A 57,671-nucleotide genomic window follows, 5' to 3' on the forward strand; every position below is an offset into this window, starting at 1 on the left:
TCTAATACACGCTCTACCAGCACCTCAACTTTACCGCCTGATTCTTTTTGACCAAACATACGCGCAGGTATTACTTTGGTGTTGTTAAAAACCAGTAAATCGTTTTCGTTAACCAGTTCAAGAATGTCACTAAATATTTTATGCTCAACAGCACCGCTCGGCCCATCTAAGCTCAATAAACGGCTACTGGTTCTGTCTGCTTTAGGAAAACGAGCAATTAATTCATCAGGTAAGTCAAAGCTAAAATCAGCTACGCGCATTGTTAGAATTCCACATCATTTAAAATCGCGCCAAGTGTATACCCAAACCACCTCAAAATGCGAGTGTCGTTGGAATTAAAAGCGATTTAGGCAAGGCATTGATTGCAAATAATAGTGGTTCTATTATTAATATCAATAACGCAGTATAAATCGCTTTTAAGCCAACCCGTGGGCGTTTCACAGGGGCATACTCTCATCGTTGCTACTTCTTGAAAGGGACTACCATGACTGCAAAGTATCGCCTTGATATTAAGCCCCTGTGAAGCGCTGAATTCTGCATTTTGAGGTGGTTTGGGTATATTTAAACCACCTCAAAATGCGAGTGTCGTCGGAATTAAAAGCGATTTAGGCAAGGCATTGATTGCAAATAATAGTGGTTCTATTATTAATATCAATAACGCAGTATAAATCGCTTTTAAACCAACCCGTGGGCGTTTCACAGGGGCATACTCTCATCGTTGCTACTTCTTGAAAGGGACTACCATGACTGCAAAGTATCGCCTTGATATTAAGCCCCTGTGAAGCGCTGAATTCTGCATTTTGAGGTGGTTTGGGTATTTAACTATTACTAATGAAGCTCAAGATAACCCTTATATTCTCCCTAATTAGCTATCAATGAACTACATTTAAAATAGCGGTTAAATACGCTTGTTCTTATGGCTAAATATCATTACTCTTACTGTTTTATAATCTGCATTTCTCGGAGTGGTACCTAAGTGGCAAAACAGCTTAAATTGCTAATATTAAATACAAGTAATGATGAGCGCCAGACTATACGTGCCACGCTGGAGAGGCTTGGTGTGTTTGAGTTTATTGAAGCCTCAGACAGCCAAGATGCGTTAAAAATCTTAAAGAACCAAAGCGTAAATATAATCATAACCGGCTTAGATGTAGGTAAAATTGATGGCTGGCGGTTTTCACGTATGATCCGCTCTGGTTTACTTAACACGCCGAAAAATACGCCTATTTTACTTATTCCGCCCATTTATTGTGAGCGTATCGCCGAAACTACCGCACGTAGCTATGGCATAGATGCAGTACTGCCTTTTGAACGCCAAGATATATTGCCGCAAATACTCGCAAATGTGTTGTCGAGTCATTTAGAAAAAAGCAGTCGCTTAAACCTGTTGTTATTAGAACCCTTTAGCAGCAGGGCAAACGAGATGAGTGAACAATTAAAGCTTAACTTTGCAATTACTCATGTTACTAACGAAAAAGCCGCGCTCAGTGCCTATAATCAACAGTCGTTTGCTATTGTGCTACTTGATGCCACTGCAGCACAAGCTGAGAGCTCAAATCAATTAGTAGAAAAGATTTTGCAGCATAACCCTCAGCAAGCCATTGTTACTATTATTGATAAAAACGATGCTGATTACGCTGAGCAGTTATTACTTTCTGGTGTTACCGACTTTATTCGCGCCCCTTACGATCCTTCATTTTTGAATAAAGTCTGTGATCATGCAGCGCGTCGTGAAGACTTCATGGTGAGCTATGCTGAGTTTGCTAACAAAGTGCAGCAGTTAAGTGTTAGTGAAGTAAAATATCGTGACCTATTTTCAGCGCATCAGCGTATTTTATTGCACTTAAACACGGTTGTACTTGAACTAGATCAGCAAGGAAATATTCGCTTTATAAACCCGGCGTGGGAATCTCTAAGTGGTTTTGGAGTTAAGTCGACCTTACAACAACCACTCACTGCGTTTTGCACCACAGAATATAAACAGTCATTACAATCAACCATTGATGATATTTTACAAGGTGGCGCGAACAAACAAAAAATAGAAGTTAAACTGAGCCAAAAAAACGGTAACTCAGTATGGGTCGAATGTCGGCTTCAGTTAATAAAAAATAGCAGCAACAACGCCACTATCACTGCCACACTCGATAACATTCATGAGCGCAAACAAGCAGAGTTGCAATTACGCCATTTAGCCCTGCATGACACCTTAACAGGGCTACACAATCGTTATTATTTTGACCAACAACTTAACTATATTTGTCAAAACGAAAATACCTATGCAAATATTGAGCATGCGCTGATTTATATCGATCTTGATCACTTTAAAATAATCAACGACAGTAAAGGCCATCAACAAGGCGATATTGTTTTAAAAGAAGTGGCACAACTGTTTATTGCCAATATTAGTAATGAGCACCTGATCTGCCGTGTGGGTGGCGATGAGTTTGCGGTGATCCTTAAAAACACCAATTTATTAGACGCACATTTAATTGCACAGAGGATTTGTAGTGCCATTGAGGGCAACCAATTTAAGTCAGAAGATCAAGTGTATTCAATTAGCTGCTCTATTGGCTTAACACAAATTACTGCTGATAACTGCGACCCAAATGAATGTTTAAAGCAATCAGATATTGCGTTATATATTGCTAAAAATTTAGGCCGTAACTTAGTACATTGTTATTCAAAACAAGATGGTGAAAACAATGCGCTGCAAACGGGCTTAGAATGGGGCCATGGCGTACGCCAAGCTCTACAACAAGACAGTATAGAACTTCATTATCAACCCATTTGGGATTTTAAAACTAATCAGGTTGCTTACTTTGAAGTACTACTGAGATTAAAGCTCGACGACGAACTTATTTACCCAAATCAATTTATTCCCTCATTGGAAATGCTTAACGACACCTTTTTAATGGATCAATGTGTTATTCGTAACAGTATTGCAAGTGTTGCTGCGCACCCAGAGCTTCTTCAGGTTGCAATAAATTTATCGGCACAGTCATTTTTAGATGAGCGTTTACTGCCGTTAATAGAGTCGAGCCTCGAAAAATACCAAGTGTCTCCATCAAAAATTATTTTTGAAATAACCGAATCGGCTAGCATTAATAACTTGGCTGCCACTCGTAAAATGATTGAACGGTTAAATAATTTAGGCTGCCACTTTTCGATTGATGACTTTGGTACCGGATTTAGTACCTTTAATTATCTTAAACAATTACCAGCCCAACATGTGAAAATTGACGGCTCATTTGTCCGCGATATGCTTAACGACTCCATTGACTTAGCGCTAGTGAAAGCCATAAATGACATCAGTCGCTCACTAGATAAGCGCTCTGTGGCTGAATATGTGGAAACCGCTGAAGTATTTTTTGCACTCAAAGAAATAGGCGTAGACTACGGGCAAGGCTATTTTATTGCTCGCCCTGTCCCTATCGACAAGGTACTGATTGAATTAGAAAAAATAAAGAACAACCCTATTTTTTATCAAGATACCCTCACATCACTATAAACATTAATAAACAAATTTAAGCAATTTATTACTACCCAAATTGCTCATCTAACCTATACTTTGCTTATCGGCAGCAAAATGTCATGAAAATTAAGTGATCACCTTGATTTTACATGACATCTTTATTTCTTATCGTCTAGATGTCTATACTGTTAAAGGTGGACATAGGGGGCATAAGGAGGATGTTTATGATGCAACTAATCACGTTATTATTGTTTATACACTTTGCTATTGCGCTTCAATGTTACAAGTATGCCCAGATTAAAGGCTACCCTGTAAAAACCTTTACAGTGCTTGGACTGGTGCCTTACTTCAATGTTGTTGTGTGGGTTTACTTATTGTTTTTACCGCCGCTAGAGAGCTACCAGCACAAGCAGCCACTTTAATTCCCTGTGTTATTGAGCGTATTATCTCTAATACGCTTTTTTTACGTTACTTAAAATCAACACTGCACTGCTTTTTCAAAAAGACCTCTAACTGTTGGCTAAACAATTTAAAGTCACGAATCCGCCCCGTTGTTTTGCGCCACAGTACACCAATATCACGATAGGCATTACCTTGTGATGGCGTAGCAAGCATGTTTTTGTTTTCTAAAATACCCGCGTTAATCGCCATTTGCGGTAAAAAAGTCACGCCAAGTTTGTACTCAACCATACTCAATAAAGTATGTAAGCTAGCTGCCTCAAAGGGATTTATACAGCTAGAGCGGTTTAAATGGCACGCACTGAGCGCATGCCCAGTCATACAGTGCTCTCGCTCAAGTAAAAATACACTCGCTTCTGGTAGTAAATTAAAGTCTTCAATGCCTTTAGCTGGTGTGTAGTCTTTATGGTGCACTAAGCTAAAATGATCTTGTGCAAGTACTTGAGTATGAAATTTATCGGTTTCGTAGGGCAGCGCTAATAGTGCCAAGTCAATTTGCCCATGCTCTAACTTATCAAGTAGCTTGTCGCTGGTATCCTCCACTAAAACTAACTCTAAGTCAGCAAACGTTTGCTGACAAAAGTGATAAAGAGGCGCTGCAATAAAGCTCGCAATCGTAGGAATAACACCTACCGTTAATGTGCCGCTAAGCGGCGTTAAAAAGCTTTTGGTAAGCTCTTTTAAGCTAATAGTGTCGTTAATGATTTTTCTTGAACGCTCAACAACCTCTTCACCAATGGTGGTAAACATAAGGCTGCGATTTTCTCGTTCTATAAGCTGACACCCTAAGGTCTCTTCTAAATTTTGAATTGCGGTGCTCAGCGTTGACTGGCCAATAAAGCAGGCACTTGCTGCGCGGCCAAAATGTTGATGCTGATGCACAGCTAATAAATACTGTAGCTGCTTTATACTAGGGAGATTGGTCATTTTTCTTTCCACAAATAAAAAGACCCCAACACCAAGGGGCGTTGAGATCTTTTCAAGCTAAAAGTCTTTTAAGTACTTTTTATTAAACCCCAAAAGCGGTTCTTAGTACGTAGAAAATAACAATAGCAAGGGCAGCACCAACTGGCAATGTAATTACCCAAGAAACTACAATATTTCTTATTACACCCATATTAAGTGCGGCAATACCACGTGCCATACCTACACCCAACACGGCACCCACTAGGGTTTGTGTGGTTGAGATAGGTAAGCCTGTGCCCGATGCAATAACAACGGTAGATGCAGCGGCTAATTCAGCAGCAAAACCACGGCTTGGTGTTAAATGTGTAATTCCTTCACCAATGGTTTTAATTACTTTTTTGCCTAAAATAGCAAGACCGGCAACAATACCTAAACCACCCAGTGGTAATATCCACCAAGCAATAGCCGCTTTCTTCGCGATTTCACCATTATTTTCAACAATGTTTACAACAGCAGCTAGTGGTCCAATTGCGTTAGCAACATCATTAGAACCATGAGCAAATGCCATACAACAGGCTGTTAGCACCATAAGTACTGCAAACACTTTTTCTACATTGTTAAACTGCATTTCTCTATCCGCTTTAGGATCGATATTTAAACGAGAAATCGCAATTTTACCAATAACAGCAACTAGTACCGCTATACCTATAGAAATAGCAAAACCTTCAAAGGTACCTAAATTAATACCTATGTGCTTTAAGCCTTTTTTAATGGTCACAAGTGCCATAATAAAGCCAGCTAAACCCATGTATATTGGTACAAAACGCTTTGCATTTTTAAGTGGAGCGTCTGTATCAAATATCAGCTTTTGCGCACTCATAAATATTAAGTACGCTATAAAACCTGATATCGCCGGCGTTACAATCCAGCTACCTACGATACCGGCAACCTTACCCCATTGAATAGCCTCTGTGCCTACTGCAACCAGAGCAAAGCCAATAATAGCGCCAATGATTGAATGAGTGGTCGATACCGGCCAACCTAAAAACGAGGCAATTAATAACCAACTGCCCGCGGCAAATAATGAGGCGATCATACCTAAAATCATCAATTCAGGAATGTCGGCAAATGGGGCCGCATCAATAATCCCTTTACGAATTGTTGATGTTACTTCACCACCGGCTAAATAAGCACCTGCAAACTCAAAAATCATCGCGATAAAAATCGCTTGTTTAATGGTAAGTGCTTTTGAACCTACTGATGTACCCATCGCGTTGGCAACGTCATTTGCGCCAATACCATAAGCCATAAAAAAGCCGACTGCTGCGGCAATTAGAATTAATACCGTGCCGTAAGATGCAATGATATCCATTGTGTAACCTTAATCTTTCGTGTTTGAACTGATTTTAAATTAACGAGCTAACATCAGCTCAAGACGTGACCCTACGCGCTCTGCAATATCTGCAAGTTCGCCAACCCATTCAATGATTTTGTATAAAAACATTACATCTACTGGATTTAGCTCACTTTCTACTTTACGTAGTTGGCGGCGTATTCTAATTTGCATTTCATCCGTGTCTTGTTCTATGGCATCCAATTCTACGAGCATTTTTTCAACCAGAGTAACTTCTCTGCCTTTAAAGCCCGTTTCTAACAATTCTTCTAATTCATTAATCGCTTTAGATGCTTGTTTTGTTGCATCAACACAACGAGTTACATACGCCAAAAAGTCTTCTTGAATCTCTTGTGGTATGATCATCTCACGACCAATTACACGCCCAGCAATGTCTTTTGCCTTATTAGCAATTTTGTCTTGTTGGGTTACTAATTCGAGAAGGTCTGTACGCTCTACCGGCATGAATAATCCGCCAGGTAGTTGTAAGCGTATAGTTCTTTTCATTTCATCGGCTTCACGCTCTAAATTACGAATAGTTAAACGTAGCTCTTCAGCTTGTTGCCATTCTTCTTTAAAAACATGATTAAAAAAAGGTACCAAACTTTCGCTTGCTTGATGCGCTTTTCTGATGTGTTCTTCTATTGGTTTTATAGGTGATTTTGCAAAAACACCTAAAAAATTTGTTGGCATAACTGACCCTTTAATCAATTCAATATGCTGTTCAGCGTGAATTTTACAGCATTAAGCTAGATTGTGAACGCTTTTTCTCATTCAATTATTTTCTAGTTATTCGTATCACTACAGTGATTTTTCAATATCGTCTTGAGATGTATGACGAATATCTTTACCGTTTACAAAATAAATGACGTATTCAGCGATGTTTTGACAACGATCCCCAATACGCTCTAATGAGCGAACAGACCATACTAAATCCATAATTTTTGGAATTGAGCGCGGATCTTCCATCATGTACGTCATTATTTGACGGGTGATAGCTTCATACTCTCTATCTACTTTAGCATCCTCTTTATGCACTTCAAACGCACGTTGCACATCCATACGTGCAAATGCATCTAAAACGTCATGCAGCATTTTAGATACTTGGCGACCCATATTTTCAATATTTACTAATAAATCTTGTTGATCCTTAGTAAATGAGTCTAGTGCAACTTTAGCAATTCGCTTAGCTTCATCACCAATTCTTTCTAAATCAGCAATGGTTTTTGCTATTGCAATTACTAAACGTAAATCACTGGCTGCCGGTTGGCGCTTAGCAATAATACGTGTGCAATCTTCATCAATACTGACTTCCATTGCATTAACTTTGTAGTCGTTTTCACGTACTTTTTGTGCCAATACCGCATCGTTTTTGCTAACTGCATCAAGTGCGCTATTAAGTTGTTGCTCAACCAACCCACCCATACTTAGTACATGGTTTCGCACATCTTCTAACTCTTGGTTAAAACGACCAGAAATATGTTTATTAATGTTGTGTTCCATAATGACCTTCTTTAATAATTCATTGTTTTAGCGTTTTAACCCGACTAGCCGTAGCGTCCGGTAATATAATCTTCAGTTTTTTTCTTCGTTGGTGTGGTAAATAAGGTATTGGTATCTGAATACTCAATGAGCTCACCCATATACATAAACGCGGTTTGATCAGATACCCGCGCTGCTTGTTGCATGTTATGAGTAACAATAACCACAGTAAATTTATTCTTTAAATCATTAATTAGTTCTTCAATCACTAAAGTTGAAATTGGGTCGAGTGCTGATGTTGGTTCATCAAGCAATAATACTTCTGGCTCTATCGCAATTGAGCGAGCAATAACTAAACGCTGCTGCTGACCGCCCGATAAACCAAATGCACTATCGTGAAGTCTGTCTTTTACTTCATCCCATAATGCCGCACCACGCAATGATTGTTCGACCACTTCATCAAGCTTACGCTTTTCTTTGATCCCTTGCAGGCGAAGACCGTAAACCACATTCTCGTAGATTGATTTAGGAAACGGGTTTGGACGCTGAAACACCATGCCAACATTACGACGAAGCGCAGCAACATCTACGCTTTTGTCGTAAATATTTTGCCCGTGCAGCATTATTTCGCCTTCTATGCGACAAATATCAACCAAGTCATTCATACGGTTAATACAACGCAGCAAAGTTGACTTACCACAACCCGACGGACCGATAAATGCCGTTACTTGGCCTTTCGGAATGTTCATATTTACTTTACTCAGTGCTTGCTTATCACCGTAGTAAAGGTCGAGATCTTTAATTTCTAGCGCTTTTTGTTCGTCTGTTAAATTATTTAAATCTAACTTCAAGCTTGGCTTTGCTTGGTTTACTTTTGGAGCGACTGTAATCATGTTTGTTACCTATACTAAATTAATGCTCAAGCGATCTGAATTTTTCACGTAAATGGTTGCGTATACCAATGGCGGTGATGTTAAGGGTAATAATAACCGACACTAACAAAAAGGCCGTTGCATATACCAGCGGACGCGCCGCTTCAACGTTAGGGCTTTGAAAGCCAACATCGTAAATATGAAAACCTAAGTGCATGAACTTTCTATCTAAGTGTATGTAAGGGAAGTTACCATCAAGCGGCAACGTTGGTGCCATTTTTACTACACCCACCAGCATAAGCGGTGCAACTTCACCCGCAGCACGAGCAACCGCTAAAATTAACCCCGTCATAATAGCAGGACTGGCCATAGGAATAATGATTCGCCATAACGTTTCTACCTTAGTCGCGCCCAGTGCTAATGAACCATCACGTACTGTGCTTGGAATACGAGATAAACCTTCCTCGGTTGACACAATTACCACAGGCAGAGTTAATATAGCCAAGGTGAGTGCCGACCACATCACTCCGGGTGTACCAAATACAGGCGTAGGCGATGACTCTGGGTAAAATAGTTGGTCAACACTGCCACCTACCATATACACAAAGAATCCTAGACCGAATACACCATATACAATTGACGGAACACCCGCTAGGTTAATAACCGCAATACGGATCATTTTAGTAATTGCGTTTTTAGCTGCATATTCATGCAAATAAATGGCGGCAACCACACCAAATGGCGTCACAATCACAGCCATTAACATCACCATGAATACCGTACCAAAGATAGCAGGAAATACACCGCCTTCGGTATTGGCTTCACGTGGGTCATCTGAAACAAACTTGCCTAACTGCACAAAGTAATGGCCTAGTTTAGCAAAAAAGCCCATGTCGTTTGGAAACCATACATCCAACACTTGATAAAGCGGGATAGTAACAATCTCACCACGCATATCTTTCACAGTTACTTGGTCACGCTTAGCTTGGTTACGCAGTGCAAATAACTCTTTTTCAAGCTCACCATATTGCGCACGTAAATCAGCACGGGCTTGAGCAAGTTCAGCTACGCGCTCATCAGTTAGCTCGTTATCAAGCAAATAGGCTTTTTCCTGTAAACGTAAACGCTCTAACTCGTAGTTTATATGACCAATATCACCATTTTGTAAATTCAGTGCTTCGTCATTCAAGTCAACCGCACGCTCTACAAGATCATGTAATGTTTCAACTTTATCTGTAGTTATTGTTTCACCGTCTTTAATTACTGATTCTACATAACCGTAAAAGTTACCGTTTTTGCTACGCTCAAATACCGCGAGTGCTTTTGGTGCTGAGCTTTGTGTAATATCAGTTTCAAGTATCCAGCGAAAGTCTAAATCTACATACTCACGGTTACCGGTTTTAATTAGTAAACGCTCAACCTCGTCTTTTTCAAATTTAGAAACATCAATACCGGTTGCCGCTAAACGCGACTTAGGTACTAATTCACGGTCGTAAATTTCACCAATAACGGTTTGTTTAGTAATCGAGCCTTCAAGCTCATATTGCATAACTTGAGATGGCCAAAAAAAGCTTAATCCCTTCCATGCAATCATGGCGAGTAAACCAATTACTGAAATTAAACTGATGCTGACGGCACCACCGGTCATCCAAATCCAAGGAGAACCAGACTTAAACCACTGTTTTACCATGTCGTGTTTCTCCACTTACATTGAGCTATATTTTTCACGCAGCTGCTGACGAACAAATTCAGCAACGGTGTTGAAAATAAAGGTAAATATGAATAATACAAAGGCGGCTAAGAATAGAATTCGATAATGCGAACTCCCCACTTCCGACTCCGGCATTTCGACGGCAATATTAGCGGCTAAGGTACGCATACCTTGGAAAATACTCCAATCCATAATCGGCGTATTACCGGTTGCCATCAGTACAATCATGGTTTCGCCTACGGCGCGACCTAACCCCATCATGACCGCAGAGAAAATACCTGGGCTAGCCGTTAGTAACACCACGCGAATTAGCGTTTGCCACTGCGTTGCACCTAATGCTAACGAGCCATTCGATAAATGCTTAGGAACGCTGAATACCGCATCTTCCGCAATTGAGAAGATAGTAGGAATAACTGCAAAGCCCATCGCAATACCCACTACTAATGAATTACGCTGATCGAAGGTCATGCCTAATTCATTTGTTAGGTATTGACGCACATTGCCATCAAACATCCACAGTTCAATACTTTCGCTCATCGCAAATGACAACCAACCAATAAATAACACCACAGGAATTAATAAAATTGAATGTGAGCCTTCAGGAATTTTATGGCGAATAGCTGCAGGTAATTTAGTCCAACCTAAAGCGGTTGCTAAAATACCTAATGGCAGTAATACGAGTAAGCCAACAATAGCCGGCAGGTGCTCTTCAATTAAAGGCGCTAACCACAAGCCAGCTAAAAAGCCGAGTATTACCGTTGGCAGAGCTTCCATTATTTCAACGGTCGGCTTAACTACGCGACGTAATTCGCTCGACATAAAGTAAGCGGTGTAAATAGCGGCTGAAATAGCAATAGGCACAGCAAATAACATTGCATACATAGCAGCCTTTAAAGTACCAAATGAAATTGGTACCAGTGAGAACTTAGATTCAAAATCATCACTTGCAGACGTTGATTGCCAAATATAACCCGGCTCAGGGTAACCCTCGTACCATACTTCTTGCCAAAGCGCTGACCACGTTACTTCTGGGTGTTCGTTATGAATTTCTAATACCGTTAGCTTGTTATCAGCCAAAATCAGCGCGACATTTGAACGCGGAGCAATAGCAAACTGTTCAATTGCACCTTCACTGACTTTACCTTGCCACAACTTTGCTTCACTGGTTGTGTAATAAACACCTAGTTCACCATTTTGACCGGTTGTGAAAAAGGTGCGACGGTAAAACTCAGTAAAAATATTTAACTTACTTTGCTTAGTGGTTTCAAACGAACGAATTTTTTGAAACTCGCGACCTGAGTCAGTGTTTACTTCAAACCACTGCGATATTTCACCATTATCATTGGCCAGCATGAGTGAGTTTGCGCCAGCTAATAATTGTGATGACACGATATTAGCGTTTTCTTCGTTAGCAGATAATAATTGGATTTGCTCTACTTCACTTGGGTAGCGAGTATCGAATACGTAAATTTGATTAGCAGAGCGAACAAATGTGCGGGTGGTATCCGGCGACATTAATAACTCATCTACGCGACCATCAATGTTCAATTCGGTACGTTCAACTTGCCATTCGACTTCACCGGTAAACATATTTTCTTCGGCTACAAAGCTGCTAAATACCACACGTTTATCGGCGGTAAGTGCCACAACGGCTGTTTTGTCCTCATAATGACTAAAGGCAAAACGCTTAATAGCAGCACCTTGCTCATCAACTTCGAGTGCCATCTCACCCGGTGGATAACCTAAACGCGGAGTTAGCTTACGTTCATTATTAGGAAAGGTGACTAAAAACTTAGGCGCTACAATTATCACTGTGCCATTTTCTAAGCCATACGCATAATGACCTTGAAAAGGGGCACTATTTGCAAAGCTGGTTACCTTCGCAGGTAAAGTGGCATTAAGTGTTTTTAGTTTTTTACCAAAGTTTGCTTTATCAACACTATAGAAGTTAACTTGACCTTGATTATCAAGTAAGTAAGCAACCTCAGTTTGTTCTTCAACACCAAGCCCAACTATTTGCTCAGCATTAGCAACATTAAAGCTAGCGCGCTTTTCAACTTTAGCTGACTCAAAAATAGGCTGCACTACATAAAGAAGGTAAAAAAAGATCAATAGCAGTGCTATCAATACCATTATACCGCCTGCGGTTATGCCAAACTTAGCAAACCGGTCTTTAAATAGACGGCTTCGATCCGTATTAAAAGTCGGTTTATTCGGATTTGAAGTCATCAATACACCCTTATATCTTAACGTTGGGCGCATTATATTTCATCAAAGTGACAGTAATGTTACAGTCGTAATAATTCTTTACTGGAACCACGAAATAATATTAACGTATTGTTTTATTAAATAATTGTATTTATTTATGTGTTATTAATAAACTAAATCAATTATTAATTGGACAAACTATTTATCCAAGACAATACTCAATGGGCATCTAATATAACAATCCTTTTGTGGTTAGCTTTTACATACATTAAGAATCACATACATTAGATCGCATCACTTAATGCCTATGCATTTATTTTTTCATTTGGGCTTAAAAAGAGAACTATTATGAAGCAGTTGGTAATAAGCATTTTAGGGGAAGATCGCCCCGGTTTAGTAGAAAGTATTTCATCGGTTATATTGGAAAACCACGGTAATTGGTTAAGCAGTAATTTAAGTCATTTGCTTGGCCACTTTGCTGGCATTATACAAGTTGAGGTGGCTGAAGAGCATTTACAGGCATTTCAAGATGCGCTTAATGGGCTTCCTAAATTAGATGTCCGTATTGAAAAAGGCAACACCGAAATTGAGCCTGTTGAACTCGAGCAGCTTAATTTTGTGATCACCGGGAACGATCGTCCCGGTATTGTCCAAGAGTTGGCAAATGTTATTCGTCATAAAGGCGCTAATATTACGAACTTAAACTCTAGGCAGCAAAGTGCGCCAAACTGGGGGGTGCCAATTTTTAGTGCCGTTGCCACCGTTAGCCTGCCTAATGGGCTTAACAAAGACGAAGTAATTAACGCTCTTGAGTCAATTACGAGTGACTTAATGGTTGATGTTGAACAAAGTTAAATGTGCTCTATTATTTTCAATACAAAAAGGCGCTAATTACAACGCCTTTTTTATATCAATTATACAATCGCGGTATTAATCAGCGACAAATAACACATAGTGCTACATGTCGGCGTGGCGGTTAATACTTTGTATCATTTGCTTTAATCCTTGCTCTTCAAGTTGCAACAGCTCACTTAGTTTTTCTTGAGCCTCAGGTGATTGTGCTTTATCAGCCAAATAACTATATGCGTTCAATACTTTTTGATGCTGCTTTGATAAATATTCTTGAATTACTTGCTCATCTAACTGGTTACTGCGATCTAAATCAGTAAAGTTAATGATTTCTGAGTGCCCTGAAAAATATTCATAACAATACGTATCTAAAGTGTTTATTTGCGTGATGGCTTTAAAGCCAATTAAATCCTCAGCGAGCTTTTTTTCATACTCTACACAATAATCAATTAGCTGTTTGTTATGTTCCCCGAGTAAATCCCTTACACTAAAAAAATTAGCCGCCATTTGTGTGTGAAACTGGACGGTCCAATCGAACACTTCTTGGATTGTTTTAACTTGCATGTGCGTTCCTTACTATTTAACCCTAATGATTAAATAGATGCGTGAATCATGCCAATAAAAAATATAATAAAATCAGTGGCTAGACTAAGTTTGGGTAACTTGCACTGATTTTTTCAGTACAAGTTACACAACCAGTGTAAAAATTATAGATTTCGCTTTCGCCATAATAAATACACCGCGGGTAACACCAGCAATGTTAAAACAATGGCGCTAAACATACCGCCAACCATGGGGGCGGCTATTCGACTCATTACTTCACTGCCCGTGCCTGTGCCATATAACACCGGTAACAGACCAATCACTATGGTTGCTACCGTCATCATTACAGGGCGAACGCGCAAACCGGCGCCTTCTAATATGGCATGCTTAAGCTGCTCAATACTCATGCTTTTTCCTAATTGAGAGGCGGCCTCTACCTGCGCTTTATACGCTTGGTTTAAATACACCAACATAATAACGCCTATTTCTACGGCCACCCCAGCAAGGGCAATAAAGCCGACCCCCACAGCAACAGAGAAGTTAAAGCCTTCTAAATACATGAGCCAGATGCCACCTATCATCGCCAGTGGTAATGTCGCCATAATAATAAATACTTCAGTGAAGCTTCTAAAATTCAGGTAAAGCAGTACCACAATAATGGCTAATGTTAACGGCAACACATAACTCAGTTTCGCCTTAGCGCGCTCCATATATTCGTATTGCCCTGCCCAAGTTATAGAATACCCTGCGGGTAAAATTAGCTGCTCGTTTAGTAACTGCTGAGCACTTTCTACATAGCTGCCAATGTCAGTATCTTTAATATCAATAAAGCTCCAGCCATTTAAACGGGCATTTTCACTTTTTATGCCAGGAGGGCCATCGCTAATGTATACATCAGCCACGTCGGCAAGTGCAATACGTTGCCCAGCAGGGGTTACAATAGGCAGTAGCATTAACTCCTCTGGTGAATCACGATACGCTTGCGGATAACGAATATTAACTGGGTATCGCTCTTGACCCTCAACCGTTTCAGTCACGTTCATTCCCCCAATGGCGGTTGCGACCACTTGCTGCACATCTGCAATATTTAAACTATAACGCGCTGCTTTTTCGCGGTTAATATCGACCTTAATATAACGCCCACCCGCTACTCGCTCTGAGTAAACCGACGCCGTACCGGGAAAGTCTTTAAGCAGTACCTCTATTTGTTGACCTATTTTTTGAATTTCATTCAAATTAGGCCCCGCGACTTTTATACCCACTGGGGTTTTAATCCCTGTAGCCAGCATATCTATTCGCGTTTTAATAGGCATTACCCAAGCGTTTGTGAGTCCTGGGAACTTTACTAAAGCATCCAGCTCTTGTTTGAGCTTTTCGGTGGTCATGCCCTCGCGCCATTGATCTTTAGGCTTAAACTGTATAAAGGTTTCAATCATGGTCAGTGGTGCCGGATCGGTTGCCGTTTCCGCTCGTCCAATTTTACCAAATACGGTTTTTACCTCGGGCACAGTGGCAATCAGCTTATCGGATTGCTGTAATAGCTCGCGCGCTTTACCAATAGAAATCCCAGGGTAAGTGGTTGGCATATACATTAAATCCCCCTCATCAAGAGGTGGAATAAACTCACTGCCTATTTTATTTACCGGATAAAGGCCCACTAAAGTAATAATCAGTGCCACCAACAAGGTGCTTTTTGGGAACTTTAACACCATATTTAACAGTGGCTTATAACTATTTACCAGTAAACGGTTTACCGGATTTTTATTTTCAGATATCACCTTACCGCGAATAAAGTACCCCATCAGTACGGGTACTAAGGTAATTGCTAAGCCGGCAGAAGCCGCCATTGCATAGGTTTTTGTGTACGCTAATGGCGCAAACATTCGCCCTTCTTGAGCTTCTAAAATAAACACCGGCATAAAGCTAACTGTAATGATTAATAAGCTAAAAAATAATGCAGGCCCTACTTCACTGGCAGAATCAATCACCACTTGCCAGCGGTTTTCATCGGTCAGCGGCTTTTTCTCCATGTGTTTGTGCATGTTTTCAATCATCACAATCGCACCATCTGTCATGGCACCTATCGCTATAGCAATCCCGCCTAATGACATGATATTGGCATTAATCCCTTGCCAATACATGATAATAAAGGCGGTGAGTATGCCTAAAGGCAAGGTAATAATAGCCACCAACGATGAGCGTACATGGAATAAAAACACCACACACACTAATGCCACTACAATAAGCTCTTCCGTCAGTTTAGAGGTGAGGTTATCAACTGCGTCTTTTATTAAATGAGAGCGATCGTACACAGGTACAATTTCAACCCCCTCAGGCAGGCCTTTTTTAAGTGACTCCAATTTAGCTTTGACGAGCTCTATGGTTTTTTGCGCGTTTTCACCAAAGCGCATAACTACTACGCCACCAGCCACCTCGCCTTCGCCGTTAAGCTCGGCAACACCACGGCGCATTTGAGGACCTAAACGCACATTAGCAACATCACGTAACTGTAGTGCAGTACCGTTAGCGTTTATACCTAAAGGAATAGCTTCTAAATCAGCCACACTTTTTACATAGCCAGTGCTGGTAACCATGTATTCGGCCTCTGCCATTTCAACAACTGATGCCCCCATTTCTTGGTTGCCTTGCTTAATGGCAGTTTGAATAAGGCTTAGCGGAATACCATAGGCACGTAACTTATCGGGCTGTACGTTAACTTGGTATTGTTTCACCATGCCACCTACCGATGCTACTTCGGATACACCGGGCACAGTTTGCAGTTCAAACTTTAAAAACCAATCTTGTAAACTGCGTAGCTGACTAATATCGTGCTTACCTGTGGTATCAGTGAGTGCATATAAATACACCCAACCAACTCCTGTGGCATCGGGGCCTAGCTCTGCAATTGCCGTATTAGGTAAACGCGCAGATACTTGACTTAAATATTCTTGAACACGACTTCGTGCCCAGTATAAATCGGTGTCTTCGTCAAAAATAACGTACACATAGGAGTCGCCAAAAAACGAAAAACCGCGTACTGTTTGCGCCCCTGGTACCGATAACATCGCCGTGGTTATAGGAAATGTAACCTGATCTTGCACTACTTGCGGCGCTTGCCCAGGGTAAGATGTTTTAATAATAACCTGTACATCAGATAAATCGGGTAAGGCATCTACTGGGGTGTTTTTTACAGCATACAAGCCGCCACCAATCAATATAGCGGTCAGTAACAGTACAAAAAAACGATTAACAACAGACCAGCGAATAATTGCAGTAATCATAACCACTCCTACTCGTGCTGACTGTGCATAGCATGCACAGAAGTCATTGTATGGATCACAAACTCACCTTGCTCAATACTAAAGGTAAATGTAACTTCATCATTTAGCTTAAACGCCTCAATGGTTACATTTTTTGCTAACACAAAGTCCATAGTTGCAGGTCCGCGCCCCCACTTTTCAATCGCCTCACGGCTAATATTCATAACTCGCGTGCTAGGGTCTATGCTATTAATCACTCCATTCACAGTAGCCATACTTGGGGCACTATCACTCATTGTCATTGTGCTGTGCGAAGGTGCTTGCATACGCTTAAAGTCAGAGCTTTTACTCGACTCTGAATCAATTAAAAACTGCGCAGAAGTAACCACTTCATCTTCAGCCAAAACACCCGATAAAATCTCAGTATGAGTCGCATCGCTTCGCCCTAAGGTTACTTCAACCGATTTAAAACGCCCCTCACCAAGCGCAATTACAATGCGGTTTTGGCTACCAGTGCGAATAACCGCCTCTTTAGGCACAATTAACTGCTTTTCAGCTTTTTGGCTATGAATACTCACTTGCGCAAACATATTTGGTTTTAACTGATGACCTTGGTTATTAAAGCGCAAACGCACTCGTAAAGTACGATTTTTAGCATCTAAAGTAGGGTAAATATAATCCACTTGCCCTTGCCAACGTTGACCACTTAAATAATCGAGTGTCATGGTTACCGGTAAGCCAACACGGATCAGCTCAGCTTGGCGTTCAAATACCTCAGCCTCAACCCACACTTCATCAAGCTGAGCAATACTCATCATTGATGTATCTGGTTTAACGTAAAACCCTTCACGAATATTAAGCTCATCAACAACGCCACCTTGGCGAGAATAAAAAGTAATATTTTGTAGCACTTGCTGACTTTTTTGTAAGCGTGAAATAAAACCCTCAGACACATTAAGCGATTTTAAACGTGCTTTAGCCGCACGAATTAACACCGGATTATTGCGCTTTAACGCTAAAACAAACTCTTCTTGGGCATTGACTAATTGCGGTGAATACAAGGTATAAAGTGGCTCATCTTGTTTAACCTGATCGCCCGCGGCCTTCACATACAATGTCTCTACCCAGCCCTCTACCCGCGGGTGAATATGAATGAGCTGATCTTGGTTATATTGTACATAGCCTACCGTGTTGACTTCATTTTCCAGCACTGCAAACTCCACCGGTGCCGTGCGTACACCTAAGTTATTAATCACGGTAGGTGAAATTTTAACACTGCCGGGGCCTTCATTTTCACCACTGTCTGACTCTTCATAAACAGGCACTAAATCCATACCCATAGGTGATAAACCCGGTTCATCACGACGATAATTACTGTCCATTGGTGCCACCCAATAAAGCGGCTCTTTTTTACTACTGGTTTTGTTATCGCTTGGCATAGTGTGCTCAGCTGGCAAGCTCAATAACACCCCGGCCGTCAGCGCTGCACTGCATATAGCCACCAATGACAATTTTAAATTAGTATTCATAGGTTAGCTCCTGCTGTGTTAAGTTCTTTAAGCTGGCGTCATCAGCACTGGCGTAATAATTTAACCGTGCAATAATAATTTTTTGATCAACGTGAATATTAAGTGCGTCTATTTTGGCATTTAATTCGCTGATCCGCGCTTGCATCACATCCGAAAAATTACCATCATCGCGGGTAAAAGCATTAAGGGTCGCTTGGGATTGCTCGGCCATTTGCGGCAATAATTTAGTTTTATAGAGCGCTGCTCGCTGACTTAATCGTGTTAGTTGGCTGACTTCCTTAAAATACATTCCTTGTAGCTTTTTAAGGGCAATTAATTTTTGAGTTTTTGCCTCTTCGCTATCAGCAATCGCGGCATTAACGAGTTGATCTTGGCGATTGTCGGTAAATAGCGGTAAATCGATACTCACTCCCACAGAGAAAAGGTCTGCTCGCGAGCCCCCCATTGGCATATCATCACGATAACCATATCCCATATTCACACCAATTTGCGGTTTATAGCCTTGCTCAGCCACACTGATTTGAGTTTGCTTTGCCTCTATTGCATTATCAATCGCCATAATAGCGGGGTGCTTTAATAGCAATGCCATTAATTGCTGAAACTCTAACTCCGTGTAGTTTTTTAACGCTGAAACCTGTGAAAAGTCCTCACCAACAGGCTGGCTTAGCATGTCGATGGGCAACCATTGTGTTAACCGCTTTTTAGCACCTTGAAGCTGTTGATCAAGTTGCATTAGTTTATCTTCAAGGCGGGTTAGCTCTAATTGCGCACGAATAATATCTTGTTGGCGTGTTTTACCCACTGAGCTTACATAACTTGATTCGGTAATATCGATTAGCTGAGTAAACAAGGCTTTGTCCTGCTCAATAAGTGCAATAGTTCGCTGCGCTCTGAACGCATTGAGCCATGACTCGGTCACTGTGGTTTTTACCTGCGCGAGCCTATCTTTACGAATCCAAGGCTCTGCCGCAGCCGACTGAGACAGTGCTTTTTGCTGCAATGCTAAACTATCGCCTCGGCTTAACGATTGGCTAATTCCTACTTTAAATTGGGTCATATTCTCTTGATCAAAAGCAAAACCATTAGTGGGTAAGTTCATTAACCCTAGCGTGAGTACAGGATCAGGTAAGGTACCTGCGGCAATACTTTTTGCTTCAATTGATGTTTGTTTTTGTTTGCTGGCTTTAAGCCAAGGCTCATGGTTTAAGGCATAGTTAATTGCCTCATTTAAACTCAGTTCAGCACTGTGTACAGAGAGACTAATGCTCAATAAGCTGCTCACAAAAACAGCTTTTAATACTGCGAAGTGATTCATCACTTGCTCCACTTAAAATTCAAAAATAAAAAACGATTAATTTTTTAAGCAGATAGATGACAAAAAGCTAAATGACTAGATTTTAAACACACCTATCCTGCGGTTATGCAGGCATAGGAGGGCGATAAAGAGATCGTGCAAAATTAGGTTTGCGCTGCATGACAGCAAGGTGCACTTTTTCAGGGGGTAATTTGGAAGCTATAAATAGCGAGTTTACATGCAAGGCCGAATGCGAATTACAAGCACTCATCGGGCAACTGCAATCTTGGGTTAACGTGCTTTGCTCACTACAGCAATCCATAGACATGGTTGTTGTATCAGTGTCGTCACTCATCGCCATTTCACTATGCTGCATCGATGCATGGGTTGCCATGTTCATATGCGGCACATCACATACCATAGATACAGACGCAACGGCTTGACCCACAAAAGTGAGTAGCAAAGTTAGCGTGAGTAAAATACAGTAAATACGTTGCAATGAATTAACCTAATAATAAATAGACATTTAAAGTTTATGGTAACTGCGTTTAAAACTCAATAATTAACTGGTTTTTACCACTGGCTTTATCAAGCTACTAGCCGCAATAGCGAACAGGCAATAGCCGGTAAAATACCAAAAACCAGTACCAAACTCAGCATGCACATTTAGTAAGTCTTCTGAGTTCGCGTTTGCATTACCAGCCATGTAAGCCACGATTAATGCAATAACAAACACATCCACCATACTCCATTTACTTAAGCCAATTATCACTTTACCAAGCTTGTACTTAAATGAAGTCTCCTTCAGTGCACAATAAAACAATTGAAGCAGCAGCTTAATTGTTGGGATCACTATTGAAAAAAACGCCACTAATATCGCCACTAAGTAGTTTTTGTTATCGGCCAGTTCGTTGACGGTGCCCCAAATACTGCGCGTTTTTTGATAAGCGCTGATCTCGCCTTCAAGTTTGTCTAATCCCAACATACTCGAGATCATCATTAGCATATTGCGGGTGTTTTGATTTCCTTCATCTGCCAGCATTTCAATACCGGCTTGAGCAAGTTTAGATTTATCAATTTTGCCTTCCATACTCAGCACTGGCTGAGTCACCCCGGGGATTAATAAAGCTAAGGCTATTAAAATAGTCGTGATAGGTAAAAATAAACGCATGCTGTTGTACTAAGTAAAATCAATATGTGCCAATCATACCCAAACGCTTTGCGTTAGTCTTGTTCAATAATGGTGGCTAATAACTCATCCGCATACTGGCGTGCATCCAACATGGCGCTAAATACGGTCTCAATATTCGAGGCTGGGCGAATAGTTTCTAACAACTTTTTAGCCATTTGCCAGTTATCTTCTTCTACCGCTTTGACTAAATGCAATGAATTACCCATCATGCCTTCAAAACTTAATAATGCACCAGATAATTCAGCCCCTAAACTAAACTCTTTGGCAATAGCTTCCAGTTCCATATCTAAAATAGCATCAAGCACCGACATCAAGCCGACTAAATAACCTTGCTCTGCAATGACTTTTCCGCCAGGCTCTAAAATTATTTGCATAAACTGCGCTCGACATAAGCCTAAACGAGTAAGTTCACTAGGCTTGTCTGAGCCAAGTTCGCTCAGCACCAGTACTCGTACAAACTTTCTAATAGAATCTTCCCCTAAATACACAACCGCTTGTGGAATTGACGTAATCACTAAATTTTTATTAGCAGAGCGAGCATTAACTAGTTTGAGAACACGTGCGGTTAAACCCACATCTTTAGAAATACGTTGATTAATTTCGTTAAAATCCAAGTCAGGACGAGATGTGCAGCGCAATAAATCAAAAACCGCCATTTTTAACGGCTCAACATTACCGTAACTGAGCATTTCTGGCTGTGCAAAAAAGAATCCTTGAAAGTAATCGCATCCAGCCTCTTTAAGCTGCCTAAATTCGTCATAGGTTTCAATTCGCTCTACCACTATTTTAACCTCAGGGTGATTGCGTTTGAGCTTTTTAAGTAGCATGGTGGTTTTTATTATAGGCTCTTCTACTTCAAGCTTTATATAATCAACCAAATTGAGCAAAGGTTGCCATTTTTTATGCGCGTCATAATCATCTAACGCAAATACATACCCTGCTTTTTTTAGCTCAGTTACTCGTTGAGTAACAAGCTCGATATTTTCAGTACGCTCAACAATTTCAATTACAGTATTTTCAGGCTGCAATAATGTAGGTAAATCCTCTAAAAGCCCTTCGCTAGATAGGTTTATAAACACGGTCTGATTAAGCGCCAGCTTTTCCACCCCAACCAGCATTAACGCATTAAAAAAAAGTCGCCCAGTGGCCTGCCCGTCGGTTGTTCCCGCAGGAAAGGCATTATTAACTGAATCGCGATAAAGTAACTCAAAGGCAAAAATGCTTCTATCAGCATGAAAAATGGGTTGCCTAGCAATATATTGAGTGACCAAAATAGATGAATTTTTTACGTCTGGATTATTTGGCATTACCCTTCCTGTTTTGCAGTGATGTAAACGTTATTTTATTGTTATACCTAACCAGTATAGTGAAACTTTAAAGACTTGCTGCAATTTTAATTCGAATATAAAACAAGCAACTAAGCCTAAAATAAAAAGCTTTTGTAACTATTCAGCCTCATCTGAAATGAATATATCAGGCAGCTGATTTTTGAATAATAACTCAAGGGCTAGGCTTGCAGATACATATTGTTTTCTGCAAGTCGATAAATAGCTTCTCAGCAAGCAGAACATTTCAGCTCCTTGCCTACTTCTAAAACACCCCGGTATTTTTTGATGAACCTTGGTCATCCTAATATCATTCTCGCCTTGGTTGTTGGTAAATGGCACGCCAGTGCTCATCATGAAACGTAAAACATCATCTTGATAATCTCTTAGTCGTTCCAATAATGCGCGGGATTGGGTTCGCTTTAATCGGCCTCGCTGACCTTTCACTCGGCTACTTTTATCTGGTGGTGGACATTTAACGTCACCTTGAAGCAATATTTTTTGATATTGATCACGATATTTCTGTTTAGCCCCTTTATCTAGGTCGGGATTATCTATTTGAGCTTTATTCATTTCTTTAAGTAAGGTTTGCATATCCTTCGCTCATTGCATGCCGTCTTGCTCCCAAGCCCTTCCTAATTCTCGGATGTGGTGAGCATTACATAATGCATGTTGGCATTGGGTATATTGATAATATGGCTTCCAATGGTCATGGCATAGCACACCGGTAAAGTGCGGTAAAATACCGCCCTCATCCATCGCTATTTTTCCTCTTTTTTCATGAGGATAAAAATAAGTCCACCAAGTCGTTGATGCACCATGAAGCCATCGCCGTTTACCGCCAATATTAATGCCAGTCTCATCAACATGCAAAGTTTGATGCGGGTTTTGTAATGCCGCTTTGATGATACCTTCTGCGCCCGATGACTTTACCAGTGCCGCTGCTTGTTTTATTTTCTTGTAACTGAGTTTTAGTTTGCTCAACTATTTCAGTGATATTTATGCGGTTTAAATTCATTAAAGCTAGAGCGATAGGGTAATCGCTCTAGCTTGGCATATTGGCAGGATCAGCCAATAGTTAAAAAAGATCCTTAGAAAATAGTTTGTCTTAGTGAAGAGTTACAATTTATATTTATAAAATAAAAACCTTTATTAACCTTATTTTTTATAAGGTTTTGCTGCTATCAGCCGCTCTGAGCATACCCAAAGGTTATGGTTATAAGGTATAATGTGTTTATAAATTTTTTATAAACTCTCAAGAGCCCCTAATATGAGCATTGAACAAGCCTTAATAGAGCGTAGCAACAACCAATGTGAACTCTGCGCAGCAACAGATAACTTAACTGTATACGAAGTACCTCCAGTTACCGAAGCTCATTCAGATAAATGCATTTACACCTGTCAAACATGTAAAGATCAAATTGAGGGCACCCGCGATTTAACTCCTACTCATTGGCATTGTTTAAATGACAGCATGTGGAGCCAAACACCGGCGGTACAAGTTGTTGCTTATCGCATGCTGATACGACTAGCAGCCGATAATGGCTGGGCACAAGACGCACTTGATATGATTTACCTTGAAGAAGACACATTAACATGGGCTCAGCAAGCGCTTGCTGAAGATGATGATATTAAACACATTGATAGTAATGGCGTAGTGCTACAAGCTGGCGATACCGTCACCTTAATAAAAGACTTAGATGTGAAAGGTAGCAGCTTAACGGCAAAGCGCGGTACTGCTGTGCGCAATATTGGCTTAACCAGCAACCCAGAACATATTGAAGGGCGTGTTGATGGACAACGTATTGTAATTTTAACTAAATACGTTAAAAAATAAGTAACGAATCAAGGCGCCTAGCGTCTTTTTTTATATCTCAACTTTCTGTATTGGCTGTATTTACAAGTTAAGCGATGATTAAGTAACTTAGCCGTATGCTATTGTTTATATCCGTAATTATATCTAGGAACTGTTATGTTCTCACCAAAGCCAAACGCAATCTTAAAGTCGGTTGCAGGCCTATGTTTTTTAGCAAGTGGCACTCTTATGCTTAGCGCATGTAACGATGACACCACACAGCAAAATAGCGCTGTGAAACAAACAACAGCCTTTCTACCAGTACAAGTTAGCTACCTAGATCGCAGCCTATTAGCGCCTAATTCACAGCTAACTGTTACCTTGGTTGATGTGTCAAAAATGGATGTAGCAGCAACCGTTATTTCTGAGCAGGTAATTGATTTAGTAGGCGCACCTCCGTATAAAGTAGAGCTTGAATACAACCTTGAAAAAATTGATCCAGCCCATCGCTACAGCGTGCGCGCAACCATTAATAATCAAGGAAACTTACTATACACCAGCACAACAAGTAACTCGCCTTTTGCTAATACGGCCTCATCAGAGCCTTTAGAAATTATTGTTTCAAAAGTAGCGCCAAAGCCAGACGTTGACTTAGTGAATACCTACTTCAAAGCCGTTTCAATCGACGGCAATCCCGTTGAAGTGAATACTAAAGAGCCATTTATTCAATTTAATAGTGACAACACTGTGCACGGTTTTTTAGGGTGCAATAACTTTAATGGCGGTTATGAAGTATCGAAGCAAACGGTTACTTTTACGCAGTTAGCTACCACGCAAAAAATGTGTCATGAAAATATGGAACAAGAAAGCGCCATGGGGGGTGTGTTGCAAGCAGCAACGCAATGGCAAATTAACGGTGAAAAATTAGTATTACAAAATGAGGCAGGCAAGCAACTTGCAACCTTTAACGCTGTTTACTTTTAACTAAGCGTAACAATACTCCGCATCTAAGCAGATCACTATAAAGCCCAGTTAAACTAGGGTCTGTTGATCTTTCAAGGTTAAATTTTCAGCAGTCTGTTTGGTATTTAGGCAAGGCAGAGCCTATGTGGTGTGGTTATTCCCCATAAATAGGCGATAACGCAGCATCAATGCCAAACAGGCGCTGCCCGAAGGGTTCTGCCTAAGGGCGATTTACTCTTTGTTGCTCGGTTTTTACTTAGCCCACTAGGTTACAAACCTCGCGCCGCGATTAAACCGCCCCTAGTTTGAACAAATTTTAATCCGCAAAGGTCAACAGACCCTAGGCTTATTTATTTTTATTCGGCAACTAACTGCTCGCTGCGATAAAAGCCACTTGGCTTACTCAACAAGCTTACTAGTTCAGGTAGCACGTCATCCATTGCTTGTTTTAATTTCCAGGGTGGATTTATCACTATCATTCCAGAGGCAGTCATACCATGTACATCAGTATCGGCTTCGGTACCTAATTCAAATAATTGAATATTTCTAATTCCCGCGTCAATTAAACCCTGCTCCATATTATCAATACGTTCTCTGTCCACAACCGGATACCAGATCATGTAAGTCCCTGTTGCAAAGCGTTGATGCGCTTTAACAATGGTTTGTACTACCGTATTGTAATCGTCTTTTATTTCATAAGGTGGGTCTATTAACACACAGGCTCTGCGCGAAGCTGGCGGTAACAAACCAATTAAGCCTGCAAATCCATTTTCGCCGCGTACACGAATAGAGCGCTTACCTTGCATGTTTTCTTCAAGTAAGACTAAATCTCGCGGATGCAGCTCAAAAAACCAGCCCTTATCTTGACGGCGTAAAAAGTGCTCGGCTATTTTTGGTGAGCCTGGGTAAAACGCCAGCGATGCGCTCTCATTAAATGATTTTATTAGCTCAATGTAGTCATTTAAGGCACTGTGTTGGCTAGTATGTTGCCACAGTTTTTCAATGCCATCTTGGTACTCTTGGGTTTTTTGCGCGTCAGGTGCAGCAAGCTCAAAAAAACCAGCCCCCGAATGCGTATCAATATAGTCAAGCGGCTTATCTTTAATTGTTTGATAACCCAGTACTTGCGCTAACACTAAATGTTTAAGTACATCAGCAGGGTTACCCGCATGAAAGGAGTGTCTGTAACTAAGCATTATTTATTTTCACCATACGCTATTTAATAAAATCAGTGAACCATAAGCACACTACTTTGACAGTCGATACCAGCAAAAGCGGGGGTTTACGTGAACCGCTTCTGAATGAAAAAGCCAATAACGTGAATTATCCCTTAACATAGAATAAAAATCACCTAAAACCAGCGTAAATGCTGGCAAATAAACACACTTTGCTTTACATTTGCATGACATTAATTACAGTTATATGAGCGCATTTATGAACAACAACACTCTTCAACAACTCGAACAACTGATCGACCAACTAATTACCCGTAATAATCAGTTACAAACTGATATTACAGAGCTTAAAGAGCAAAACAGCAAGCTACTTGATGAAAATGAGTTATTGCAGTTAGAAGCCCTTGAAAATGAAGAAAAACAAAAAGATGCAAGTACCACCTTGTCATCATTGTTAGATAAATTACAAAGCGCGCAACAGGCAAGCTAATGTCTGAGCTGCAAAACCAGCGAGTCACTGTTGAATTGCTTGGTAAAGAGCAGCAATTTGCTTGTCCTGCGGGGCAAGAAGAGGCACTAAAAGCGGCCGCCAAAAATCTGAATGATTTAGTTGAACAAATGAAACAACGTTCAACAGTCAGAAACGATCAAAAAGCATTACTTATGGCTGCCTTAAATTTAAGCCACGAATTGCTTGAAGCGAAAACTCAAAAATCAGTTGAGCTTGAATATCAAGATCAACTGATTGATAAATTGAGTCAGTACTTAAGCTCAAACTCTGAGCACACTAAATAAAAGCGCATTTTGCGCTTTTATTGTTTTTACCGTCAAAAATACAGCTAGAAATAAAGATGCAACCATTTTTAAGTAAAACTCAAAAAATAGGTAAGTGCTTACTGCCTTTAATTTGCTTGCTTATGCAAACAAAAAGCGAGGCAGCAATTGAGTGGCAACCGTTGTCAGCTAATATTCAATTTCTTAAGCAACCTGAAAGACTTCGTTTTTACGATTCTAACCAAGTATTAATTGAAGGCAGTGAATGTGCATTACTCGTTGATGCCAGTGGTAACTTTGCAGTGGTAGAACAACTGGTAACCGAGCTAAAACAACGTCTAAAGACGCCTTTGTGTTATTTAGTTGCAACCCACTTTCATGACGATCACTTACTGGGGATGGCGGTTATGCAGCATTACTTCCCAGACGCAAAACTTATTACTCATCAACAAGTCGCTAACGACTTTTCGCTTTACCAGCAAGCCTTAACAGACAAGCTAGAGGGATTCGAGAAAAGCATTGAGCTGAGCTATCAACGATTAGCCACCTTACCCGATGCTGAGCAAGTTCAATGGCGAGAAAAGCTTACCCGCGCTAAAAAGCGCTTATTTCGCTGGCAAGACTATCAATTAACACCACCAAAAATGAGTATTAGTGAATCTAAAACGTTAGATTTAGGTGGCTATACACTCACTATAAACCCGCATCAGGCACATACCAATGGCGATCTAACACTACTTGCCGACAAAAGTAAAACCTTAATTGGTGGTGATATCATCGATTGGTTACCTTACCCTGGGCATGGCGAGCTTAAGCAATGGCAACGCTTATTAAAAAAATATATAAATAATAATACGCTGTCACTTTTTATTCCTGGACATGGCGATTTAGTCGATAAAGTTAAACTAAAACAGTCACTCACGTTTTTAGAAGCAATTACGGAGCATGTTAAAAACAACCCTGAAGCCAGTATTGAGCAATTACAAAAAAACTTCCCTAGCGAGGCACTAAAACCCTATCAACAAGAACCTCTTGATATAAAATCAAGTCACTTATTTTTGCAATCGGGATTACTTCGCGCTAAAAACAGTCAATAACTGAACACAATGGATTGTGTTAAAATATGGAAATATATTTTTTAAAAAGGAACAAAATGCGTCACTTGATCTTATGCTTTGCCATTGTATTGCTATGCAGCTGTAAAACCACTCAGCCAGAGATCATTGCGCCTGCAGTTCCCACACCTGTAGAGTCAAAACCGGCATTATCAAATACGCCGACCTCTAAAAACACTCACAAAGTCATTAATAAAAAAGCCACAGCCAAAGCCCCTGAAATAGCTCAACCCACAGAGTTATGGGCACATATTGCTGATAACTTACATTTACCGGTTGAGCAAAATCAGGCGTTAAAAAAACGCATTAACTGGTATTTAAAACAGCCTAATTATTTAAAAATAGTGTCTCGACGTGCAGCGCCTTTTTTATACCATATTGTAAAAAAAGTTGAGCAAAAGCGCTTGCCGATGGAGCTCGCCTTGTTACCATTTGTAGAAAGTGGCTTTAGACCTACCGCACGCTCAAGCGAGCACGCTGTGGGAGTGTGGCAACTCGTTGCAGCAACCGCGCATCATTTTGGGGTTAAATCAGATCAATGGTATGACGGACGCCAGGATGTATTAGCCTCAACCGATGCGGCACTTGATTATTTAAGCTATTTACATAAACGTTTTGATGGTAATTGGCTACATGCACTTGCGGCCTATAATACCGGTGAAGGCCGAGTTAAGCGCGCTATAAAACGCAATCAAAAACGAGGTAAATCAACTGACTTTTGGGCACTAACACTGCCAAAAGAAACCGCAGACTATGTACCAAAACTATTAGCACTGAGCTATTTAGTGAAACACCCTAAGGCAAAATTTAAACGGCCAAAGCTTCCTTATAAAGCACTGACTACTTCGCTAAATGTGGCAAAACAGTTTGATTTTTCAGTTATGGCCAAGCTCTCTGGCATAGGCGCCAAACAACTGCATGCCCTTAATCGGGGTTATTTAAAAAATCAAAGCTCTCCCCATGGACCGCACACTCTGTTATTACCTATAGAGCAACAAGCTTTATTAAAAAACCGCTTTTTTAAAGCCAATTTTGCAGGCGAATACATCGTTAAGAAAAATGACACGCTGTACGGTATTGCTAGGCATTTTGGCTTGCCTTTAGAAGTATTAAAACAGCTCAATAATAAGCAAAATAACTTTATTGGCGTTGGCGAAAAGCTTATTTTAGGGGAGCCGCAAACTTTGCCTAAGTCGCTCACTATTAACTATAAAATAAGCCCTTATCTAGAACAAAAAGAGCAAATCATTCCAACCATCGAGGTAGATTACCACGTAAAACCCGGTGATAACCTTTGGAATATAAGTCAGTTATACGGCGTTGCTCATAGCGATTTAGCGCGTTGGAATAAATTATCTGCCTCAAGCGTATTAAAACCTGGGACTCAGTTGGTTTTATTTATACCTCAAGCCGCGACACCTAAAACTACACCGGCGAAAAAAGACCTGTTACTCGACTTACAAAATACATTAAATCATCCACGTTAAGTTTCTAAAGCGCAGTATTTCGCGTAAAATTGCCTTTAATTAATTTAAAACTCAAAGAGACAAGCATGCAAATCTGTAAAAATTCGGCCGTTGAATTTCATTACACCCTAAGCGAAGCGGGTGAACAAATCGAAAGCAGCCTAAACGACGCGCCATTAAGTTATATTCACGGCAGCAAAGGCATGCTTCCAGGTTTAGAAACCGCACTTGAAGGTAAAGCCGCTGGTGATAAATTTAGCGTTACGTTATCTCCAAGTGAATCATACGGTGAGCGTGTTGATGACTTAATTCAGCGCATTCCGCTTAAGCACCTTCAAGGTGATGTAAAAGTATGGAAACCAGGCATGACTGCTATGGTGCAATCAAACCAAGGTCGCCACCAAGTAACCATTGTAAAAGTAGGCCGCTTTAATGCTGATTGTGATTTAAACCACCCATTTGCTGGTAAAACGCTGACTTTTGATGTTGAGGTTGTCTCAGTTCGAGAAGCAACAAACGAAGAGATTTCTCACGGCCATGTTCATGCTGAAGGTGGTTGCGGCCACGCACATTAATTGCTAATTAAAGGAACAAGTATGTCAAAAGTTGCAATAGTAACCGGTGGCTCTAAAGGCATTGGCTTTGCTGTGGTTCAGCGATTATTAACGAGCGGCTATCAGGTTCATAACCTAGATATTGAACCCAGTGAGAGTGGTGTTTTTCATCAATGTGATGTTAGTAATGTAACCGCCGTACGCCAGTGTATACAGGCTATTATTGAAAAAACACAACGCATTGATGTACTTGTTTCAAATGCTGGCAAGCACCTAAGTGCCACAATTGAGCAAACCGATGAAGCGACATTCGATGCGTTAATGGCACTGAATGTTAAAGGTGCGTACGCGGCTATACAAAGCGTATTACCAGCCATGAAAGCACAGCAAGATGGCGCTATTGTGTTAATTGCCTCAGATCAGGCCATTATTGGCAAACAAAACTCATTTGCTTATAACCTGACTAAACATGCACTGGCTTCGATGGCTAAAACCACCGCCTTAGATTACGCAAGCTTTAATATTCGCACTAATGCCGTGTGTCCTGGCACCATAGAAACACCGTTATTTCATAATGCGATTGATGCATACTGCAAAAAAAGTGGCGCAAATAAGGCAGATATTGTTGCCGAAGAAGCTGCTTTACAACCACTTAATCGTTTAGGCCAAGCCGATGAAGTTGCAGCACTGGTAAACTTTTTAGTAAGTCCAGAAGCCAGCTTTATTACCGGCAGTTTGCAACGCATTGATGGCGGTTACACAGCGCAATGAGTACTAAAATTATTGACCCGCATGTGCATTTTTTTAATTTGCTGGAGGGTCAATACACCTGGCTGCAAGGTGCTAACCCACCCGCTTGGCCTAACTTAGATAAAATAAAACAACCGATTAGCGTTGCTGAACTAATCAAAAGTACGGACTTTGAACTCGTTGGTTTAGTGCATATAGAAGCTGGCTTTGATAATGAGCAACCTATTAATGAATTAAACTGGTTAGCAAAGCATATAAAAAGGCTACCTTACAAAGCGATTAGCTTTGCAACAATTAACCAGCCAAATAACGCATTTAAACTAGCACTTAAATATCTAAAACATTCATCCCTTATCGGCATTAGAGATATCACTGAAGGTCATGATGCCACGCGCTTATTGAGCCCTCATTGTCTCGATAACCTGCGCCACTTGAGCCACTTAAAACTGCATTTTGAAGCGCAATTTGAAATAGAAAACCTCAACATCACCGAGCAACTTATTTCTTATGCCAACCAAGTTAGTGACTTACAAATCATCATTAATCACGCAGGGCTTGCACACAACCTTGCTAACTGGCAACGCGCCATTGAATTACTCGCACAACAGTCTAATGTTGCGATGAAGTTTTCAGGCTTTGAATTACTCATGCTTAATAGCGAGCAGCAAAGGCAGTGTTTAACACATATTTTAAAGCATTTTGGTATGCAAAGAGTGATGTTTGCCAGCAACTTCCCCGTGTGTCAAATTAACATTAACTACAATGAGTTATGGCAACATTATCGAAGCCTATGTAGCGATGATCTTACATGGCAACATTTGAGTTACAAAAATGCTGCGCGCCTCTATCAACTCTAAATAAAAACCGCTATATTTAGCTCAACAGTTTAAAAAACGAGCATGCGTATGGCCATTCTTAACTCATCTTCTTTTAAATACACATTACTCTCTTTATCGCTAGCCGCTTTATTAACAGGTTGTGGCGGTGGGGGCAGCGACAATGCGACCAATCCAACAACTAATAACGGTGGCTGGACTTCTGGTGTTTTTGCTAGCTCAGGGCAATTTAAAGGTCAATGCCAAGCAATTAATGAAAAAAACTGGCTACGCTCTTGGAGTAACGAAACCTACTTATGGTACGACGAAATTATTGATACTAATCCGGCATTAACGTCAGGCGTCATTGATTACTTTAATACTTTAAAAACGGAGCAATTGACTGAGTCGGGTGCGAAAAAAGATAACTTTCACTTTAGTTTGCCAACCGATGAGTGGCAAAGACAAAATCAATCAGGCCTAAGCTTTGGTTATGGCTTTAATATAAAAATAATCGCTGGTAGTGCGCCGCGCCAAGCAATTGTTAGCTATACCGAGCCAAATACCCCTGCTAGTAATCAAAATATTATTAGGGGCTTTGAGCTTTTAGAAGTTGATGGTGTTGATTTTATTAACACGACCTCATCAAGCGAGGTAGCTATTATTAACGCAGGTTTATTCCCAGAACAAACAGGTAAAGTTACCGAATTTGTATTTAGGGATATCAGCACTAATGAAAATCGCATTGTTACGCTCACATCTCAAAATATCGAGTCGCAACCAGTAATGAACGTACGTACTGATTTAGCAAACGGCGATGTGGGTTACTTTCAATTTAATAGCCACAACGCGATAGCCGAAACGCAGCTTTACAACGCCTTTAACCAACTCGCTGCCAGCAGCATTAAAGATTTAGTCATTGATGTGCGCTATAACGGCGGTGGTTTGTTACAAATGGCCAGCCAAGTAGGCTATATGGTGGCAGGTGACAATACCCAAGGCAAAATATTTGAACGCACTATTTTTAACGATAAATACCCCAATACCAACCCTATCACAGGGCAAACACTGACCCCCATGCCCTTTACAAATCGTTTTGTCGGGTTTGAAAATAACCCTGCAATAGCTGCAGGCACCCCATTACCAACGTTAAATTTAGATCGGGTATTTGTACTCACCACCAGCAGTACCTGCTCAGCCAGTGAGGCTATAATTAACGGGCTGCGCGGAGCCGATGTTGAAATCATTCAGATAGGGGCTGGCACCTGTGGTAAACCGTATGGCTTTTACCCAACCGATAACTGCGACACTACTTATTTTACCATTCAATTTACTGGCGAAAATAATAAAGGTTTTGGTGAATATTCAGATGGCTTTGCACCGCAAAATACCATTGATAATGCGCGCCAGCCCGTACTTATTGCAGGCTGTGCTGTTGCCGATGACTTTAGCAAACGCTTAGGTGATGCAAGTGAAGGCTTACTTAATACCGCACTTAGTTATAGAGCAACCGGCAGTTGCCCAGCCCCAAGCTCAATAAATAGTGTTCTCGGTTTTGCGCCCACTATCGCCACCGATATGCCTGAAGTAAAAGACGCGCGAATTCAGACTGTACTAAAACAGAATATTATTCTTAGCGATAACATGAGATAAGCAATGAAGATTTTATTAGCAATAACTGCAATTTCGCTATTTTTAAGTGGGTGCTTAGCACAAAGCTCAGAGCCCACACCTAAATTGCAACATGCGTTACTAATTGAGCCTAATAGCGCTAAAGTAGCCGACGCAATTGCGCAGCTGCTGCATAGCTCGCAGGTTCAATTAGCAGACGATGTTTTTGTCACCTCAAGTACAGTTACCCTTGAGCAACTTAATCATAAAGATCCTCAGGGCAACCCTATTATGGGCAAGCAACTTAATATGCCAGATCAATTTGAGCTCGTGACTAAGGGAGAGCGCTGTTTTGTTCGCCACCTTGATAGCAAAGCAACCATTGAACTAAAACAAGTACTTTGTAAAATAAACAAAAATTAGATGCTAGGAAGATTATAAAAACAATATTAAGATTCTAAGCTAACTAAATTAAACATATTTTCACTAATTTTAAGCCACAGGTTAACTGGCATATGTGGTAAAACTAATAATATAGATACACTTATAAAGGAAGTAAAGTGATAAAAAACAACGGTATGGTATCATTTATTTGCTTATTACTAATTATGGTAGGCTCCATAATTAGTAATTGGTTCAAAGCAATTGAACTATCAAATGTAGTATCGTGCTTTTCTCTAGTAATTGCAGCTCTTGCGTTTCTAAATGCCAAGAAAACTAGGGCTGATATTGAGAAATATAAAGTAATCGAGTTAAAAAGAGAAATAACTAAGAGTTTTGCTCAAATAATTAGCTCATGGAATGATGCGAAAATAATCATTGAACAATCTGAAATCACTAAAAAAGAATATAAAAATTTCATTTATCAGGCCAAGAAAACAGCTGAAGCTGCCTTCAAAGAATTTAAAATTGAACAAGAGAATTATACTTTGGAGAAAATGGTAGAGCGTGTTATTGATATTGATTACATGCAAATTCAAATGGAAAACGATATAAAGAGAATGAAAATACACGCAGATAAACTTGCTTCTTTAGAATTATTGAATAGAGACGAAATCGTTTGAGCTCGCCTCTCGTAGCTAGAAGCCCGTAGTAACCATTTATTTTATTTCTACACGTTGTGAGCGCATTACAATTTCATCGTTAAGCTCAATCCCAAGACCTGGTTCTTCAGATACTTCAAAAAAGCCATTTTTAGGTTGTGGATCTTGTAAGCATAGCTCTCTATTCCACTTTTTAATCGCGTAAGTATGATGCTCGTGAATTAAAAAGTTAGGGATCGCTGTTTCTAAGTGCAATGATGCCGCCGTTGCAACCGGCCCACCACATACGTGTGCCTGAATACGCACATCAAAAATATCAGCGTAATCACATACTTTTTTAGTTTCAGTAAAGCCACCACATAAGCCGATATCTGGCTGTAGTACATCAATACTTTGATCTTCTAAATAAGGACGTACACCCCAGCGGTTATACAAGCGCTCGCCGCCTGCAATAGGCACAGCCACTTTGTCAGCCACTTTTGCATGTAATGAATGGTTAAGGTAATTCACCGGCTCTTCAAAATACATACAGTCAAATTCTTCTGCAATTTCACCAATTTGAATTGCCGATGTCGCCCCTGGTAAGCTATGACATTCAAAAATAATATCTACTTCGTCACCCACGGCTTCACGAATAGCCTGCATACGAGCGCGGTATAGTTTCATTTCTGGACGAGAAATAATATTTGTGCGGTCGTAATAGGTGTTGCCGTCTTTATCGTATTGAATTGGATCGACCTTTACCGCATCGTAACCTTCCGCCACCGCTTTTAGTGCCGCTTCTGCATATTCTTGTGGCTGTACCAGCGCTTTAAATTCACTGTCCCAGTCAAACTGCAGCTGTGATGCATAAGTACGCAACTTGTCGTTAACTTTACCGCCAAGCAACTGATAAACCGGTAAACCCAATGCTTTACCTTTTATATCCCAAAGCGCCGTATCAATCGCACTCATTGCTGCGTAAACCACCGGCCCACCACCTAAACCCCAAAAACTTTCACGTAACATGCGCGACCATAGTTTTTCAGTTTGAAACGGGTCATGGCCAATTAAAAAGGCATCGGCCATTTCTTTGATCATCGCAGCAGCGGCACTGTGGCCTAAATCGTACGCAAGACCTGCTTCACCCACACCGCTAATACCTTCATCGGTATGAATTCGAACAAATACCGGCGTCCATGCAGGACGCTCAGGACAATGAATGTCAAAGACTTCAACGCGATTTACTTTCATAAAAAATTCCTTATTAACCTTTATCGGTTATTTTGCAAAACTTGGGTCAAGACGATACGCTTTTCGTAACATGGCAGGCCATGCTAGCTGCCCCCCAGTACTGCCGCTGTGAACAACGTTCGCTTGATTATAAATGTTATCAATAATAGCTTGTGGTACTGCAATCGCTTCTTGTGCACTTGATTGAATAGCTAACTGTATTTCACAGGCACGTTGAAGGTCATAAAAGCGCATAAACGCATCACCTACTGTTGGCCCTACCGTTAAGCCGCCATGATTCACCAATAGCATATGGTTGGTGCTACCTAAATCTGTTTGCAGGCGTTTACGCTCATCATCATTCACCGCTAGGCCTTCATAACCATGGTATGACAGAGAGGGTAATGAAAACATCGAATACTGACTTAACGGTAACAGCCCTTCTTTTTGTGTTGCAACTGCAATGGTTTCTTTAGTGTGTAGGTGTATTACGCAATGGGCATCCTCGCGTACTTCATGAATGGCACTGTGAATGGTGAACCCCGCAGGGTTAATATCAAATGGAGTATCGTCAATAATGCGGCCATTTAAATCAACTTTAACTAAGTTAGATGCAGTGATCTCATCAAACGTTAAACCGAACGCGTTTACTAAATAATGATCCGTACCTGGTAGGCGAGCAGAAAGGTGCGTATAGATTAAATCCCCCCAACGAAAATGGTCAACTAATCGATAACATGCGGCTAAATCAACACGTAGTTGCCACTCTTGTTCTGATACTTTATTTTTTAAATCGAGCTGGGGTAAATCAAACATAACAAGCCTTTTTAAACACAGCATAGCGCTAGTAATTGTAGATGTTTAGAAGTCTAAATGAGTATTCGCATGATGGCAATCACCAAATAAAAAAGCCACACAAAGGTGTGGCTCTTTTAAGGTCTCGTTAGCGATTATTGTACTTTTGATAGGTAATCGGCAATCGCTTCAAACTCTTCATCAGTCACAGTCGCAACCATTGCTTTCATCGCCATAGACATACCGTTGTTACGAGCGCCTGACTTAATGTCTTTCATTTGCGCTACTAAATACTCTTTGTTTTGACCATTTAGCTTAGGGTACATCGCCATAATAGGTGCTTTACCATCTGCACCATGACATGTTTGACAGTTTTTAGCGGTGTAAAGTGCAGCGCCATCAGCAGCGGCGGCTGAAAATGAAAAACTTGCGGCTAAACCAATACCCGCGCCTAATAAAAGTGTTTTTATCTTGCTCATTGTATTTACTCTTCTTTTTTACGGTTAAAAAAAACGGTTGTGATAATTGTAGTCAATAAATCTTTAAAAAGCATACGTCCTTGATAAGGTTTGACGATCAATCAGAACAAATACGTGTATCCCTCATAAAACAAATATTAGCTTGCCTTAGCTGAGCAGATACTTAATAACACCTTACCAAATAAGATCGTCTGGTACTTCAAAATCAGCGTACGGATCGTCTTCGTCCTTGGCTTTGTTCTCAGGTTCAACATGAAACACAATATACTTTTCATCAACCTCAGCCACTTTGCGTGCAGGCTCGTCTTCTAATACGTAAAACTGGCCTTCTAATACACAAATTGCTAAACGCCCGCCCGAGAGCGCCTTTTGCGTTTGCTCATTCACATCAAGACCCTTTACTTTATTTTCATAAGTAAAGTTAAAGGTACGCTCACCACGAATTGACTCTTGATTGTGATGCTCTAAGATTTGCTTAACACGGGCTACCTGCTCACGTTGCTTTAATTCTTCTTGGCGCGTTTTGTTAAGCTCTTCGGCCTTTTGCTGCTGCTCAAGCTTGGTTTGCTGAATATGCTTTTGCAAATCATTTGGGTTGCTTGTCGCTCCCTTCTTTTGCTTTTTCTGTTGCTTGCGCTTTTCTGATTTAGCAACTTTGGCTTTATGTGATGTTGTTAAACCAGCTTGGAGCAATTGCTCTTGTAGTGACCCCATGGCGTGTTCCCACTAAAAACGAATATTAATGCTATTTTAATCACCAACGAGCGTAAATAACAGCGCTATTGGTATTAATCTAACAAACTACTGAAAACAAAGCATGATTTAGCGCAATAAAGGTTAATTTATGAAAACCCTAGCAGTTTTGTATATAATGCGACTCAACTAATAAGCAATGTTAACGGCAGTCAATGCGCTTATCTCACTTACTCCTTTGTTCTGTTTTTATTTTTTTTGTCTTATACGCACCACAGCCATTATTAAGTTTATTTGCCACCGAATTTAATGTAGCGCCTGCCATTGCAGGCAGCTTAATGACTGCCACTATGCTGCCTTTAGCCATTGCCCCTTTGGTGTATGGGTTGTTTCTAGCCAAGCGAAACCCATTATTAATTTTACGCATCGCAATGTTCTTACTCGGTGTCGGCTGCTTATTATTTATTTATGCCCCTAGTTTTGAGCTACTGTTACTTGTTCGGTTTTTACAAGGGCTAATTTTACCTGCCGCTTTAACCGCTATGACCAGTTATATTGGTATGAGTTATCAAGCCGATACATTACAAAAAAATATGACGCTATATATTGGTAGTACGATTGTCGGTGGTTATTTTGGCCGAGTATTGGCTGCGCTCTTTAGCGACTTGTGGTCATGGCAGAGTTTTTATTACCTAATAGCAGCCATGCTGATTATTCTAGCGTTAAGTATTCCCCATAAACGTTTTAATCTCGTTAAATCAACCGAGGTTTTATCGCCATTAGATTATATAAAACAACTTAAAGAGGGCTCTGCACTTAAGCTCTATGGTGCCATTTTTTGTATGTTTTTTTGCTTTGCAGCATTATTAAACTACTTGCCTTTTATTTTAAAAAATACCTTTTTAATTAATAACACGCGCGACATTGGCTTTGTTTATAGTGGTTATTTGGTGGGTGCTTTGGCTTCTATTTTCACTCCTTGGCTATTAAAAAAAATGACTTCAGCCTGGCGATTGTTGGCCGCGGTATTCGTGTTTTATAACCTCAGTATTGTATTATTAATGAGTCATTCACTGTTGTTGTTTTTAATTGCATTCACACTCTTTTGTGGCGCTATGTTTGTAATTCATTCCACAGCGGCACCACTGGTTAATAAAATCAGTCACGCACCGCCAAGCGTTACCAACGGATGCTATGTATCATTTTATTACAGCGGCGGCGCACTGGGCTCGTTATTACCTGGGGTGGTTTATCAAGCTCATGGACAAACGGCGTTTATGACAACATTACTCGCTGTGTGTTTGTGTGGACTGGGGCTTATTTTGTGGGCTCAGCGCGATGGCAAAAACATCACCCGCGGCTGATGCTCAGTAAAGTCAAAAAAACGCAGTAAATCAGGCTTAGTTAATAACCATGTTTGGGTATTTTCAAACGGGTGGCAATGAAATAAATCGCCAAACCAAATATCTTGGTCAAGCCAAAGCGTTACATCTCGTTGCTTATCGTTAATTAAGCTGAGCATTGACACACAACCAGGTGCAACCTTTAAGTACTTAGCCAAGCGCTCATTAGAGGCAAACCCTAAGCGCGATAGGCCTTGCTGTTTAGACAACGATTTTAAATCGAGTTGTTTATCATGCGCGGTGATCACTAAAAAATGGCGCTTACCTTCGTTATCTCGCAAAAATAGATTTTTTAAGCGTGTTCCAGGGCGATTCACCATCAGCTCGTCGGCATCTAAGCTGCCATATAGCGCTGGATGTTCTATTACGTCATATTCTATATTTAGTTGGGCTAACACCGCCGCTAATTTTTGTTTATCCGCTAACATACTACAAACAACGCCCTCTTAATTGCACACTTAAATCACGCCATAGTACTTCGTTTATTTCATGCTTACCTGCACAATAGTTACGCTGTGCTAGTTCTTTATTAAGAAACTCTACCGCTTGATCTTCTAATTGTAATTTTAAAACACTCGACTCTTCAAAATGCTCTTGCTCAGCAAAACGCTGAACATCACTGCGGGTTAGTTTTTTATTGATATTAATTTGCCCACGACTTTTAGCCTTTACAGAAACCACATAAGCAAAAAGCTTGTTACCTTGCCCATCAAGGGTGTCATAAAATTGTTTATTATTAATTTCGTAGGGCGGTTCATCTACTGAACTGGCACAACCAAAAAGGAAAATCATGAAAACTAACGCGTATTTTTTCATTATGTATTGTCGTTTTAGTAAATATTGAGCTCGAGTTTAACAAAAATTAGTTAAAACGGAAAAATTTGTGAAAAAATACTTGACCAAAATCGTAAAAATATTTAAAGTTCACCCCGCTTGAGACTCAGCACTTAAGCATTTACATTATATGTAAATTAGGAATGTGGGGCTATAGCTCAGCTGGGAGAGCGCCTGCCTTGCACGCAGGAGGTCAGCAGTTCGATCCTGCTTAGCTCCACCACTTTCCTACTCTCTCCTTTAAGTAATTTCCTTGTTTTATATTCTAAATAAATTTCTCTGTTAATCATTTTTTGCCCTGTTTTAATCTTTATGTTTGCTTAGTTGTTTGATTTTGCTAAATCGAGATCAAAAATGCCGAGCAAAAGCTCGGCATTTATATCGTTTATAAGGTTGGGTAAGTTATTCGCGAACTTGACCAACACCATTAACTAAATATTTCTCAGTCGTTAGTGACTCAAGCCCCATTGGACCATAAGCATGCAGCTTAGTCGTTGCAATACCAATCTCGGCGCCTAAACCTAGTTGTGAGCCATCAGAGAAACGTGATGACGCATTAACCATAACAACCGATGCATCCACACTACGTTGGAATAACTCTGCCGCAGCATCGTTTTTAGTACAGATAACTTCGGTATGATTTGAGCCAAATTGAGCAATGTGCTCAACGGCTGCATCAAAGCTTGGCACTATACGAATAGCAATTTCTAAATCTAAATATTCTTCACCAAATTCGTTATCTGCAAGCACAGTGGCATTATCAAAATACTCTGCCGCTTTGGCATCAGCATTTATTTTTACGCCTTCTTGGCGAAGCACTACCGCGCACAGGTTTAAAAACTCATCAGCAACATCTTGGTGTACTATTAACCCTTCTAAGGCATTACATACGCCAGTACGTTGAGTTTTACCGTTAAGTAGTAGATTAAGTGCCACTTCTAAGTCTGCATCTTTATCTACGTATAAATGACACACGCCTTTAAAGTGCTGAATAACAGGAATTGTACTGTTTTCTGTTACATAGTTAATAAGCCCTTCACCGCCACGTGGAATAATTAAATCAATACTGTCGCGTTGCTGCATTAATTCCATTAGTAAAGCACGGTCAGGATCTGGAATAACTGAAACTAGCGCCGTTGGCAAACCATGTTTAGTAAGCACGCTGTGCATTACACTAGCAATGGCTTGTGAGCTTTTAAGCGCTTCTTTACCACCGCGCAAAATAACACCATTACCCGACTTAAAGCACAATGCGCCAGCATCAGCCGTTACATTAGGTCGTGCTTCGTAAATCATGCATACCACGCCCAGTGGTACACGCATTTTTCGGATTTTAATGCCATTTGGACGTTCAGTGATATCACGTAACTGGCCAACCGGATCATCAAGTGAAACAATCACTTCGATACCTTCAGCCATCGCTTCAATGCGCTCATCATTCAATGTTAAACGGTCTATCATTGACGCTGCTAAATTATTGTCACGCGCAGCGCTTAGGTCACTTTCGTTTTCTTTGATTATAAATTCTTTTTGATCTCTTAATGCCGCTGCCATATCGGTTAACACGTTGTTTTTAGTCTCGGTATCGAGTAAAGCAAGTGTATGTGCAGCTTTTGCTGCTTGGCGTGATATATCCGTAATTAAACTCATGAATTCTCCAATAATGCGATATCTTTTTCTGAAATAATTGGTCCAATTGAATCCTGCATTTTTTCGCTGAATTCACTCTGCTCGTTGTCTGCAATAAAGTTTAACAAGCAGCTACTGTAATTTGCTGTGGCTTTAGCTAAACGCGTGCCATCTTCACTGCGAACTAAGATAGTATCGCCCACAGCAAACTCGCCATGTACTTCCTTGATCTCATCGCCTCGTAAACAGCCGTCTTCGCCTTCTAGCGAATCATCAAATGACCCATCGACAACCACTTCACCTTGTTCATTTGCAGTATGTGTCATCCAGTGAATAGAGTCTTGCATTGGTTTTTCATAAGGCAAGAACACACTACCTGGATTTTCGCCCGCTAATAAACGAGTAAAGGTTTCTTCTTTAAAGCCATTAATAATATACGTTGCAATACCATGTGATGTGGCTTTTTCTGCCGCTTCAATCTTGGTTTTCATACCACCGGTGCCTACTGCACTGGTAGCACATCCTGCCATAGCATAAATAGAATCATCAATTGATTTTATTTCAGGCAATAATACGGCATCGTCATGCAGATTTGGGTTTTTGTCATACAGCCCATCTACATCTGAAAAAATCATTAATGCGTCGGCATCAGCGGCTGCTGCCACCATCGCTGATAAGTTATCGTTATCACCCACTTTTAAATCATCTGTTGTCACCGCATCATTTTCATTAATGATAGGTAGCACGCCGTGTTCTAACAAGGTAAATACAGTTTCACGAATACTTTGATAGCGCTCACGGTCACGTAGGTCACCATGAGTTAATAGTAGCTGCGCCGAAGGGAAATCAAAGAAGCGATCCCACATGGCCATCATTTCTGTTTGCCCTGCTGCTGCCATGGCTTTTTTCATAACAACTGAGCGCGGCTTCTCTGATGGAAATAAATGCGAGCCTGCCGCTACAGAGCCTGATGACACTAAAATAACCTCTATACCACGTGCGCGACAGTGAACGATAAACTGTGCGATGGTTAACAAGTAGCGTGAACGACAGCCATCTTGATCGGGTGCAATTAAGGCACTGCCCACTTTAAGTACGATACGTCGCCAATTTAACTTTTGCATAAATGCTCAACTTTCCATTTTATTTGTATTCATCACACTGATGAATGAAACCAGGTCGCTATGTTTAAAACATAACGTCGAATTTGTTTATCATTGCCCACACTTTTTTACACACGCGTACACCGTCTCTAAAACCATTGTTTTAAATTGAGATGCAAAAAATAAATAGTATTAACCCAATAAAATTGGATTGTACTAACTAAAAAAATATAAAGTGTTGTTTATGTATCGCTGTAAAAAGCTGTGTGCGGCTTTTTTATTAACAACATACATAGAGCCTCTTAAGTCTGGTACACCAACAGATAGGGTGATGACTTAAGGACCGAGATTTAACCGCCACGATGGGGGTTAAATATTGAAAGGTAATAGTTCAACTCAAACTTTAATTTATATGCGTTAAGCAAATAAACACCTTGAGCAAAACTATACCAAAGAGTTCGGTAAATGATATTTTATGTTCGAAAATTATAAAACATCGCTGAAACAATCACTAAGAGAGTTAAGATGTTTATATCTAATACGTTTACTTACTTAAATAACAAACTTTATTAGATAACTAATTATTCGAACACGAAGTATAATACGTTAAAATAGCCGCTTAGATCAAGGCTAAAATTAAAGCTAAATAGGTCACAACAGACAAGGTATGCGCATTTTTCAATAGATATCATAAAGTTAGACTACTATAAATAGTAATTATAGAGACTATAACTTTGATAACACTCTCAAAAAAGACGTTAACACTAAATGAATAAACATTATTTATTAGCTAAATTTAATTTACACGTGTATACCCACTGTATTACTGGTTGGTAACCGTTATACTTTTAAACATTATTAAAATTAAGGAATTTTTACTCTATGTCAGCAATTTATATAGCCGGTATTGCACTGTGTTCAGTGTTAGCCCAATGGGTCGCTTGGGCGTTTAGAGTACCCGCTATTCTGTTTTTATTGCTTACAGGGCTTTTATTAGGGCCATTTAGTGGCGTATTAGACCCTGATGCATTATTAGGTGATTTACTTTTTCCTGTGGTCTCTTTGAGTGTCGCTGTGATTTTATTTGAAGGGTCCTTAACCTTACATTTTCGAGAACTTAAAGGGATCAGTAAAGTCGTCAGAAACCTCTGCTCTATTGGTATGCTTACAACTTGTATTGTTATTAGTTTTAGCGCTTATTGGTTACTCGAGTTAAATTGGCGCGTTGCTGCAGTACTTGGCGCAGTGCTTGTTGTTACGGGGCCAACCGTTATTGCTCCATTACTTAACTCGATGCGACCTACCCAGGATATCGATCGTATTTTACGCTGGGAAGGCATAGTAATAGACCCCATTGGCGCTTTATTTGCAGTACTAGTGTTTGAAGCCGTAATGCTGGTTGGTCAGGGTGAAGTACTTAGCCACACTATCGTTGCACTGGTCAAAACCGTTGGCGTTGGTTTAAGCATTGGTGTGGTTTCGGGTTGGATCACGACGCAACTAATGCGCCGAGAATGGTTGCCATTTGAGCTACATAAGTTTGGTATTTTAGCGTTAGTGTTAATTAGCTTTTCTATTTCAAACCATATAAGCCATGAGTCAGGCTTACTGGCTGTGACGGTGTTTGGCATTTGGTTAGCTAATCAAGATGACTTGGAAATAGATTCGGTACTCGAGTTTAAAGAAGATTTGTCGATGATTTTAATCTCAACTTTATTTATTTTATTGGCTGCAAGACTACAACTCTCTGATTTAATGATGCTCGACAGCGACGTATTTATATTTTTAGCTATTGTGCTATTTATTGCGCGCCCATTGTGTATTGCTATTTCAACCTTTGGTACAGACTTACCGATGAAATCACGCCTAGTACTTGCTTGGATTGCACCTCGCGGTATTGTTGCAGCAGCCGTTGGTTCAGTATTTGCGCTGAGTATGATGGAAGCGGGAGTGGCCGATGCCGAAAAAATGGTGCCACTCATATTTACTGTTATTATTGTTACTGTGGTACTGCAAAGCTTAACGGCTATCCCTGTTGCGAAACTACTTGGAGTGCGTCAACCATCCCCTAATACTATTTTAATCATAGGTGCAAACCATGTATCGCGTGCAATTGCACGTGGCTTAAAAGAGCAAAATATTCCTGTTCATCTATCAGATCCTGCTTGGGAGAACTGTAGAATGGCGCGTATGGATGGCCTGCCTTGTTATTACGGTAACCCGCAATCGGAGCATGCTGAACGTTATTTACCTTTAACCACGATTCGCAGTGTTTTAGCGCTTTCACCTAATCGCCACCATAACGCATTAGGGGTGCAGTACTTCTCTCATTTATTAAATGAAAAAAATGTATTTTCACTACGTTCCTCTTCTTCGCACGCCAAAGCAAATAAAGACAGTGCGACGTTTTTATCACGACAAATTCTGTTTGGTGAGAACGGCGCATATGCTCGCTTAAGCAGTGTTATTGCCAAAGGCGGTAAAGTGAGTGCAACACGTATATCTGGAGAGTTTAGCTGGCAGCAGTATTTAGAAATGAACCCTGAAGCGATCCCACTGTTTATTCTCAAAGGGGATAAAGACAGTGATGAAGACGCACCAGTGAAAATGAGGCCTTTTACCAGTGATATGGAAAAGCCACCACAAGAGGGTGAACGAGTAGTTGCATTGCAACCGCCTAAAATATCGCTATTAAAAGATCCGGCCAATAACAAAGCCAAAGACAATAAAAAAGACGAGTAATAACTAAAAGCGAGAGTGCTAAAAAAGCACTCTCGCTTTTTTATTTATAAACCTAAACTCTGATTAAGAGATTTACTAACATATTAAATCATAGCCATAATTAGGTTTATTTTCTCTAGCCAGAGTTTAGGTTACATAGGTAAGCGCGCGCGAGTAACGACACTAGCTGGCATTTTTTCAGCAAGTTTAGTTAATGCTCGCTCTATTTTTTTATGTGTCGCTTTGTCGGCTACCGTGGTGTTAAACAGCCAACGATAAGCATCTTCAAAGTCTCTTGGACTTCCATAGCCTTGATTAAACAAGCCCACTAATCGTAATTGCGCTTTTAAGTTACCTTGCGCTGAGGCCTCACGGAGGTAGGTTATTGCCATGGCTTTGTCTTTTTGGACTAACTGCCCAACATCGTAATAGCGACCTAACTGCTCTAATGCTGCCGCTAAGCCCTGCTCAGCCGCTTTTTTCATGTAATACACACCTAAAGCTACATCACGCTCAACACACACCTTGTAGGCGAGCATATCACCGTATAAAAATTGATACGACGGCAATGCCATTTTATTGGCTCGCGCTTCTATATCTTGCACTAACTGGCAATTATCTGCCTTCACGCGGGCTAGATGAGTGTTCTCATTAATTAAAGCTATTAACTCAGATTCAGTATACAGCGGCACAGCTGCAGGGCTTTCTTCAGCTAAGCTATTGCTTATATTAAATAAAGAAAGTGTAAGTAGTGATAATGACCACACTGAGCAACGAGAAGATAAACGCATATTAACCACTTTAAAAATAAACTTACTAAATAATATACAAAGATCGTTCCACTATTAATAGGTGTGCTTTTTTATAGGCATAAAAAAAGCTGCACATGGCAGCTTCTTTTCAACATAAACCCAATTATGCAAATGGGCTACGAAGTATCATGGTTTCAACACGATCTGGACCTGTAGAGATAATATCAACAGGGACGCCAGTGATTTCTTCAATACGTTTAATGTAATCAATTGCTGCTTTAGGTAAACCTTCAAGCGATGTTACACCCACGGTATTTTCAGACCAACCAGGCATTTCTTCGTATACTGGTGTTACTTTATCGTAACCTTCAGCCGCTAATGGCGTAACGTTAGTCACAGTACCATCTTCAAGCTTATAACCAGTACAGATTTTAAGTGTTTCTAAACCGTCTAAAACGTCAAGTTTAGTTAAACAAAATCCTGAAATGCTGTTAATTTGAACTGCACGGCGCATAGCCACTGCATCTAACCAGCCAGTACGACGTAAACGACCAGTAGTAGCACCAAACTCATGACCTTTGTCACCTAAATGCTTACCTACTGGGTCTTGTTTTTCAAGGCCATCGTAAAGCTCCGTAGGAAAAGGACCTGAACCTACACGTGTTGTGTACGCTTTAATGATACCTAGTACATAATCAAGGTGTAATGGGCCAAAACCCGCACCTGTAGCAACGCCACCAGCAGTCGTGTTTGAAGATGTAACATAAGGATAAGTACCGTGATCGATATCAAGTAATGTACCTTGTGCACCTTCAAATAAGATGTTGTCACCGGCTTTACGCGTTTGATCTAAAAGCTCAGTTACATCAACTACCATTGCTTTTAAGATGTCAGCAACAGCCATTGCGTCATCAAACGTTTTTTGAAAATCGACTGCATCTACTTTGTAGTAGTTCACTAATGTGAAGTTGTGGTATTCCAATACTTCTTTTAACTTAGTAGCAAATAATTCAGGATTGAATAAATCGCCAACACGTAAACCACGACGTGCTACTTTATCTTCATACGCCGGACCGATACCACGACCCGTTGTACCGATTGGTTTATCGCCACGCGCTGTTTCGCGAGCTACATCTAATGCAACATGGAAAGGCAATATTAGCGGACATGCTTCACTGATTAAAAGACGTTCGCGTACTGGTACGCCACGCTCTTCAAGCATGCCAATTTCTTTCATTAGCGCTTCTGGTGATAAAACAACACCATTACCAATCACACATTTAACATTGTCACGTAATACACCCGATGGAATAAGGTGTAGAACTGTCTTTTCACCGTCGATCACTAAGGTATGGCCAGCGTTATGACCACCTTGATAACGAACTACTAAAGATGCTTTATCTGTAAGGAGGTCAACTACCTTACCCTTACCTTCGTCACCCCATTGGGTGCCTAGTACAACAACGTTTTTACCCATTGCAAATTCACTTAGAGAAAATTAGGACGAGATTTTACCAGAAAACTAAAGCAAAGTTCACCCCGTTTAGCTTATTTTTTCCTCGAGCCCTTAGTAAACATCAGTGTTTAGCTAATAATCACATAAATAACAGTCATTTATAAACTTAAAATTCAGATAACAAAAAGCCCTGCAATTGCAGGGCTTTCAAGTTTAACTAAAGCTATGATTACTGAGCTTTCGCGCCTTTCATGTATTGGAAGAAGTCGCTATCCGGTGATAACACCATCACGTCTTGCTTTCCTTTGAAAGTTTGCTTGTAAGCTTCTAAAGAGCGGACAAAGCTAAAGAACTCAGGGTCTTTATTATAAGCACTAGCGTAAATCGCAGCAGCGTCAGCATCACCTTGACCACGAACAGAACGCGCATTACGTTCTGCATCGGCAAGCATTACTGTTACTCGGCGGTCAACACCTGCACGAATCGTCTCTGCTTTTTCCTGACCTTCAGAACGGTGCTCTTTAGCAACGGCAGTACGCTCAGCACGCATACGTTGGTAAATAGAGCTACTCACCTCTTGAGGTAAGTTAATTTGCTTAACACGTACATCAAGTACTTCAATACCCAGCTCACTAGCACTTTCAGAGGCTTGTACTAACGCTTCTTCCATCAGCTCGCTGCGTTCACCCGATACAATTTCACGAATAGTACGCGTACCAAAGTTAGTACGTAGGCCATTATTTACTTTTTGCTTAAGCAGTGTTTCAGCGTATTGCTTATCACCACGTGCACGCAGGTAAAAAGAGCTAAAGTCGTTAACACGCCATTTTACAAACGAATCAACAATTAAGTCTTTTTTCTCGCTAGTTACAAAGCGATCCGGTGTGCCATCTAGCGTTTGAATACGCGCATCAATGCGGCGCACTTGGCTAAAAAATGGCACTTTTAGATGTAGACCTGGACCATAAACTACCGCTTGATCATCGCTGTCTTTTTGTACTTTACTAAATAAAAGTACAATCGCCTTTTGGCCTTCAGAAACCACAAATACTGACGAGAAAGACATCACAATGGCGGCTAATAGGATTACTAAACTAAAGTTTTTCATTGCTCTTATCTCCCGTCGTTAAAGCGATCATTGTTAAAGCGATCGTTACCACTATTAACAGTGCTGTTGCGTGACGTATTTACCTTGTTACGTAAATCGTTAATATCGCTTGAGCTAGGTAGAGCAATACGTGTTGATGAACCCTGTTTTTCAATGATTTTATCAAGTGGTAAGTACATCATGTTGTTGCCGCCTTTAACATCAACCAACACTTTAGAGCTATTACCTAGCACTTCTTGCATCGTGTCTATGTATAAACGCTCACGTGTTACTTCTTTAGCTGCTTGGTATTCTGGAAGTAATTTCTCAAAACGAGCCACTTCACCTTGCGCTTCTAAAGTAATACGCTCTTGGTAACCTTCAGCCTCTTGCGTCATACGCGTTACTTGACCACGTGCACGCGGTTCAATTTCACGGGCATACGCTTCGGCTTCACGAATAAAGCGTTGTTCATCCTCTTGAGCTGCAATTGCATCATCAAACGCATCTTTAACTTCCATTGGCGGACGTGAATCCTTGAAGTTAACGTCAGTTACGATTAAACCTAAGTTATAAGGTTCGATGATTTGATTTAGCTCATCCCAGGTATTTTGACGCACAACTTCACGGCCGTTAGTCAGTACTTGGTCCATTTTTGAATGGCCAACAACATAACGCAGCGCACTATCTAGTGCTTCTTCAAGACTGCTGTCAGCGTTAGTGACACTAAACTTGTATAAGTATGGGTCGATTACTCGATACTGTACTTCAAACTCAACGCTTACTACGTTTTCATCTTCAGTTAGCATAAAGCCTGATGCTGATAACGAACGAACAGCTTCGATATCGACTGGAATAACCGTCTCAACAAAGGTCATTTTCCAACGCAAGCCTGGATCTGCAATTCGGTCAAACTTACCAAATTGAAGAACGACACCGCGTTCAGCTTCTTTCACCGTATAAATACCACTTAACGCCCACACAATGGCAGCGATAATAAGTACAAATGAAATACCGGCTCCGCCAAGTCCACCGCCGCTACCATTGCCGGATTTTTTACCGCCAAATAAGCCGTTAAACTTGTTACTGAATTTACGGAACACCTCGTCTAAATCAGGTGGGCCTTGATCACGTCCGCCTTTGTTATTCCACGGATCTTTGTCATTGCCATTATTACCCGGTTCATTCCAGGCCATAGCTATACTCCATTGTTATCTAAATAAATTCGGAAATTGTGTTAAATCTAACAAATCTTATGCATTTCTTATACTAAAACCGACATTAATCTTTCAGTTTTTAGTCGCAGCTAATAAAACTTTCAATCTCTGGGCCAAAATCTTTAATCAAACGATTCCACTCAATCATAGGTAATCGCACATCTAGCAACCAATTACCTTGCTCATCAAAACGTTCGTTATGTACTGCACTTAAGTTAAATAAAGATGCTCTTAAACGTCCATACTGAGGAGCCAGTAGTAAAGTTTCACTCAACATCTTTTTAGCTAGTAGGTCACTAATAGCCTCACTTAGCAGCTCGCAACCTTCACCTGTTTTTGCTGATAACCATACCCTTATAGGTTGGCCTTCGTCATCGCGATCAATACGTGGGGTTACATCATCCAGCGCATCAATTTTGTTGTATACAAGTAATTGCGGTACATCATCAGCTTCAATTTCTTTGAGTACTTCTTGTACTTGTTCAATATTTTCTTTTCGACGAGGGTCGGCTACATCAATCACGTGTAATTGTAAATCAGCCTCTCGCGTTTCTGTCAGCGTTGCTTTAAATGCAGCCACTAAGTCATGCGGTAAGTGGCGAATAAACCCTACAGTATCCGCTAAAATAACCGAACCAACATCGCCAATATCTAACTTGCGTAAGGTTGGGTCTAGTGTTGCAAACAACTGATCAGCGGCATACACATCAGAATTTGTAATACGGTTAAATAAGGTTGATTTACCCGCATTAGTATAACCCACTAAAGAAACCGTTGGGATCTCATTACGAGTACGTGCTCGTCTACCTTGCTCACGTTGTACGCCAACTTTAGCCAAACGGGCGCGTATATTTTTAATACGCGCACGTAATAAACGTCGATCGGTTTCTAACTGCGTTTCACCAGGACCACGTAAACCAATACCGCCTTTTTGGCGTTCAAGGTGGGTCCAACCTCGGATTAAACGAGTCGACATATGACGAAGCTGCGCTAACTCAACTTGAAGTTTACCTTCATGAGTACGTGCGCGCTGAGCAAAAATATCAAGGATAAGTGTGGTTCTATCAAGTACCCGACATTGACAAACACGCTCTAAATTTCGTTCTTGAGACGGGCTCAACTGATGGTTAAAAATGACAACATCGGCATTGTGGATTTTGACAATTTCAGCTATTTCTTCCGCTTTGCCGGTACCGACAAATAGTTTGGGATGTGGTGCTTGACGGCTGCCTTGCACAACCGCCAAACTACTAACACCAGCAGAAGATACCAACATTTCTAATTCATGAAGATCTTCGCGATCCCCATCTTTAGGTAAGTCGATATGGACTAAAATTGCCTGTTCGCCAGATTCATAGCGGTCAAACAAGCATTACGCTCCTAATTTAAAAGTTTCCTGGTTCAGTTTCTTCGGTGTCTTCATTTCCCTGTACACCTTGAAAGTTGACTGCGCGTGCAGGTACAACTGTTGAAATTGCATGTTTATACACCATTTGATTAACAGTGTTTTCCAGTAAAATTACAAATTGGTCAAATGACTGAATTTTACCTTGTAATTTTATGCCATTTACCAAAAAGATTGATACTGGAATGCGCTCGCGGCGTAATGCATTTAAAAATGGGTCTTGTAACGATTGGCCTTTTGCCATGTTATTATTCCTTCGTTCTAGGTGTTATTATAATTAAGTGGCTGAACTGATTTAACAAAGCTAAATTTTGTCCAGCTACTACTAGCTTAGCGAACTTACTACACGATGCAAGTTTTCTTCATCACCGGTTGTTAACCATGTAACATCAGGCCAGCTTCTTAACCACGTTAATTGACGTTTAGCCAATTGGCGTGTGGCTGCAATGCCGCGAAAAATCATTTCATCATGATCAATTTCACCCGCAAGGTAATCCCACATCTGTCTATAACCTACACAACGAATAGAAGGCATATTGGGATGTAAATCCTCACGTAGATATAGGGTCGAAACTTCTTTTTCAAACCCCTGTTCAATCATTATTTTAAACCTTTCTTCAATTCGATGATGTAATTCACTGCGATCATCGGGTGCAATTGCAAATTGATGAAAAGTATAGGGTAATGCTGGCTGCTTTTGCTTTTGCAATTCAGTCATCGTTTTACCTGTTATACGGTAAACTTCCAAAGCACGATTAATTCGCTGCGAATCATTTTCACTCATCTTTTGTGCGGCTTGCGGATCAACTTTAACCAGCTCTTTGTATAAATAAGGCCAACCATGCTCTTTAGCTTGTGTTTCTAGTTCGGCTCTAACGTTTGCATCGGCCTCAGGTAATGGCGACAACCCATCAATAAGGGCTTTAAAGTACATCATTGTACCTCCAACCAGTACAGGCACTTTACCTTGTTGATGAAATTTATCAATTTTTTCTATCGCATCGCGTCTAAAATCAGCTACTGAATAGGTTTCGCTTGGGTCGAGTAAATCAATTAAGTGATGGGGTGCACGTGCTAGTTCGTCGGCATCCGGTTTAGCGGTACCAATATCCATACCTTTATAAACCAGTGCCGAATCAACGCTGATAATTTCAGTATTTAAATACTCACACAGTGAAATTGCCAATGCTGTTTTACCAGCAGCGGTGGGGCCCATTAAAAATATGACCGGTAAATTACTCAACACGAATACCCTAATTTAATTGCGCTAGATAAGACTTTAGATCTATTTTAACTGCTTTTTCACGTAAACGTTCAATTGTTTGCGCATTATTTTGTAAGCGAGTTTGCTGTACTGCAAAGGCTTTACTGGCATAGAAGCGTGCAGGTATTACATTTACCTGCCACGCTAGCCACTGTTCAATACTTTCTAACTGAGCTTTACACCCATCAAGTAAGGCATCAACTGCGGCACTCACGTCAAGTAAGTACAAGCAAACAGGCAACCTCTTAACCATAACAAATTGTTTTTCAATTAAAAGTTCAAAGCCAAGCAAAGTAAACCATGATTGTTGCGTAGCCAGCAGTTCGGTATCTTGTTTTGACACATTGACCCGTACGGGTAATAACAATGCTTTGCCCTCAAGGCTGCCTTGCTCTTTAATTTGTGCAAGCCAATCATCCGCTAATGCGTATTTGAAGTGTGAACAATAAAGTTGATTTTCATTGTTGAACACGCAAACGCCCTTTTCAATGCTTATTATATCGACAGTGCGCAGTGCTGTATCTGATACTTGCGTCTCATTAGATTGTACAAATGCTGCCGCAGTATCAAAGTGCTGCGCTTGTTGCTCATTCACGCCCTGATAAAACGCATTCACATCATGGTAATTTTGGCTTTCAGTACGCACCTGCCTACCCCCACCTTGACGACTGCCACCATAAGAGGCACTACTTGTAGATGGCGAATGACTTGGTTGTAATGACGACTTAGGATAATCAAAAAGTTCACTACTGGAAGTGTGTTCTTGGTTAAACGATGTAACTGGTGAATGATGAGCGGCTGGCGAATTAACAAACTCAGCTTGCAGGGGCACAACAACTTGTTTTATCGCTTGCAAAATAAAGTCGTGTACTAAGCGCCCTTGATGAAAGCGCACCTCATGCTTTGCCGGGTGCACATTAACATCCACTTGGCGTGGGTCTATATCAATGTAAATCACAAATCCGGGAAGTTCTTGCTCACCACTGACCTCTTCAAATGCTTGGCGAATAGCATGCAGAATAAGTTTGTCGCGCATCATACGATTATTTACATAGGTATACTGAGTAGTATTAGCCGATCCAACTGGCAATACCCAACCGTGTAGTTGCAACCCAGCCTCACCCGATTGAATATGCAATCCTTGCTCTGCAAACGCTTTACCCGCCACTTGTGCGACTCTCGTAATCGCTTGAGCGGGATCAGTTTTAGCACGATACTGGCGCACCACTTTTTCATTATGGGTTAATGTAATTGATACATCAAAACGGCTCAGCGCAATACGCTTAATAAGCTCATCAATATGACTAAATTCGGTTTTTTCAGTGCGTAAAAACTTACGTCTTGCTGGGGTGTTAAAAAATAAATCTTTAACTTCAATTGTGGTACCGCTAGGGTGAGCAACCGGCTTTACCTCTACGGCCATATCTCGGCCTTGTGCAAAGGCTTGCCACGCAGCTTCTTGATTTTCGGGTTTAGAGCTTAAGGTTAAGCGAGATACCGAACTAATAGATGCTAAGGCTTCGCCCCTAAAACCAAGAGAACAAATATTTTCTAGGTCGTCTAAGGACTTGAGTTTACTGGTTGCATGGCGAGAGAGCGCTAATGTGAGCTCATCCTTTGCGATACCCGCTCCATTGTCGCGAATACGAATTAACTTGTGGCCCCCGCGTTCAATATCTACTTGAATACGTGTCGCGCCTGCATCAAGGCTGTTTTCTACTAACTCTTTAACCACCGATGCGGGACGCTCAACAACTTCACCCGCCGCAATTTGGTTTGCTAAGCGCGCAGGTAATATTTCAATACTCATAACAACCTTAAATGTGTGCGCTTTTAAAATTAACTCTGAGGAATATCAAGTTCCTGACCAATAAATAGCGTATTTGAACTGAGCTTATTAACTTGTTTTATTTTACTGATACTCACGCCATATCGACCTGCCAACATGCTCAGTGACTCACCAGGGCGTACTTTATGTTTTGTTGGGTATTGAGACTTTAATGACGCAAACAGTGAGTCGTCAGGCGGGTTACGTAAATAGTAATTTTTAATTGAGGTAAACATGGCTTTAGCTAAGCGCTCTTGATGATTGGCACTTTTAAGCAGTCGCTCTTCACGTGGATTAGAGATAAACCCAGTTTCAACCAAAATAGACGGAATATCTGGCGACTTCAATACTGCAAGGCTGGCATGTTGCGGCGCCTTTTTGTGCATTTTTGCTACTTTTTTTAATTCTTTTATCACTTCATCTGCAACACTTAGCCCTGTTTTCATGGAATGATCCATCGACATATCAAGCAAGGCTTGTGCTAAGTACTTTTCATTTGCAGTATCTTTAATTACATCGGCAGCACCGCCAAGTAACTCTGAGTGTTTTTCTTTATCCTCAATCCATTTACCAATTTCCGAATTGGCACGTCGCAGCGACAACACCCATACAGAAGCACCATTTGGCCCAGGGCTGGTAAACGCATCTGCATGAATAGAGACAAAAAAATCGGCTTTTTTCTGGCGAGCGCGATTAGTTCGTGTATTAAGTTTAACAAAGTAATCGCCACTACGAACCATACGCGAAATCATACCGCGCTCAGCATCAATCATGCGCTCTAAACGCTTGGCAATTTGCAAAGTGATGTCTTTTTCGTAAGTACCTGATGGGCCAATGGAACCTGGGTCTTCACCACCATGGCCTGCATCAATAGCAATTACAATATCGCGCTCTTGGCTTAACTGGCGTTTTTTAGCCGCCGTTTGTGCCGGGCTAACCGCCCCTTTTGATTGGCTTTTATCGTATAAGTCGACCACCAGCCTATTTTTATAAGGGCCTGTGGGGGCAAGTGCAAATATAACCGGTTTAACTGGCCCATTTAATTCAAATACTAAACGCACGCTGCGTTTATTTTTAGGTTTTGAATAGCGTAACTTGCTAACAATTTGGTGTTTTGGTGGCACACCTGGCAATGTTTTTAATTCATCAGTGCTTTCTAAATCAACCACTAAACGACTTGGGTTTTTTAGCATAAAGTAACTGAAGTCGGGTTTATCGTCGAGATCAAACACCACCCGAGTGCTATCAGGTGATGGCCAGACACGCACACTATTAATAGTGTTTTGCGCCCACAATGGCAAGCTCACTAAAAAAACCATGAGGTAAATAAAAAGTTTAACTAAACCACGACTCATTTTGATAATCACTGCCTTAACTATTTTATTATCTATTATTTAGTTTTTCGACAATTGCTACACCACGCTCACTAGCACTGTTAATAACAATTTTACGCTCATCACCTACATAACTTAGCGTAGCATTTAGATCGGGAACAGGAATAAATTCTCCGCCTTTTTCCGGCCACTCAACAATACAAGTTGCCGTTTCTGAAAAATAATCACGAATTCCCATAAATTCAAGCTCTTCTGGGTCACCTAATCGGTATAAGTCAAAATGATAGACATTGCCACGCACAAGCTCGTAAGGTTCAACAAGTGTATAAGTGGGACTTTTAACCTTACCTGTATGACCAAAACCTTGCACTATACCGCGAGTAAATGTCGTTTTACCGGCCCCCAAATCACCATGCAAATAAATAACTGCGCCCTGTTCTATTATGGCAGCTAATTTATTACCCATAGCAACAGTGGCATTTTCATCGACTAAATGAAAATCAAAACTACACGACATGATTACCTCAAAATTTACGAAAAGCGCATATTTGTTAATCATACCAGATTATTTATTTAAGGTGATACTGCCTCTTTTTTAAAGATAAAAAAACCGGCCTGAGCCGGTTTTTAATTAGCATGAACTTTACAGCCCTAATTTCTTCTCAAGGTAGTGGATATTTGTGCCACCATTTTTGAAGTTTTCATCTGCAAGAATACGTTTATGCAGTGGCGTATTGGTTTTAATACCATCGATAACGAGTTCATTAAGTGCATTACGTGCTCGGGCGATAGCGACATCACGGTTTTCACCGTAAGTGATCAGCTTACCAATCATAGAATCGTAATGTGGCGGTACCGTGTAATCAGCGTAAATATGACTGTCCCAACGAATACCTAAACCACCAGCTGGATGAAAACGGGTAATTTTACCAGGTGATGGAATAAAGGTTTCTGGGTCTTCAGCATTAATACGACACTCAATAGCATGGCCACGAATAACCACATCTTCTTGAGTGAATGATAAAGGCTGACCAGCGGCAATTTTTAATTGCTCTTTGATTAAATCCACACCGGTAACCATTTCAGTCACTGGGTGCTCAACCTGAATACGGGTGTTCATTTCAATGAAGTAAAATTCACCGTTCTCGTATAAGAACTCAAACGTCCCCGCACCACGATAACCAATTTCGATACATGCGCGTGTACAACGCTCACCAATGAACTTACGTACTTCTGCAGTAATCCCTGGTGCTGGCGCCTCTTCCACTACTTTTTGGTGACGACGCTGCATTGAACAATCACGCTCACCTAAGTGAACCGCATTGCCTTGACCGTCGGCCAATACTTGTACTTCAATGTGACGTGGGTTTTCAAGGAATTTCTCCATGTAAACCATGCTGTTGCCAAAGAACTGCTTTGCTTCTTGTTGCGTAAGCGAAATTGAATTGATTAACTCAGCTTCGTTGCGAACAACACGCATACCGCGGCCACCGCCGCCGCCAGCTGCTTTAATAATTACTGGGTAACCAATACGCTTAGCAATTTGCATGTTGCGTTCTTTATCATCCGATACCGGACCATCAGAGCCAGGTACACAAGGAACACCCGCTTTACGCATCGCTTCGATTGCCGATACTTTATCGCCCATTAGACGAATAGTATCGCCACGAGGACCGATAAAAACAAAGCCACTTTGCTCAACTTGGTCTGCAAAGTCTGCATTTTCAGCAAGAAAACCATAACCTGGGTGAATAGCGACCGCATCAGTTATTTCAGCTGCGGCTATAATGCGTGGAATGTCTAAGTAACTTTCAGTTGCTGCTGGTTTACCAATACAGATGGTTTCATCTGCTAGTAATACGTGCTTAAGATCGCGATCCGCCGTTGAATGCACAGCAACCGT

At 40.7% G+C, this 57,671-nt stretch carries 52 protein-coding genes, 1 tRNA gene and 1 pseudogene (1 of these 54 running past the window's edge); 18 read left to right on the top strand and 36 right to left on the bottom strand.

What is annotated here, in order from left to right; genetic code table 11:
• Window positions 1–260: S-adenosylmethionine:tRNA ribosyltransferase-isomerase (locus BG00_RS02400; protein WP_190276274.1), on the bottom strand; the 260-nt coding region annotated here is incomplete at its 3' end.
• A gap of 716 nt (window positions 261–976) precedes the next feature.
• Between BG00_RS02400 and BG00_RS02405 the strand changes: the two genes are divergently transcribed.
• Window positions 977–3,508, top strand: coding sequence for an EAL domain-containing protein (locus BG00_RS02405; RefSeq protein WP_036980275.1), 2,532 nt, complete (start codon window positions 977–979; stop codon window positions 3,506–3,508).
• Between the two features lie 188 nt (window positions 3,509–3,696).
• Window positions 3,697–3,894, top strand: a complete 198-nt coding sequence (locus BG00_RS02410; RefSeq protein WP_036980276.1) for a hypothetical protein — start codon at window positions 3,697–3,699, stop codon at window positions 3,892–3,894.
• Window positions 3,895–3,940: 46 nt separating this feature from the next.
• Here BG00_RS02410 and BG00_RS02415 read toward each other — a convergent pair whose 3' ends face one another.
• The 7 genes from BG00_RS02415 to BG00_RS02445 all read right to left on the bottom strand — a co-directional run bounded on the left by BG00_RS02415 (window position 3,941) and on the right by BG00_RS02445 (window position 12,524).
• Window positions 3,941–4,858 (bottom strand): hydrogen peroxide-inducible genes activator, encoded by a 918-nt coding sequence (locus tag BG00_RS02415; protein ID WP_036980277.1) that lies wholly within the window; start codon window positions 4,856–4,858, stop codon window positions 3,941–3,943.
• Window positions 4,859–4,940: 82 nt separating this feature from the next.
• On the bottom strand, window positions 4,941–6,209 hold the full coding sequence (locus BG00_RS02420) for an inorganic phosphate transporter (RefSeq protein ID WP_036980279.1): 1,269 nt from the start codon (window positions 6,207–6,209) through the stop codon (window positions 4,941–4,943).
• A gap of 39 nt (window positions 6,210–6,248) precedes the next feature.
• On the bottom strand, window positions 6,249–6,923 hold the full coding sequence (locus BG00_RS02425; RefSeq protein ID WP_036980283.1) for a TIGR00153 family protein: 675 nt from the start codon (window positions 6,921–6,923) through the stop codon (window positions 6,249–6,251).
• A 108-nt stretch (window positions 6,924–7,031) separates the two neighbouring features.
• Window positions 7,032–7,733: a phosphate signaling complex protein PhoU gene (gene phoU, locus BG00_RS02430; RefSeq protein WP_036980285.1), complete on the bottom strand. Its 702-nt coding sequence runs from the start codon at window positions 7,731–7,733 to the stop codon at window positions 7,032–7,034.
• Between the two features lie 44 nt (window positions 7,734–7,777).
• Window positions 7,778–8,605: a phosphate ABC transporter ATP-binding protein PstB gene (gene pstB / locus BG00_RS02435; protein ID WP_008114812.1), complete on the bottom strand. Its 828-nt coding sequence runs from the start codon at window positions 8,603–8,605 to the stop codon at window positions 7,778–7,780.
• Window positions 8,606–8,624: 19 nt separating this feature from the next.
• Complete coding sequence (gene pstA / locus BG00_RS02440) at window positions 8,625–10,274, bottom strand: phosphate ABC transporter permease PstA (RefSeq protein WP_036980287.1); 1,650 nt, start codon at window positions 10,272–10,274, stop codon at window positions 8,625–8,627.
• Window positions 10,275–10,289: 15 nt separating this feature from the next.
• Entirely contained in the window at window positions 10,290–12,524 is a 2,235-nt protein-coding gene (locus BG00_RS02445; RefSeq protein WP_036980289.1) for an ABC transporter permease subunit, read from the bottom strand.
• Window positions 12,525–12,851: 327 nt separating this feature from the next.
• On the opposite strand from BG00_RS02445, the gene BG00_RS02450 reads away from it, so the two are divergent.
• A complete protein-coding gene (locus BG00_RS02450) occupies window positions 12,852–13,358 on the top strand; it encodes a glycine cleavage system transcriptional repressor (RefSeq protein ID WP_036980290.1) in 507 nt (168 codons plus the stop codon).
• A 102-nt stretch (window positions 13,359–13,460) separates the two neighbouring features.
• Here the strand turns inward: BG00_RS02450 and BG00_RS02455 are convergent, their stop codons facing one another.
• The 8 genes and pseudogenes from BG00_RS02455 to tnpC all read right to left on the bottom strand — a co-directional run.
• Complete coding sequence (locus BG00_RS02455; protein WP_036980291.1) at window positions 13,461–13,916, bottom strand: hypothetical protein; 456 nt, start codon at window positions 13,914–13,916, stop codon at window positions 13,461–13,463.
• 143 nt (window positions 13,917–14,059) lie between these two features.
• Window positions 14,060–17,176, bottom strand: a complete 3,117-nt coding sequence (locus BG00_RS02460) for an efflux RND transporter permease subunit (RefSeq protein ID WP_036980293.1) — start codon at window positions 17,174–17,176, stop codon at window positions 14,060–14,062.
• Window positions 17,177–17,184: 8 nt separating this feature from the next.
• Entirely contained in the window at window positions 17,185–18,684 is a 1,500-nt protein-coding gene (locus tag BG00_RS02465; protein ID WP_036980294.1) for an efflux RND transporter periplasmic adaptor subunit, read from the bottom strand.
• On the bottom strand, window positions 18,674–19,999 hold the full coding sequence (locus BG00_RS02470) for a TolC family protein (protein ID WP_036980301.1): 1,326 nt from the start codon (window positions 19,997–19,999) through the stop codon (window positions 18,674–18,676). Before BG00_RS02470 ends, BG00_RS02465 begins: the two co-directional genes overlap by 11 nt.
• 103 nt (window positions 20,000–20,102) lie before the next feature.
• Entirely contained in the window at window positions 20,103–20,477 is a 375-nt protein-coding gene (locus BG00_RS02475) for a hypothetical protein (RefSeq protein WP_036980302.1), read from the bottom strand.
• A gap of 63 nt (window positions 20,478–20,540) precedes the next feature.
• Entirely contained in the window at window positions 20,541–21,149 is a 609-nt protein-coding gene (locus BG00_RS02480; protein ID WP_036980303.1) for a paraquat-inducible protein A, read from the bottom strand.
• A 53-nt stretch (window positions 21,150–21,202) separates the two neighbouring features.
• A complete protein-coding gene (locus tag BG00_RS02485) occupies window positions 21,203–22,477 on the bottom strand; it encodes an EAL and HDOD domain-containing protein (RefSeq protein WP_036980305.1) in 1,275 nt (424 codons plus the stop codon).
• Window positions 22,478–22,615: 138 nt separating this feature from the next.
• A pseudogene (gene tnpC, locus BG00_RS17260) lies at window positions 22,616–23,446 on the bottom strand (IS66 family transposase); the annotation flags it as partial.
• Between the two features lie 319 nt (window positions 23,447–23,765).
• On the opposite strand from tnpC, the gene BG00_RS02495 reads away from it, so the two are divergent.
• Window positions 23,766–24,332, top strand: coding sequence for a PhnA domain-containing protein (locus BG00_RS02495; protein WP_036980309.1), 567 nt, complete (start codon window positions 23,766–23,768; stop codon window positions 24,330–24,332).
• 135 nt (window positions 24,333–24,467) lie between these two features.
• Window positions 24,468–25,274, top strand: coding sequence for an META domain-containing protein (locus BG00_RS02500; protein ID WP_036980313.1), 807 nt, complete (start codon window positions 24,468–24,470; stop codon window positions 25,272–25,274).
• Window positions 25,275–25,609: 335 nt separating this feature from the next.
• Here BG00_RS02500 and BG00_RS02505 read toward each other — a convergent pair whose 3' ends face one another.
• Entirely contained in the window at window positions 25,610–26,449 is an 840-nt protein-coding gene (locus BG00_RS02505) for a 23S rRNA (adenine(2030)-N(6))-methyltransferase RlmJ (RefSeq protein ID WP_036980316.1), read from the bottom strand.
• 238 nt (window positions 26,450–26,687) lie between these two features.
• On the opposite strand from BG00_RS02505, the gene BG00_RS02510 reads away from it, so the two are divergent.
• The 10 genes from BG00_RS02510 to BG00_RS02555 all read left to right on the top strand — a co-directional run bounded on the left by BG00_RS02510 (window position 26,688) and on the right by BG00_RS02555 (window position 34,577).
• Window positions 26,688–26,918, top strand: a complete 231-nt coding sequence (locus tag BG00_RS02510) for a hypothetical protein (RefSeq protein ID WP_008113449.1) — start codon at window positions 26,688–26,690, stop codon at window positions 26,916–26,918.
• Entirely contained in the window at window positions 26,918–27,223 is a 306-nt protein-coding gene (locus tag BG00_RS02515) for a cell division protein ZapA (protein ID WP_013466007.1), read from the top strand. The genes BG00_RS02510 and BG00_RS02515 overlap by 1 nt, the downstream gene beginning before the upstream one ends.
• Before the next feature lie 56 nt (window positions 27,224–27,279).
• Entirely contained in the window at window positions 27,280–28,299 is a 1,020-nt protein-coding gene (locus tag BG00_RS02520) for an MBL fold metallo-hydrolase (RefSeq protein WP_036980318.1), read from the top strand.
• Between the two features lie 56 nt (window positions 28,300–28,355).
• Window positions 28,356–29,804 carry a transglycosylase SLT domain-containing protein gene (locus tag BG00_RS02525; RefSeq protein ID WP_036980321.1) on the top strand — a complete coding sequence of 483 codons (1,449 nt, stop codon included), beginning with the start codon at window positions 28,356–28,358 and terminating at the stop codon, window positions 29,802–29,804.
• Between the two features lie 65 nt (window positions 29,805–29,869).
• Window positions 29,870–30,358: an FKBP-type peptidyl-prolyl cis-trans isomerase gene (locus BG00_RS02530; protein WP_036980322.1), complete on the top strand. Its 489-nt coding sequence runs from the start codon at window positions 29,870–29,872 to the stop codon at window positions 30,356–30,358.
• A 21-nt stretch (window positions 30,359–30,379) separates the two neighbouring features.
• Window positions 30,380–31,108: an SDR family NAD(P)-dependent oxidoreductase gene (locus BG00_RS02535; protein WP_013466010.1), complete on the top strand. Its 729-nt coding sequence runs from the start codon at window positions 30,380–30,382 to the stop codon at window positions 31,106–31,108.
• The gene (locus tag BG00_RS02540; protein WP_036980324.1) at window positions 31,105–31,944 is read left to right on the top strand and encodes an amidohydrolase family protein; all 840 of its coding nucleotides are present in this window, start codon (window positions 31,105–31,107) and stop codon (window positions 31,942–31,944) included. The genes BG00_RS02535 and BG00_RS02540 overlap by 4 nt, the downstream gene beginning before the upstream one ends.
• A 48-nt stretch (window positions 31,945–31,992) precedes the next feature.
• Window positions 31,993–33,555: a S41 family peptidase gene (locus tag BG00_RS02545; RefSeq protein ID WP_036980327.1), complete on the top strand. Its 1,563-nt coding sequence runs from the start codon at window positions 31,993–31,995 to the stop codon at window positions 33,553–33,555.
• A gap of 3 nt (window positions 33,556–33,558) precedes the next feature.
• Window positions 33,559–33,936, top strand: coding sequence for a hypothetical protein (locus tag BG00_RS02550; protein WP_036980330.1), 378 nt, complete (start codon window positions 33,559–33,561; stop codon window positions 33,934–33,936).
• 137 nt (window positions 33,937–34,073) lie between these two features.
• Complete coding sequence (locus BG00_RS02555) at window positions 34,074–34,577, top strand: hypothetical protein (protein WP_036980334.1); 504 nt, start codon at window positions 34,074–34,076, stop codon at window positions 34,575–34,577.
• Window positions 34,578–34,613: 36 nt separating this feature from the next.
• Here the strand turns inward: BG00_RS02555 and BG00_RS02560 are convergent, their stop codons facing one another.
• The 4 genes from BG00_RS02560 to BG00_RS02575 all read right to left on the bottom strand — a co-directional run bounded on the left by BG00_RS02560 (window position 34,614) and on the right by BG00_RS02575 (window position 37,756).
• Window positions 34,614–35,789 carry a mandelate racemase/muconate lactonizing enzyme family protein gene (locus BG00_RS02560; protein WP_036980335.1) on the bottom strand — a complete coding sequence of 392 codons (1,176 nt, stop codon included), beginning with the start codon at window positions 35,787–35,789 and terminating at the stop codon, window positions 34,614–34,616.
• 27 nt (window positions 35,790–35,816) lie between these two features.
• Complete coding sequence (locus tag BG00_RS02565; RefSeq protein ID WP_036980336.1) at window positions 35,817–36,584, bottom strand: class II aldolase/adducin family protein; 768 nt, start codon at window positions 36,582–36,584, stop codon at window positions 35,817–35,819.
• 134 nt (window positions 36,585–36,718) lie between these two features.
• On the bottom strand, window positions 36,719–37,042 hold the full coding sequence (locus tag BG00_RS02570) for a c-type cytochrome (RefSeq protein WP_036980337.1): 324 nt from the start codon (window positions 37,040–37,042) through the stop codon (window positions 36,719–36,721).
• A 174-nt stretch (window positions 37,043–37,216) separates the two neighbouring features.
• Complete coding sequence (locus BG00_RS02575) at window positions 37,217–37,756, bottom strand: DUF2058 domain-containing protein (protein ID WP_036980338.1); 540 nt, start codon at window positions 37,754–37,756, stop codon at window positions 37,217–37,219.
• Window positions 37,757–37,950: 194 nt separating this feature from the next.
• On the opposite strand from BG00_RS02575, the gene BG00_RS02580 reads away from it, so the two are divergent.
• Entirely contained in the window at window positions 37,951–39,099 is a 1,149-nt protein-coding gene (locus BG00_RS02580; protein ID WP_036980341.1) for an MFS transporter, read from the top strand.
• Here the strand turns inward: BG00_RS02580 and BG00_RS02585 are convergent.
• Both BG00_RS02585 and BG00_RS02590 read right to left on the bottom strand, forming a co-directional pair.
• Window positions 39,066–39,566 carry a prolyl-tRNA synthetase associated domain-containing protein gene (locus tag BG00_RS02585; protein ID WP_036980343.1) on the bottom strand — a complete coding sequence of 167 codons (501 nt, stop codon included), beginning with the start codon at window positions 39,564–39,566 and terminating at the stop codon, window positions 39,066–39,068. The genes BG00_RS02580 and BG00_RS02585 overlap by 34 nt on opposite strands.
• A 1-nt stretch (window position 39,567) precedes the next feature.
• On the bottom strand, window positions 39,568–39,954 hold the full coding sequence (locus BG00_RS02590; protein ID WP_036980346.1) for a hypothetical protein: 387 nt from the start codon (window positions 39,952–39,954) through the stop codon (window positions 39,568–39,570).
• A 165-nt stretch (window positions 39,955–40,119) separates the two neighbouring features.
• Between BG00_RS02590 and BG00_RS02595 the strand changes: the two genes are divergently transcribed.
• Window positions 40,120–40,195: transfer RNA gene (locus BG00_RS02595), tRNA-Ala, on the top strand.
• 179 nt (window positions 40,196–40,374) lie between these two features.
• Here BG00_RS02595 and BG00_RS02600 read toward each other — a convergent pair.
• Window positions 40,375–41,622: a glutamate-5-semialdehyde dehydrogenase gene (locus BG00_RS02600; protein ID WP_036980348.1), complete on the bottom strand. Its 1,248-nt coding sequence runs from the start codon at window positions 41,620–41,622 to the stop codon at window positions 40,375–40,377.
• On the bottom strand, window positions 41,619–42,725 hold the full coding sequence (proB, locus tag BG00_RS02605; protein ID WP_036980350.1) for a glutamate 5-kinase: 1,107 nt from the start codon (window positions 42,723–42,725) through the stop codon (window positions 41,619–41,621). The genes BG00_RS02600 and proB overlap by 4 nt, the downstream gene beginning before the upstream one ends.
• Before the next feature lie 861 nt (window positions 42,726–43,586).
• Between proB and BG00_RS02610 the strand changes: the two genes are divergently transcribed.
• A complete protein-coding gene (locus BG00_RS02610) occupies window positions 43,587–45,446 on the top strand; it encodes a cation:proton antiporter (RefSeq protein ID WP_036980353.1) in 1,860 nt (619 codons plus the stop codon).
• 131 nt (window positions 45,447–45,577) lie between these two features.
• On the opposite strand, the gene BG00_RS02615 is transcribed toward BG00_RS02610, so the two are convergent.
• From BG00_RS02615 to accC, 11 genes are all read right to left on the bottom strand, one after another.
• A complete protein-coding gene (locus BG00_RS02615) occupies window positions 45,578–46,216 on the bottom strand; it encodes a tetratricopeptide repeat protein (protein WP_013466021.1) in 639 nt (212 codons plus the stop codon).
• Between the two features lie 124 nt (window positions 46,217–46,340).
• A complete protein-coding gene (locus tag BG00_RS02620) occupies window positions 46,341–47,654 on the bottom strand; it encodes an adenylosuccinate synthase (RefSeq protein ID WP_024601937.1) in 1,314 nt (437 codons plus the stop codon).
• A gap of 208 nt (window positions 47,655–47,862) precedes the next feature.
• Window positions 47,863–48,741, bottom strand: a complete 879-nt coding sequence (hflC, locus tag BG00_RS02625; RefSeq protein ID WP_008113491.1) for a protease modulator HflC — start codon at window positions 48,739–48,741, stop codon at window positions 47,863–47,865.
• Window positions 48,742–48,746: 5 nt separating this feature from the next.
• Window positions 48,747–49,916 (bottom strand): FtsH protease activity modulator HflK, encoded by a 1,170-nt coding sequence (gene hflK / locus BG00_RS02630; protein WP_036980356.1) that lies wholly within the window; start codon window positions 49,914–49,916, stop codon window positions 48,747–48,749.
• Between the two features lie 100 nt (window positions 49,917–50,016).
• Window positions 50,017–51,306 carry a ribosome rescue GTPase HflX gene (hflX, locus tag BG00_RS02635; RefSeq protein WP_036980358.1) on the bottom strand — a complete coding sequence of 430 codons (1,290 nt, stop codon included), beginning with the start codon at window positions 51,304–51,306 and terminating at the stop codon, window positions 50,017–50,019.
• A gap of 16 nt (window positions 51,307–51,322) precedes the next feature.
• A complete protein-coding gene (gene hfq / locus BG00_RS02640) occupies window positions 51,323–51,586 on the bottom strand; it encodes an RNA chaperone Hfq (protein WP_008113494.1) in 264 nt (87 codons plus the stop codon).
• Window positions 51,587–51,667: 81 nt separating this feature from the next.
• The gene (miaA, locus tag BG00_RS02645) at window positions 51,668–52,585 is read right to left on the bottom strand and encodes a tRNA (adenosine(37)-N6)-dimethylallyltransferase MiaA (RefSeq protein WP_028835550.1); all 918 of its coding nucleotides are present in this window, start codon (window positions 52,583–52,585) and stop codon (window positions 51,668–51,670) included.
• 10 nt (window positions 52,586–52,595) lie between these two features.
• Window positions 52,596–54,416 carry a DNA mismatch repair endonuclease MutL gene (gene mutL / locus BG00_RS02650; protein WP_036980359.1) on the bottom strand — a complete coding sequence of 607 codons (1,821 nt, stop codon included), beginning with the start codon at window positions 54,414–54,416 and terminating at the stop codon, window positions 52,596–52,598.
• Window positions 54,417–54,445: 29 nt separating this feature from the next.
• Window positions 54,446–55,789: an N-acetylmuramoyl-L-alanine amidase gene (locus BG00_RS02655; RefSeq protein WP_036980362.1), complete on the bottom strand. Its 1,344-nt coding sequence runs from the start codon at window positions 55,787–55,789 to the stop codon at window positions 54,446–54,448.
• Window positions 55,790–55,817: 28 nt separating this feature from the next.
• Complete coding sequence (gene tsaE, locus BG00_RS02660) at window positions 55,818–56,285, bottom strand: tRNA (adenosine(37)-N6)-threonylcarbamoyltransferase complex ATPase subunit type 1 TsaE (RefSeq protein ID WP_013466030.1); 468 nt, start codon at window positions 56,283–56,285, stop codon at window positions 55,818–55,820.
• Window positions 56,286–56,411: 126 nt separating this feature from the next.
• Window positions 56,412–57,671, bottom strand: partial view of an acetyl-CoA carboxylase biotin carboxylase subunit gene (gene accC / locus BG00_RS02665; protein WP_010391679.1) — the 3' portion only. 81 nt of this gene lie beyond the right edge of the window; the window shows 1,260 of its 1,341 coding nt (coding positions 82–1,341); its start codon lies beyond the right edge, outside the window; it ends in the stop codon at window positions 56,412–56,414.

The organism is Pseudoalteromonas sp. SCSIO_11900, assembly GCF_000576475.1.
Taxonomy (GTDB): domain Bacteria; phylum Pseudomonadota; class Gammaproteobacteria; order Enterobacterales; family Alteromonadaceae; genus Pseudoalteromonas; species Pseudoalteromonas tetraodonis.

Excerpts from the sequence above, each read along its gene's own strand:
- BG00_RS02610 (WP_036980353.1), top strand. The coding sequence starts at position 43,587 with ATGTCAGCAATTTATATAGCCGGTATTGCACTGTGTTCAGTGTTAGCC.
- BG00_RS02480 (WP_036980303.1), bottom strand. The coding sequence starts at position 21,149 with ATGCGTTTATTTTTACCTATCACGACTATTTTAATAGCCTTAGCTTTA.
- BG00_RS02495 (WP_036980309.1), top strand. The coding sequence starts at position 23,766 with ATGAGCATTGAACAAGCCTTAATAGAGCGTAGCAACAACCAATGTGAA.
- BG00_RS02450 (WP_036980290.1), top strand. The coding sequence starts at position 12,852 with ATGAAGCAGTTGGTAATAAGCATTTTAGGGGAAGATCGCCCCGGTTTA.
- BG00_RS02565 (WP_036980336.1), bottom strand. The coding sequence starts at position 36,584 with ATGTTTGATTTACCCCAGCTCGATTTAAAAAATAAAGTATCAGAACAA.
- BG00_RS02515 (WP_013466007.1), top strand. The coding sequence starts at position 26,918 with ATGTCTGAGCTGCAAAACCAGCGAGTCACTGTTGAATTGCTTGGTAAA.
- phoU (WP_036980285.1), bottom strand. The coding sequence starts at position 7,733 with ATGGAACACAACATTAATAAACATATTTCTGGTCGTTTTAACCAAGAG.
- BG00_RS02465 (WP_036980294.1), bottom strand. The coding sequence starts at position 18,684 with ATGAATACTAATTTAAAATTGTCATTGGTGGCTATATGCAGTGCAGCG.
- BG00_RS02455 (WP_036980291.1), bottom strand. The coding sequence starts at position 13,916 with ATGCAAGTTAAAACAATCCAAGAAGTGTTCGATTGGACCGTCCAGTTT.
- BG00_RS02510 (WP_008113449.1), top strand. The coding sequence starts at position 26,688 with ATGAACAACAACACTCTTCAACAACTCGAACAACTGATCGACCAACTA.
- BG00_RS02505 (WP_036980316.1), bottom strand. The coding sequence starts at position 26,449 with ATGCTTAGTTACAGACACTCCTTTCATGCGGGTAACCCTGCTGATGTA.
- BG00_RS02585 (WP_036980343.1), bottom strand. The coding sequence starts at position 39,566 with ATGTTAGCGGATAAACAAAAATTAGCGGCGGTGTTAGCCCAACTAAAT.
- BG00_RS02575 (WP_036980338.1), bottom strand. The coding sequence starts at position 37,756 with ATGGGGTCACTACAAGAGCAATTGCTCCAAGCTGGTTTAACAACATCA.
- BG00_RS02485 (WP_036980305.1), bottom strand. The coding sequence starts at position 22,477 with ATGCCAAATAATCCAGACGTAAAAAATTCATCTATTTTGGTCACTCAA.
- BG00_RS02620 (WP_024601937.1), bottom strand. The coding sequence starts at position 47,654 with ATGGGTAAAAACGTTGTTGTACTAGGCACCCAATGGGGTGACGAAGGT.
- BG00_RS02445 (WP_036980289.1), bottom strand. The coding sequence starts at position 12,524 with ATGACTTCAAATCCGAATAAACCGACTTTTAATACGGATCGAAGCCGT.
- pstA (WP_036980287.1), bottom strand. The coding sequence starts at position 10,274 with ATGGTAAAACAGTGGTTTAAGTCTGGTTCTCCTTGGATTTGGATGACC.
- mutL (WP_036980359.1), bottom strand. The coding sequence starts at position 54,416 with ATGAGTATTGAAATATTACCTGCGCGCTTAGCAAACCAAATTGCGGCG.
- BG00_RS02550 (WP_036980330.1), top strand. The coding sequence starts at position 33,559 with ATGAAGATTTTATTAGCAATAACTGCAATTTCGCTATTTTTAAGTGGG.
- hfq (WP_008113494.1), bottom strand. The coding sequence starts at position 51,586 with ATGGCAAAAGGCCAATCGTTACAAGACCCATTTTTAAATGCATTACGC.
- BG00_RS02655 (WP_036980362.1), bottom strand. The coding sequence starts at position 55,789 with ATGAGTCGTGGTTTAGTTAAACTTTTTATTTACCTCATGGTTTTTTTA.
- BG00_RS02560 (WP_036980335.1), bottom strand. The coding sequence starts at position 35,789 with ATGAAAGTAAATCGCGTTGAAGTCTTTGACATTCATTGTCCTGAGCGT.
- proB (WP_036980350.1), bottom strand. The coding sequence starts at position 42,725 with ATGCAAAAGTTAAATTGGCGACGTATCGTACTTAAAGTGGGCAGTGCC.
- BG00_RS02520 (WP_036980318.1), top strand. The coding sequence starts at position 27,280 with ATGCAACCATTTTTAAGTAAAACTCAAAAAATAGGTAAGTGCTTACTG.
- hflC (WP_008113491.1), bottom strand. The coding sequence starts at position 48,741 with ATGAAAAACTTTAGTTTAGTAATCCTATTAGCCGCCATTGTGATGTCT.
- BG00_RS02460 (WP_036980293.1), bottom strand. The coding sequence starts at position 17,176 with ATGATTACTGCAATTATTCGCTGGTCTGTTGTTAATCGTTTTTTTGTA.
- BG00_RS02600 (WP_036980348.1), bottom strand. The coding sequence starts at position 41,622 with ATGAGTTTAATTACGGATATATCACGCCAAGCAGCAAAAGCTGCACAT.
- BG00_RS02590 (WP_036980346.1), bottom strand. The coding sequence starts at position 39,954 with ATGAAAAAATACGCGTTAGTTTTCATGATTTTCCTTTTTGGTTGTGCC.
- BG00_RS02570 (WP_036980337.1), bottom strand. The coding sequence starts at position 37,042 with ATGAGCAAGATAAAAACACTTTTATTAGGCGCGGGTATTGGTTTAGCC.
- BG00_RS02415 (WP_036980277.1), bottom strand. The coding sequence starts at position 4,858 with ATGACCAATCTCCCTAGTATAAAGCAGCTACAGTATTTATTAGCTGTG.
- BG00_RS02470 (WP_036980301.1), bottom strand. The coding sequence starts at position 19,999 with ATGAATCACTTCGCAGTATTAAAAGCTGTTTTTGTGAGCAGCTTATTG.
- BG00_RS02420 (WP_036980279.1), bottom strand. The coding sequence starts at position 6,209 with ATGGATATCATTGCATCTTACGGCACGGTATTAATTCTAATTGCCGCA.
- BG00_RS02545 (WP_036980327.1), top strand. The coding sequence starts at position 31,993 with ATGGCCATTCTTAACTCATCTTCTTTTAAATACACATTACTCTCTTTA.
- BG00_RS02615 (WP_013466021.1), bottom strand. The coding sequence starts at position 46,216 with ATGCGTTTATCTTCTCGTTGCTCAGTGTGGTCATTATCACTACTTACA.
- hflK (WP_036980356.1), bottom strand. The coding sequence starts at position 49,916 with ATGGCCTGGAATGAACCGGGTAATAATGGCAATGACAAAGATCCGTGG.
- BG00_RS02580 (WP_036980341.1), top strand. The coding sequence starts at position 37,951 with ATGCGCTTATCTCACTTACTCCTTTGTTCTGTTTTTATTTTTTTTGTC.
- BG00_RS02535 (WP_013466010.1), top strand. The coding sequence starts at position 30,380 with ATGTCAAAAGTTGCAATAGTAACCGGTGGCTCTAAAGGCATTGGCTTT.
- BG00_RS02500 (WP_036980313.1), top strand. The coding sequence starts at position 24,468 with ATGTTCTCACCAAAGCCAAACGCAATCTTAAAGTCGGTTGCAGGCCTA.
- pstB (WP_008114812.1), bottom strand. The coding sequence starts at position 8,605 with ATGATTACAGTCGCTCCAAAAGTAAACCAAGCAAAGCCAAGCTTGAAG.
- BG00_RS02530 (WP_036980322.1), top strand. The coding sequence starts at position 29,870 with ATGCAAATCTGTAAAAATTCGGCCGTTGAATTTCATTACACCCTAAGC.
- BG00_RS02425 (WP_036980283.1), bottom strand. The coding sequence starts at position 6,923 with ATGCCAACAAATTTTTTAGGTGTTTTTGCAAAATCACCTATAAAACCA.
- BG00_RS02525 (WP_036980321.1), top strand. The coding sequence starts at position 28,356 with ATGCGTCACTTGATCTTATGCTTTGCCATTGTATTGCTATGCAGCTGT.
- BG00_RS02410 (WP_036980276.1), top strand. The coding sequence starts at position 3,697 with ATGATGCAACTAATCACGTTATTATTGTTTATACACTTTGCTATTGCG.
- BG00_RS02540 (WP_036980324.1), top strand. The coding sequence starts at position 31,105 with ATGAGTACTAAAATTATTGACCCGCATGTGCATTTTTTTAATTTGCTG.
- tsaE (WP_013466030.1), bottom strand. The coding sequence starts at position 56,285 with ATGTCGTGTAGTTTTGATTTTCATTTAGTCGATGAAAATGCCACTGTT.